Origin of the sequence: Micromonospora sp. LOL_025 (assembly GCF_048060285.1) — a bacterium.
In the GTDB taxonomy this organism is placed as follows: Bacteria; Actinomycetota; Actinomycetes; order Mycobacteriales; family Micromonosporaceae; genus Micromonospora.
Window position 1 is genome coordinate 1 of record NZ_JBHMIR010000008.1, and the last position, 57030, is coordinate 57030.

Annotated in this window: 52 protein-coding genes and 1 pseudogene (1 of these 53 only partly in view); 23 read left to right on the forward strand and 30 right to left on the reverse strand. The window is 74.0% G+C overall.

The annotated features are described in order from the left end of the window. The coding region (locus ACFHW0_RS12910; protein WP_416607530.1) for a response regulator at window positions 1-272 on the reverse strand (272 nt) is incomplete at its 3' end. Between the two features lie 307 nt (window positions 273-579). Between ACFHW0_RS12910 and ACFHW0_RS12915 the strand changes: the two genes are divergently transcribed. Then, window positions 580-2955 carry a M28 family peptidase gene (locus tag ACFHW0_RS12915; RefSeq protein ID WP_416607531.1) on the forward strand — a complete coding sequence of 792 codons (2376 nt, stop codon included), beginning with the start codon at window positions 580-582 and terminating at the stop codon, window positions 2953-2955. Between the two features lie 60 nt (window positions 2956-3015). Here ACFHW0_RS12915 and ACFHW0_RS12920 read toward each other — a convergent pair whose 3' ends face one another. From ACFHW0_RS12920 to ACFHW0_RS12935, 4 genes are all read right to left on the reverse strand, one after another. Beyond that, window positions 3016-3570, reverse strand: a complete 555-nt coding sequence (locus tag ACFHW0_RS12920) for an NUDIX hydrolase (RefSeq protein ID WP_416607532.1) — start codon at window positions 3568-3570, stop codon at window positions 3016-3018. Next, window positions 3570-3824, reverse strand: a complete 255-nt coding sequence (locus tag ACFHW0_RS12925) for a Smr/MutS family protein (RefSeq protein WP_088987488.1) — start codon at window positions 3822-3824, stop codon at window positions 3570-3572. Before ACFHW0_RS12925 ends, ACFHW0_RS12920 begins: the two co-directional genes overlap by 1 nt. 215 nt (window positions 3825-4039) lie before the next feature. Beyond that, on the reverse strand, window positions 4040-4408 hold the full coding sequence (locus tag ACFHW0_RS12930; RefSeq protein WP_121399958.1) for a tetratricopeptide repeat protein: 369 nt from the start codon (window positions 4406-4408) through the stop codon (window positions 4040-4042). Between the two features lie 142 nt (window positions 4409-4550). Continuing rightward, window positions 4551-5321, reverse strand: a complete 771-nt coding sequence (locus ACFHW0_RS12935) for an ROK family protein (RefSeq protein WP_416607533.1) — start codon at window positions 5319-5321, stop codon at window positions 4551-4553. 74 nt (window positions 5322-5395) lie between these two features. Here ACFHW0_RS12935 and ACFHW0_RS12940 point away from each other — a divergent pair, with 74 nt between their 5' ends. The 3 genes from ACFHW0_RS12940 to ACFHW0_RS12950 all read left to right on the forward strand — a co-directional run bounded on the left by ACFHW0_RS12940 (window position 5396) and on the right by ACFHW0_RS12950 (window position 8188). After that, complete coding sequence (locus tag ACFHW0_RS12940; RefSeq protein ID WP_416607534.1) at window positions 5396-7033, forward strand: ABC-F family ATP-binding cassette domain-containing protein; 1638 nt, start codon at window positions 5396-5398, stop codon at window positions 7031-7033. A gap of 38 nt (window positions 7034-7071) precedes the next feature. After that, window positions 7072-7389 (forward strand): hypothetical protein, encoded by a 318-nt coding sequence (locus ACFHW0_RS12945; protein WP_121399961.1) that lies wholly within the window; start codon window positions 7072-7074, stop codon window positions 7387-7389. 73 nt (window positions 7390-7462) lie between these two features. Further along, the gene (locus ACFHW0_RS12950) at window positions 7463-8188 is read left to right on the forward strand and encodes a methyltransferase domain-containing protein (RefSeq protein ID WP_121399962.1); all 726 of its coding nucleotides are present in this window, start codon (window positions 7463-7465) and stop codon (window positions 8186-8188) included. 24 nt (window positions 8189-8212) lie between these two features. On the opposite strand, the gene ACFHW0_RS12955 is transcribed toward ACFHW0_RS12950, so the two are convergent. After that, entirely contained in the window at window positions 8213-9220 is a 1008-nt protein-coding gene (locus tag ACFHW0_RS12955) for a LacI family DNA-binding transcriptional regulator (RefSeq protein WP_416607717.1), read from the reverse strand. Between the two features lie 136 nt (window positions 9221-9356). Here ACFHW0_RS12955 and ACFHW0_RS12960 point away from each other — a divergent pair, with 136 nt between their 5' ends. The 5 genes from ACFHW0_RS12960 to ACFHW0_RS12980 are packed head-to-tail and all read left to right on the forward strand — an operon-like array spanning window position 9357 to window position 15153. Then, window positions 9357-10871 carry an alpha-N-arabinofuranosidase gene (locus ACFHW0_RS12960; protein WP_416607535.1) on the forward strand — a complete coding sequence of 505 codons (1515 nt, stop codon included), beginning with the start codon at window positions 9357-9359 and terminating at the stop codon, window positions 10869-10871. A 58-nt stretch (window positions 10872-10929) separates the two neighbouring features. Further along, window positions 10930-12258 carry an ABC transporter substrate-binding protein gene (locus tag ACFHW0_RS12965; protein WP_416607536.1) on the forward strand — a complete coding sequence of 443 codons (1329 nt, stop codon included), beginning with the start codon at window positions 10930-10932 and terminating at the stop codon, window positions 12256-12258. A 6-nt stretch (window positions 12259-12264) separates the two neighbouring features. After that, window positions 12265-13230, forward strand: coding sequence for a carbohydrate ABC transporter permease (locus ACFHW0_RS12970; protein WP_416607537.1), 966 nt, complete (start codon window positions 12265-12267; stop codon window positions 13228-13230). Window positions 13231-13240: 10 nt separating this feature from the next. Then, on the forward strand, window positions 13241-14140 hold the full coding sequence (locus ACFHW0_RS12975) for a carbohydrate ABC transporter permease (protein WP_416607538.1): 900 nt from the start codon (window positions 13241-13243) through the stop codon (window positions 14138-14140). Next, window positions 14137-15153, forward strand: a complete 1017-nt coding sequence (locus ACFHW0_RS12980; RefSeq protein ID WP_416607539.1) for a glycoside hydrolase family 43 protein — start codon at window positions 14137-14139, stop codon at window positions 15151-15153. The genes ACFHW0_RS12975 and ACFHW0_RS12980 overlap by 4 nt, the downstream gene beginning before the upstream one ends. A 115-nt stretch (window positions 15154-15268) precedes the next feature. On the opposite strand, the gene ACFHW0_RS12985 is transcribed toward ACFHW0_RS12980, so the two are convergent. Beyond that, entirely contained in the window at window positions 15269-16762 is a 1494-nt protein-coding gene (locus ACFHW0_RS12985; RefSeq protein WP_416607718.1) for an amino acid permease, read from the reverse strand. A gap of 322 nt (window positions 16763-17084) precedes the next feature. Here ACFHW0_RS12985 and ACFHW0_RS12990 point away from each other — a divergent pair, with 322 nt between their 5' ends. Both ACFHW0_RS12990 and ACFHW0_RS12995 read left to right on the forward strand, forming a co-directional pair. Continuing rightward, window positions 17085-18749 (forward strand): glycoside hydrolase family 10 protein, encoded by a 1665-nt coding sequence (locus ACFHW0_RS12990; protein WP_416607540.1) that lies wholly within the window; start codon window positions 17085-17087, stop codon window positions 18747-18749. A 180-nt stretch (window positions 18750-18929) separates the two neighbouring features. Continuing rightward, window positions 18930-19466, forward strand: coding sequence for a phospholipase (locus ACFHW0_RS12995; protein ID WP_416607541.1), 537 nt, complete (start codon window positions 18930-18932; stop codon window positions 19464-19466). Between the two features lie 82 nt (window positions 19467-19548). Here the strand turns inward: ACFHW0_RS12995 and ACFHW0_RS13000 are convergent, their stop codons facing one another. Continuing rightward, window positions 19549-22383 (reverse strand): ATP-binding protein, encoded by a 2835-nt coding sequence (locus ACFHW0_RS13000; protein ID WP_416607542.1) that lies wholly within the window; start codon window positions 22381-22383, stop codon window positions 19549-19551. Between the two features lie 100 nt (window positions 22384-22483). Further along, a complete protein-coding gene (locus tag ACFHW0_RS13005; protein ID WP_121399970.1) occupies window positions 22484-22705 on the reverse strand; it encodes an FmdB family zinc ribbon protein in 222 nt (73 codons plus the stop codon). A 56-nt stretch (window positions 22706-22761) separates the two neighbouring features. On the opposite strand from ACFHW0_RS13005, the gene ACFHW0_RS13010 reads away from it, so the two are divergent. The 3 genes from ACFHW0_RS13010 to ACFHW0_RS13020 all read left to right on the forward strand — a co-directional run bounded on the left by ACFHW0_RS13010 (window position 22762) and on the right by ACFHW0_RS13020 (window position 28855). Continuing rightward, window positions 22762-24390, forward strand: a complete 1629-nt coding sequence (locus ACFHW0_RS13010) for a lytic murein transglycosylase (protein WP_416607543.1) — start codon at window positions 22762-22764, stop codon at window positions 24388-24390. A 72-nt stretch (window positions 24391-24462) separates the two neighbouring features. Beyond that, window positions 24463-25479: a GNAT family N-acetyltransferase gene (locus ACFHW0_RS13015; RefSeq protein ID WP_416607719.1), complete on the forward strand. Its 1017-nt coding sequence runs from the start codon at window positions 24463-24465 to the stop codon at window positions 25477-25479. A gap of 97 nt (window positions 25480-25576) precedes the next feature. After that, complete coding sequence (locus ACFHW0_RS13020) at window positions 25577-28855, forward strand: lamin tail domain-containing protein (protein WP_416607544.1); 3279 nt, start codon at window positions 25577-25579, stop codon at window positions 28853-28855. Window positions 28856-28919: 64 nt separating this feature from the next. On the opposite strand, the gene ACFHW0_RS13025 is transcribed toward ACFHW0_RS13020, so the two are convergent. The 6 genes from ACFHW0_RS13025 to ACFHW0_RS13050 form a co-directional block, all read right to left on the reverse strand. Then, window positions 28920-29615 (reverse strand): helix-turn-helix domain-containing protein, encoded by a 696-nt coding sequence (locus tag ACFHW0_RS13025; RefSeq protein WP_416607545.1) that lies wholly within the window; start codon window positions 29613-29615, stop codon window positions 28920-28922. A 591-nt stretch (window positions 29616-30206) separates the two neighbouring features. Next, window positions 30207-31190, reverse strand: a complete 984-nt coding sequence (hemB, locus tag ACFHW0_RS13030; RefSeq protein WP_416607546.1) for a porphobilinogen synthase — start codon at window positions 31188-31190, stop codon at window positions 30207-30209. Window positions 31191-31209: 19 nt separating this feature from the next. After that, window positions 31210-32790 carry a uroporphyrinogen-III synthase gene (locus ACFHW0_RS13035; RefSeq protein ID WP_121399975.1) on the reverse strand — a complete coding sequence of 527 codons (1581 nt, stop codon included), beginning with the start codon at window positions 32788-32790 and terminating at the stop codon, window positions 31210-31212. Beyond that, the gene (hemC, locus tag ACFHW0_RS13040) at window positions 32787-33782 is read right to left on the reverse strand and encodes a hydroxymethylbilane synthase (RefSeq protein ID WP_416607547.1); all 996 of its coding nucleotides are present in this window, start codon (window positions 33780-33782) and stop codon (window positions 32787-32789) included. The genes ACFHW0_RS13035 and hemC overlap by 4 nt, the downstream gene beginning before the upstream one ends. Then, window positions 33779-35200, reverse strand: coding sequence for a glutamyl-tRNA reductase (locus ACFHW0_RS13045; protein ID WP_416607548.1), 1422 nt, complete (start codon window positions 35198-35200; stop codon window positions 33779-33781). The genes hemC and ACFHW0_RS13045 overlap by 4 nt, the downstream gene beginning before the upstream one ends. Beyond that, the gene (locus tag ACFHW0_RS13050) at window positions 35197-35967 is read right to left on the reverse strand and encodes a redox-sensing transcriptional repressor Rex (RefSeq protein ID WP_121399977.1); all 771 of its coding nucleotides are present in this window, start codon (window positions 35965-35967) and stop codon (window positions 35197-35199) included. Before ACFHW0_RS13050 ends, ACFHW0_RS13045 begins: the two co-directional genes overlap by 4 nt. A 399-nt stretch (window positions 35968-36366) precedes the next feature. On the opposite strand from ACFHW0_RS13050, the gene ACFHW0_RS13055 reads away from it, so the two are divergent. Together ACFHW0_RS13055 and ACFHW0_RS13060 are read left to right on the forward strand one after the other, a co-directional pair. Then, window positions 36367-37668: a sensor histidine kinase gene (locus ACFHW0_RS13055; RefSeq protein ID WP_416607549.1), complete on the forward strand. Its 1302-nt coding sequence runs from the start codon at window positions 36367-36369 to the stop codon at window positions 37666-37668. A gap of 24 nt (window positions 37669-37692) precedes the next feature. Continuing rightward, on the forward strand, window positions 37693-38346 hold the full coding sequence (locus tag ACFHW0_RS13060) for a response regulator transcription factor (RefSeq protein WP_366639922.1): 654 nt from the start codon (window positions 37693-37695) through the stop codon (window positions 38344-38346). A 98-nt stretch (window positions 38347-38444) separates the two neighbouring features. Here ACFHW0_RS13060 and ACFHW0_RS13065 read toward each other — a convergent pair whose 3' ends face one another. The 3 genes from ACFHW0_RS13065 to ACFHW0_RS13075 are packed head-to-tail and all read right to left on the reverse strand — an operon-like array spanning window position 38445 to window position 41092. After that, a complete protein-coding gene (locus ACFHW0_RS13065) occupies window positions 38445-39095 on the reverse strand; it encodes an HAD family hydrolase (protein ID WP_416607550.1) in 651 nt (216 codons plus the stop codon). Window positions 39096-39117: 22 nt separating this feature from the next. Beyond that, entirely contained in the window at window positions 39118-39369 is a 252-nt protein-coding gene (locus ACFHW0_RS13070) for a glutaredoxin family protein (protein ID WP_121399981.1), read from the reverse strand. After that, on the reverse strand, window positions 39362-41092 hold the full coding sequence (locus ACFHW0_RS13075; RefSeq protein ID WP_416607551.1) for an AMP-binding protein: 1731 nt from the start codon (window positions 41090-41092) through the stop codon (window positions 39362-39364). The genes ACFHW0_RS13070 and ACFHW0_RS13075 overlap by 8 nt, the downstream gene beginning before the upstream one ends. Window positions 41093-41645: 553 nt before the next feature. Between ACFHW0_RS13075 and ACFHW0_RS13080 the strand changes: the two genes are divergently transcribed. The 3 genes from ACFHW0_RS13080 (at window position 41646) to ACFHW0_RS13090 (ending at window position 44781) form a co-directional block, all read left to right on the forward strand. After that, the gene (locus tag ACFHW0_RS13080; RefSeq protein WP_416607552.1) at window positions 41646-42605 is read left to right on the forward strand and encodes an ECF subfamily RNA polymerase sigma factor, BldN family; all 960 of its coding nucleotides are present in this window, start codon (window positions 41646-41648) and stop codon (window positions 42603-42605) included. A gap of 289 nt (window positions 42606-42894) precedes the next feature. After that, window positions 42895-43779: a DUF5667 domain-containing protein gene (locus tag ACFHW0_RS13085; protein WP_416607553.1), complete on the forward strand. Its 885-nt coding sequence runs from the start codon at window positions 42895-42897 to the stop codon at window positions 43777-43779. Between the two features lie 126 nt (window positions 43780-43905). Then, a complete protein-coding gene (locus tag ACFHW0_RS13090) occupies window positions 43906-44781 on the forward strand; it encodes an HAD family hydrolase (protein WP_416607554.1) in 876 nt (291 codons plus the stop codon). Between the two features lie 21 nt (window positions 44782-44802). On the opposite strand, the gene ACFHW0_RS13095 is transcribed toward ACFHW0_RS13090, so the two are convergent. The 9 genes and pseudogenes from ACFHW0_RS13095 to ACFHW0_RS13135 all read right to left on the reverse strand — a co-directional run bounded on the left by ACFHW0_RS13095 (window position 44803) and on the right by ACFHW0_RS13135 (window position 51586). After that, on the reverse strand, window positions 44803-45660 hold the full coding sequence (locus ACFHW0_RS13095) for a lysophospholipid acyltransferase family protein (RefSeq protein WP_416607720.1): 858 nt from the start codon (window positions 45658-45660) through the stop codon (window positions 44803-44805). A gap of 191 nt (window positions 45661-45851) precedes the next feature. Next, complete coding sequence (locus ACFHW0_RS13100) at window positions 45852-46925, reverse strand: NAD-dependent epimerase/dehydratase family protein (protein ID WP_416607555.1); 1074 nt, start codon at window positions 46923-46925, stop codon at window positions 45852-45854. Between the two features lie 120 nt (window positions 46926-47045). Then, window positions 47046-47147: a 30S ribosomal protein bS22 gene (locus tag ACFHW0_RS13105; RefSeq protein ID WP_007465623.1), complete on the reverse strand. Its 102-nt coding sequence runs from the start codon at window positions 47145-47147 to the stop codon at window positions 47046-47048. A gap of 216 nt (window positions 47148-47363) precedes the next feature. Continuing rightward, window positions 47364-47573, reverse strand: coding sequence for a helix-turn-helix domain-containing protein (locus ACFHW0_RS13110; protein WP_007465625.1), 210 nt, complete (start codon window positions 47571-47573; stop codon window positions 47364-47366). 207 nt (window positions 47574-47780) lie between these two features. Continuing rightward, window positions 47781-48020: pseudogene (locus ACFHW0_RS13115) on the reverse strand (hypothetical protein); the annotation flags it as partial. Between the two features lie 50 nt (window positions 48021-48070). Continuing rightward, window positions 48071-49342: a hypothetical protein gene (locus ACFHW0_RS13120; RefSeq protein WP_416607556.1), complete on the reverse strand. Its 1272-nt coding sequence runs from the start codon at window positions 49340-49342 to the stop codon at window positions 48071-48073. A gap of 543 nt (window positions 49343-49885) precedes the next feature. Next, window positions 49886-50221 (reverse strand): YrdB family protein, encoded by a 336-nt coding sequence (locus ACFHW0_RS13125; RefSeq protein ID WP_416607557.1) that lies wholly within the window; start codon window positions 50219-50221, stop codon window positions 49886-49888. Continuing rightward, complete coding sequence (locus ACFHW0_RS13130; protein ID WP_416607558.1) at window positions 50218-50796, reverse strand: TetR/AcrR family transcriptional regulator; 579 nt, start codon at window positions 50794-50796, stop codon at window positions 50218-50220. Before ACFHW0_RS13130 ends, ACFHW0_RS13125 begins: the two co-directional genes overlap by 4 nt. Further along, the gene (locus ACFHW0_RS13135; RefSeq protein ID WP_416607559.1) at window positions 50789-51586 is read right to left on the reverse strand and encodes an alpha/beta fold hydrolase; all 798 of its coding nucleotides are present in this window, start codon (window positions 51584-51586) and stop codon (window positions 50789-50791) included. The genes ACFHW0_RS13130 and ACFHW0_RS13135 overlap by 8 nt, the downstream gene beginning before the upstream one ends. Window positions 51587-51663: 77 nt before the next feature. Between ACFHW0_RS13135 and ACFHW0_RS13140 the strand changes: the two genes are divergently transcribed. Beyond that, window positions 51664-52074, forward strand: coding sequence for a VOC family protein (locus ACFHW0_RS13140; RefSeq protein ID WP_416607560.1), 411 nt, complete (start codon window positions 51664-51666; stop codon window positions 52072-52074). Window position 52075: 1 nt separating this feature from the next. Here ACFHW0_RS13140 and ACFHW0_RS13145 read toward each other — a convergent pair whose 3' ends face one another. After that, on the reverse strand, window positions 52076-52996 hold the full coding sequence (locus tag ACFHW0_RS13145) for a proline dehydrogenase family protein (RefSeq protein WP_416607561.1): 921 nt from the start codon (window positions 52994-52996) through the stop codon (window positions 52076-52078). 131 nt (window positions 52997-53127) lie between these two features. On the opposite strand from ACFHW0_RS13145, the gene ACFHW0_RS13150 reads away from it, so the two are divergent. Genes ACFHW0_RS13150 through ACFHW0_RS13160 form a run of 3 tightly spaced genes read left to right on the forward strand, consistent with a single transcriptional unit; the run spans window position 53128 to window position 55157 of the window. Beyond that, on the forward strand, window positions 53128-53397 hold the full coding sequence (locus ACFHW0_RS13150; RefSeq protein ID WP_366639945.1) for a hypothetical protein: 270 nt from the start codon (window positions 53128-53130) through the stop codon (window positions 53395-53397). A gap of 1 nt (window position 53398) precedes the next feature. Beyond that, a complete protein-coding gene (locus ACFHW0_RS13155; protein WP_416607562.1) occupies window positions 53399-54565 on the forward strand; it encodes a glutathionylspermidine synthase family protein in 1167 nt (388 codons plus the stop codon). A 19-nt stretch (window positions 54566-54584) separates the two neighbouring features. Then, the gene (locus ACFHW0_RS13160; protein WP_121400170.1) at window positions 54585-55157 is read left to right on the forward strand and encodes a CGNR zinc finger domain-containing protein; all 573 of its coding nucleotides are present in this window, start codon (window positions 54585-54587) and stop codon (window positions 55155-55157) included. Between the two features lie 81 nt (window positions 55158-55238). On the opposite strand, the gene ACFHW0_RS13165 is transcribed toward ACFHW0_RS13160, so the two are convergent. Next, entirely contained in the window at window positions 55239-56045 is an 807-nt protein-coding gene (locus ACFHW0_RS13165; protein ID WP_416607563.1) for a sugar phosphate isomerase/epimerase family protein, read from the reverse strand. 146 nt (window positions 56046-56191) lie between these two features. Further along, window positions 56192-57030, reverse strand: the 3' portion of a protein-coding gene (locus tag ACFHW0_RS13170; protein WP_416607564.1) for a Ppx/GppA phosphatase family protein. 106 nt of this gene lie beyond the right edge of the window; 839 of the gene's 945 nt are visible here — the last part of the coding sequence; its start codon lies off the right edge, out of view — the gene reads right to left on this strand; the stop codon is at window positions 56192-56194.

Sequence of the window (57030 nt, forward strand, 5' to 3'; positions counted from 1 at the left end):
GTCAGCACGCAGACGGCGGCGCCGCTGGCCATCTCCAGCACCTGACGCAGCCCGTCGAGGCCCTGCGCGTCGGGCAGGCCCAGGTCGAGCAGGACGCAGTCGACGCCCATCACGCGCTGCCGGGCCTCGCTGAGGCTGGTCGCCACCAGCAGGTCGATCATCGAGTTGGTCTCGGCGAGCAGCTCGCCGACCAGGAAGGCGTCGCCCTCGTCGTCCTCCACCAGCAGCACCCGCAGCCGCTCGCCGGGAGGCAGGTTGGGATGACGTCCCATGCCGCCGTGCGGGTACGGCACGACGGAGGAACCGGCCAGGCCGGTTCCCCGGTGCGGCCGGGTCACCGCCGCGAGACGCGGGAGATCGCTGGTGATGTCGGGCTCCTTCCGAGTGCCCTGCTGATCCTGTATTAGACAACGTTCGCACACAACACGACGGGCTCCGTATGCGCGGGCATGGGTCGGATCACTACGCGGCGAGGGGCAAAGCGGACGTGTGCGCCCTCCCGGCCCGCACCGGGAGTCCCGCCGACGGTCGCCGGGGTGCAGGATGGTGCCCACCTGAGACCCCTCCCGAGGAGACCCCGTGGGCGCAGCCCACACCCGCCCCGCCGACCGCGCGCTGGCCCGGCCCCGTCGCCGGCTGGCCGCCGCCGCGGCGGCGCTCGCCGCACTCGTCGCCGTCGGCGCCGGCACCCTGCTCGACCTGCGCGCCCCCGCGCCACGCCCGGCCGACGCGCCGCCGGGCGAGTTCAGCGCCGCCCGGGCGTACGCGCACGTCGAGGTCGTCGCCGCGCGGACGCACGTGGCGGGCAGCCCGGCGAACGACCAGGTACGCGCGCACGTCGAGGGGGTGCTGCGCGGCCTCGGCCTGGAGACCGAGGTGCAGGACACCGTCGCGCCCGAGGCCGGCCAGCTCAGCGGGGCCGCCGGCGGGGCCACCCTTGCCCGGGTCCGCAACGTGGTGGCCCGGCTGCCCGGCACCGACCCCACCGGTAAGGTCTTCCTCGTCGCGCACTACGACTCGGTGCAGTCCGGGCCGGGCGGCAACGACGACGCCGCCGGCACCTCGGCCATCCTGGAGGTGGCCCGCGCGCTGGCCGCCGGTCCCCGGCCGCGCAACGACATCGTCTTCGTGCTGACCGACGCCGAGGAGGCGTGCCTGTGCGGGGCGGCGGCGTTCGCGTCCAGCCACCCGCTGGCCGCCGACGGCGGCGTGGTGCTCAACCTGGAGGCGCGCGGCTCCACCGGCCCGGTGATCATGTTCGAGACGTCGCGGGACAACGCCGCCCTGGTGGGCGCCTTCGGCCGGGCCGCGCCGCACCCCGTGGGCACCTCGTTCGCCGTGGAGATCTACCGCGCGCTGCCCAACGACACGGACTTCACCGCGTTCCTGGACAACGACTTCGTCGGGCTGAACTCGGCGTACATCGACGGCGGGGCGATCTACCACACGCCGCTGGACACCCCCGCCGCCATGGACCGGGCCAGCCTCCAGCACCATGGCGACAACGCCCTCGGCCTGGCCCGCGAGTTCGGCCGGGTCGACCTGACCGCGCTGGACTCCGGGCACGACGCCACCTACTTCCCCGTCCCGGGCGGGCTGGTCCGCTACCCCGGCTGGCTGGTGCTGCCCCTGGCGCTGCTCGCGCTCGTCGCCGTGGTGGCCCTCGGCTGGCTCACCCTGCGGCGGGGTCGCGCCACCGGGGGCCGGCTCGCCGCCGGGTTCGGGCTGGCGCTGCTGCCGCTGGTGCTCGCCCCGCTCGCCGCGCAGCTACTCTGGGCGGCGGTCACCGCGCTCCGGCCCGGCTACGCCGAGTTGCTCGACCCGTACCGGCCGACCTGGTACCGGCTGGCCGTGGTGGCGCTCGCCGCCGCCGTCCTGTTCACCTGGTACGCCCTCACCCGCCGCCGGGTCGGCCCGGCGGCGCTCGCCATCGGCGGGCTGGGCTGGCTGGCCGTGCTCGGGGTGCTGCTCGCCGTGCTGGTGCCCGGCGGGGCGTACCTCGTCACCCTCCCGGCCCTGGCCGGCGCGGTGGCCGGGCTGGTCGCGCTGAGCGTGCGGATCGACGGTCCGTGGCCGGTGGTCGCGTCGACCCTGGCCGCCGCGGTGGCCGTGGTGATCCTGCTGCCCACCGTCGTCCTGCTCTTCCCGGCGCTCGGCATGGCGATGGGCGGGGTCGCGGCGCTGGTCGCGGTGCTGCTCGGCCTCGCCGCGCTGCCGGTGGTCGACCTGCTGCACCCGCAGGCCGGCGGGCAGCGCGGGCTGGTCGCCGTGCGCGCGCGCCGGCTCGGCGCGCTGCCGGCCGCCGCCACCGCGCTGGCGGCCGTCGTCCTCGCCGGGGTCGGGTTCGCCGTCGACCGCTTCGACGCCGCGCACCCCGCGCCCACCCACCTGATGTACGCCCTCGACGCCGGCACCGGCCAGGCCCGCTGGCTCAGCCACGAGGAGGACCCCCAGCCCTGGACCGACGGCTACGTCGACGGGGTGACCGAGGTCGCCGACTTCCCCGGCCTCGGCGACGCCGAGCTGCGCGCCGGCCCGGCGCAGGCGGCGGACCTGCCCGCCCCCAAGCTGGAGGTGCTCGCCGACACCACCGCCGGCACCGGGCGCACCCTGCGCCTGCGGCTCGTCCCGCAACGCCAGGTCCGGCTGACCACCCTGCACGTGGACGCGGCGACGGCGACGGTGCTGCGGGCGGAGGTGGCCGGCCGCACGGTGCCGGTGGAGGCCCGGGAGGGTCGGTGGGGCTTCGGCCTGGTCTTCCACGCCCCGCCGCCGGAGGGGATCGAGGTGACGCTGACCGTCACGCCGAAGGCGGGGCAGGTGGCGCTGCGCGCGATGGACGCCAGCGACGGCCTGGACGCCCTGCCCGGCTTCCGGCCGCGCCCGCCGGACGTGGGGATCGTGGGCTCGCACAGCTCGGAGATGCTGGCCGTGGCCCGCACCTATCCGCTGTAGCCGGCGCGGCGGCGCGGGCCCCGGAAGGACCGCCGGCCCGCGCCGCCTCCCTCGGCGGCGCTACCGGTCCGGGCCGGGTTCCTCGCGCCGCCACGCCAGAAGCCGGCGGTACGCCGCCACGCCGTCGGGTACCCAGTCCCATTCGGTGAGCCGGCGGTCCAGCTCCTCCTCGCTGAGGAAGGCGTGCCACGCGACCTCGGTGGCCTGCGGGTCGACCGGTCCGTCGCAGCGAACCTCGTAGACCGCCGACCACCAGCTGTGCTCCGGCGTGTCGTAGAGGAAGGTGAACAGCGGCGTGGGGTCGGGCAGGCCCGGTACGCCCAACTCCTCCTCCGCCTCGCGCCGCGCCGCCTCGTCGTACGACTCGCCCGCGCCGACCACCCCGCCGACGAACATGTCGTACAGCGACGGGAAGACCAGCTTCCGGTCGGTGCGACGGTGCACGAAGATCTCCCCCGCCGCGTTGCGCACCAGGACGAACGCGCAGCGGTGCCGGAGCCTGCGGGCGTACACGTCGCCGCGCCGGGCCTGACCCACCACCCGGTCGTGCTCGTCCACGACGTCCAGCAGTTCACCCGCCGACAGCGGCGCGTCCTCGACCATGTCGTGGGCCACTACTTCCAGCGGAAGTGGACGAAGAGGCGGCCGAAGTTCTTCGAGTCCTTCTCGACGCGGTGGTAGAGCTGCTTGACGTCCTTCTGGTCGAGGAAGCGCAGCACCCGCTTCTTGAGCTGGCCGGAGCCCTTGCCGGGGATGATCTCGACGAGGGTGGCCTTCTTCGCCACCGCCTCGTCCATGATCCCGCGCAGGGCCCGGTCGATGTCCTGGCCCTTGTTGAAGATGTCGTGCAGGTCCAGCTTCAGCTTCATCGCGCACCCGCCGGCAGCTCAGGTCCCATGACGCCGATGGTAGGCGCCCCGCGGCGTCCGCCGCGACGCCCGGTGATCAGGACGGCACGGACCTTACCCGGCAGTTTTGTGGTCCATGGCGTCCTGATCACCTCGCGCCTGGCGTTGCGCGTTCCGTCATGGGGACGCGGGCGGGGCAGCTCTGCCGAGCTGCCCCGCCCCGTGCGTCCGCTCTGTCAGCGACCGCCCTCGACCCGGGCCTGCACCCGGTCCAGGGCGACGCGGTAGTCGTCGTTGCCGCTGTGCATGGCCGCCGCGATGCGCAGGTGCCGCAGCGCGTCGGCGTGCCGGTTGAGCCGCTCCAGCGTGCGGCCCAGCACGTGGTGGGCGTAGTGGTCGGCGGGGTCCCGGTCGATCAGCTCCCGCAGCTGCGCCTCGGCCCGGTTGAGCTGGGCCGACTGGAAGTACGCACGGGCGAGCAGCTGGCGTACCGAGGCGTTGCCGGGCTCGGCCGCCACGATCGGTTCGAGCAGCCGGGCAGCCCCGGTCGGGTCACCGGCCTCGAAGAACATGGTCGCCCGCCGGTACTCGGCCAGAAGGTCCATCCGACCCACCCCCTCGTGTCGCGCCACTGCCCCGACGCTGGCACAACATCCGCCGTACCGCGACTGTTCCCGGCCGGGGACCGCCGGCTCCGGGCGGCGATCGCGGCGTCACCGCAGCCGGCGGCAGACAACGGGAGGCGGCTCAGGTGGCGGCGCCGTGCCGGCCGGCGGCCAGCTCCCAGGCGCGGACGCCACCGACGATGCCGGCGGTGTTGGGCACCACCACCACGTCGTCGCCCATCCGGGCGAGCTGCTCGGGGCGGATCAGCCGGGAGTTGCCGCCGCCCAGGTAGAGCCGGTCCCAGCGGAACACCGGGCGCAGCCCGTCCACGACCTGGCGGATGCGGCGGGACCAGAACGCGTCCCCGAGCCGGCGCCGCTCCGGCTCCCCCACGTACGTGTCGTAGGTGGTGTTCCAGCGCACCGGGGCGTGGGACAGCTCCAGGTGCGGGGCGAGCACCCCGCCGTCGAAGAGCGCGCTGCCCAGCCCGGTGCCGAGGGTCAGCACCAGCTCGCAGCCGGTCCCGGCGACCACCCCGGCCCCGTGCACCTCGGCGTCGTTGAGCACCAGCGCCGGCACCCCGAACGCCTCGGCGAGCGCGGTCCGCGCGTCGTACCCGGACCACTGGGCGACCAGCCCGGGGTCGACCTTCGAACGCGGGCCGGAGCGGGTCACGTAGTGCGGGGTGGCGACCACCACCCCGTGCCGGATCATGCCCGGCAGGCCGACGGTGAGCCGGTCCGCCGTGGGTAACCGGCCGGCCAGGCCCAGCAGCGTCTTGACGAAGAGCGCCGGCGGCAGGGGGTACGGCGTGGGTACCCGCAGCGGCTGCGCGCGCATCGTGCCCGCCTCGTCCAGCACCGATGCCTTGATCCCGCCGCCGCCACAGTCGATCGCCAGAGTGGTCACCACCCGAGCAGTGTGCCGCGTACCTCGGGGGCGTGGAGCACGGGTGGGCGATCGGGGCGGGATAGGGTCGGGCACTGATGAGCGCGACGATGATCGTCAAGGGGCTGGCCGCGGGGCACGGGGACCGGGCGCTGTTCGCCGGGCTGGACCTGGTGGTCGCACCGGGGGACGTGGTGGGGCTGGTCGGGCCGAACGGGGCGGGCAAATCGACGCTGCTGCGTACCCTCGCCGGACTGCTGCCGGTGGAGGCCGGCAGCGTGACGCTCAGCCCGCCCACGGCGAGCGTCGGGCACCTGCCGCAGGAGCCCGAGCGGCGGCCCGGCGAGACCGTGCGGGACTTCCTGGCCCGGCGCACCGGGGTCACCGCCGCGCAGGCCGCGCTGGACGCGGCGACGGTCGCGCTCACCGACGGCGCGCCCGGCGCCGACGACGCCTACGCCGAGTCCCTGGAGCGCTGGCTCGCCCTCGGCGGGGCGGACCTGGAGGAACGGGCCGAGCAGGTGGCCGCCGAGTTGGGCCTCACCGTCGACCTGGAGCACCCGATGACCGGCCTCTCCGGCGGTCAGGCGGCCCGGGCCGGGCTGGCCTCGCTGCTGCTCAGCCGCTACGACGTCTTCCTGCTCGACGAGCCGACCAACGACCTGGACCTGGCCGGCCTGGAGCGGCTGGAGGAGTTCGTCACCGGGCTGCGCGCCGGCACGGTGCTGGTCAGCCACGACCGGGAGTTCCTCGCCCGCACGGTCACCCGCGTGCTGGAGCTGGACCTGCACCAGCAGCAGATCCGGCACTACGGCGGCGGCTACGCGGGCTACCTGGAGGAACGCGAGGTGGCCCGCCGGCACGCGCGCGAGGACTACGAGGAGTACGCCGACACCCGGGCCGGCCTGGAGGCGCGCGCCCGCACCCAGCGGTCCTGGATGGAGAAGGGCGTGAAGAACGCCCGCCGCAAGGCCACCGACAACGACAAGATCGGCCGCAAGTTCCGTGCGGAGGCGACCGAGAAGCAGGCGGCCAAGGCCAAGCAGACCGAGCGGCTGATCGAGCGCCTGGAGGTGGTCGAGGAGCCGCGCAAGGAGTGGGAGCTGCGGATGGAGATCGCCGCCGCGCCCCGCGCCGGCGCCGTCGTGGCCTCGCTGCGCGACGCCGTCGTACGCCGGGGCGACTTCACCCTCGGCCCGGTGACCCTCCAGATCGACTGGGCCGACAAGGTGGCGGTGACCGGGGCGAACGGCTCCGGCAAGTCCACCCTGCTCGCCGCCCTGCTGGGCCGACTCCCCCTCGACTCCGGGCACGCCGCGCTCGGCCCTGGCGTGGTGGTCGGCGAGGTGGACCAGGCCCGGGGCCTGTTCCTCGGCGACGTGCCGCTGATCGACGCGTTCGGCGCCGCCGTACCGCAGCTGTCGCCGGCGGACGCGCGCACGCTGCTGGCCAAGTTCGGCCTGCGCGCGGGGCACGTGCTGCGGCCGGCGGCGACCCTGTCGCCGGGCGAGCGGACCCGGGCGGCGCTGGCGCTGCTCCAGGGGCGCGGGGTGAACCTGCTGGTGCTCGACGAGCCGACGAACCACCTGGACCTGCCCGCCATCGAGCAGCTGGAATCGGCGCTGGCCAGCTACCCGGGCACGCTGCTGCTGGTCACCCACGACCGGCGGATGCTCGACGCCGTGACCACCAACCGGCGGCTGCGGGTGGCCGCCGGACGGATCGCCGAGGATTGATCCGTGCCGACCAGCTCGCGGCGGGTGAGAATGACTCCATGCTCAAGTGGGAGTACGCGCTGCTGGTCCGCCGCCGCCAGGCGGCCACCACCGACATCGGCTGGGAGATCGTCTTCGTCTGGTACGGCCCGGATGGCTCCATGGTCGACGTGACGCCCTACGGCGACACCGCGCTGGCCCACCTCAACCGGGCCGGTGACCAGGGCTGGGAGCTGGTCGCGATGAGCGAGGACCCGTCCCTGCCGGGCAACAGCGAGCTGCACCGCTACCACCTCAAGCGGCCCAAGCCGGCCGCCCCGCCGCCCCGGCAGCGGATCCGCGGCGGCGGACGCCCCCGGCGGACGATCGGCGGCTGACCGGCCCCACCCCTTGGGACGTCCGGGCATAACGGACGGGGATCCGGGTAACGGCCGGCGGGAGGTGGCCCGGATGGTCGCGCTGGCACAGCACCCGCCCTCGGCCGAGCGGCTGCGGGCGGTCGACGGATTCCTCGCCGAGGCGTGGGTCGACCAGGCCCGCCACGACGACCGGCTGCGCGACCTCGCGGTCGAGGTGCGCTTCGACCGGGGGGTGGCCCACCTCAGCGGGGAGGTCGCCGGGCAGGACGAGCTGCGCCTGGTCCGGGACCGGGTCGGCCGCCTCGCCGGGGTGCTCGGCGTCTGGTGCCGGGTACGCGTCGGCGGGCGCGACCCGGTGGTGGTCGACCTGGGCTGCGGCGCCACCAAGCAGTGGCCGGGCAACCTGGGGCTGGACCTCTTCCCGGCCCCGGGGGTGGACGCGGTGGCGGACCTGTCCGGCTCGCTGCCGCTGGCCGACGACTCGGTGGACGTCTTCTTCGCGGTGCACATCCTGGAGCACCTGATCGACTTCCTGCCGCTGGTCGACGAGTGCCACCGGGCGCTCCGGCCGGGCGGCGTGCTGCACGTGATGAGCCCGTGGTGGCGACACGTGAACGCCGTCGCCGACCCGACCCACGTCCGGCTGCTCGACGTGCAGACGGTCAAGGGCATCTGCCTGCAACGCCCGCCGGGCACCCCGCGCTGGTATCCGCTGCACGTCGGCTGCGACGGCGCCTCGATCTTCGCCGACCTCACCCCGCTGCCCCCGGACGCGGACGGCCCCACCCCGGCCCACCTGGCCCGCTTCTTCGACTGACCTAACCCACCCTCTTTCGGGGGGTCAGCGGCCCAGGGTGCTCTCGCGGGGGGTCAGGCGCCAGGGGGCGGAGAGTTCCCTCGGCGGGGCGGTGCGGTCGCCGTCGATGCGGCCGGCGAGCAGTTCCACCGCCAGCCGGGCGATGCGCTCCTTGTCCGGCGCGATGGTGCTCAGGGTGGGCACGGAGAAGCGGCCGTCCTCGATGTCGTCGAAACCGGCCACCGCCACGTCCTCGGGGACCCGCAGGCCCGCCTCGTGCAGGGCGCGCAGGACCCCCAGGGCGAGGGTGTCGTTGAAGCAGAAGACCGCGTCGGGGCGTACGCCGGAGGTCAGCAGGCCGCGCATCGCGGCCGCGCCGTCCGCGCGGTGCCAGGCCGGCGCGGGCGCCACCAGCCGTTCGTCGTACGCGAGGCCGGCGTCGGCGAGCGCGGCGGTGTAGCCGGCGAGCCGGAGCCGGGCGCTGGCCCCCTCGGGGGTGCGCTGCGAGCCGATGGCGGCGATCCGGCGACGGCCGAGACCGGCCAGGTGGGCGGTGATCTCCCGGGCGGCGCTCACGTTGTCGATCCCGACGTGGTCGGCGGGACCGTGGTCGACCCGCTCGCCGAGCAGCACCATCGGGGTGCCCGCCAGCCCGGTGAGGTCCTCGGCGGTGAGCGCCAGCGGGCTGAAGATCAGCCCGTCGATGAGGTGCTCGGTGATGCCGGACGCGACCACCCGCTCCTGCTCCCGACCGCCGCCGGTCTGGTCGATCAGCACCGTCCAGCCCAGCTCGGCCGCGGCCGTGACGACGTGCCGGGCCAGCTCGGCGAAGTAGGGGATGTCCAACTCGGGGACCGCGAACGCGATGACGCCGGTGCGCCCCTTGCGGAGATTGCGCGCGGAGAGATTGGGCCGGTAGTTCAGCTCGGCGATGGCCTCCTCGACCCGGGCCCGGGTGTCGGGCCGGACGTGCACGTAGCCGTTGACCACGTTGGAGACGGTCTTCACCGACACACCGGCCCGCTCCGCCACGTCCTTGAGCCTGTGCCGCACCACGTCGCCCTCCCCCATGGGTGCGCACTTTACCGCGTAGGGGCCTCTTTACAACGTTGCTTACAACGTTGTACAAACCAGGAGCACCAGGTGACCACGGTCACCCGGGACCGGCAACGAGGAAAGGTGGCAACCCTTGCGGACCGCGCAGCTCACCATCGACCCGGCCTTCGCCGTCGGACCGGCCGACCGGCGGCTCTTCGGCTCGTTCGTCGAGCACATGGGCCGCTGCGTCTACGGCGGGGTCTACGAGCCCGGGCACCCCGCCGCGGACTCGCGCGGGCTGCGCCGCGACGTGCTGGAGCTGACCCGGGAGCTGGGCATCTCCGTGGTCCGTTACCCCGGCGGCAACTTCGTCTCCGGCTACCGCTGGGAGGACGGCGTCGGCCCGGTCGGTGACCGCCCCCGCCGGCTCGACCTGGCCTGGAAGACCATCGAGACCAACGCCTTCGGGCTCGACGAATTCATGACCTGGGCCGCCGAGGCGGGCGTCGAGCCGATGATGGCCGTCAACCTCGGCACCCGGGGCGTGCAGGAGGCCTGCGACCTGCTGGAGTACACGAACCATCCGGGCGGGACCCAGCTGTCCGACCTGCGCCGCAAGCACGGCGCCGAGCAGCCGTACGGGGTGCGGCTCTGGTGCCTGGGCAACGAGCTGGACGGCCCGTGGCAGGTCGGCCACAAGACCGCCGACGAGTACGGCCGGCTGGCCGCCGAGACCGCCCGGGCCATGAAGATGATCGACCCGTCGATCAGCCTGGTCGCCTGCGGCAGCTCCAACCGGACGATGTCCACCTTCGCCTCCTGGGAGGCGACCGTGCTGGAGCACACCTACGAGCACGTCGACTACATCTCCGCGCACACCTACTACGACCCGTCCGACGGCGACCGGGCCAGCATCCTGGCCTCCGCCGTCGACATGGACAACTTCATCCGCGAGGTCGTCGCCACCGCCGACCACGTGGCCGCCAAGCAGCGGCACCGGCGGAAGCTCAAGATCTCCTTCGACGAGTGGAACGTCTGGTACCAGTCCCGCCTCCAGGCCGACCTGGACCGGCGCGGCTGGGTCGAGGCACCGGCGCTGATCGAGGACGACTTCACCGCCGTCGACGCGGTGGTGGTCGGCGACCTGCTGATCACCCTGCTCCGGCACGCCGACCGGGTCGGGGTGGCCTGCCAGGCCCAGCTCGCCAACGTCATCGCCCCGATCCGCACCCGCACCGGCGGTCCCGCCTGGCGGCAGAGCATCTTCCACCCGTTCGCGCTGACCGCCCGGCACGCCCGCGGCACGGTGCTGCGTACCGAGCCGGTCGGCCCGACCTACGAGACGAAGCGGTACGGCGAGGTCCCGGTGCTCGACACGGTCGCCGTGCACGACGAGGAGACCGGCGAGCTGACCGTCTTCGCGGTCAACCGGGGCGACACGGACCTGGAGCTGCACCTCGACCTGCGCGGCCTCGCAGGACTATCCGCTTCATCCCACCTGAGCCTCGCCGCCGGGGACGACCCGACGGCGACGAACACCGAGGCCGAGCCCGACCGGGTGACGCCCCGGCAGCTGCCCGACCCCACCACCGACGGCGGCCGGTGCTCCGTGCGCCTTCCGGCCGTCTCCTGGAACGTGCTGCGCTTCTCCCCCGTCGGTGGCTGACACCGCACCGGTCCTGAGCAGGCACAATTCATCCCGTCCCCCAAGGAGCAGAATCCCCATGATGCAGAACGAAATGAGCCGGCGGCGCCTGCTCAGCCTCGGCCTCGGGCTCGGCGCCGCGGCCTCGCTGACCCTGGCCGGTTGCGGCGGCGGCGACGACGACGCGGGCCCGGCGGCCGGCAACGGCGGCAAGGACTACACCGGCCCGAAGGTGGACCTGAAGCTGTGGAACGGCTTCACCGGCGGCGACGGCGACATCTTCAAGGCGCTGGTGACCCAGTTCAACACCGAGCACCAGAACATCGCCGTCTCGATCGCCACGTACCAGTGGGAGGACTACTACAACAAGCTCCCCGGCGCGGCCTCCAGCGGCGCCGGCCCGGACATCGCGGTCATGCACATGGACCAGCTCGCCACGTTCGCCGCGCGCGGCGTGATCACCGAGCTGGACGACGTCGCCAAGACCCTGGAACTCTCCGAGGGCGACTTCGCCCCCACCGTCTGGAAGGGCGGGCTCTACAACTCCAAGCGGTACGGCATCCCGCTGGACATGCACCCCCTCGGCTTCTACTACAACAAGGGGGTCATGCAGAAGGCCGGGCTGGACCCGAACAAGCCGCCGACGACGAAGGACGAGTACACCGCCGCGCTGACCGAGCTGAAGAAGTCCGGTGTGCAGGGCTTCTGGGTCAGCCCGTTCCAGTTCACCGGCGGCATGACCTTCTACTCCCTGCTGCACCAGTGGGGCGGCAGCGTCTTCGACGCCGAGGCCACCAAGGCCACCTTCAACTCCGACCAGGCCGTCGAGGCGTGCACCTGGCTGACCGACCTGATCAGGCAGGGCCACTCCCCGGCCAACGTCGGCCAGGACGCCGACTACCTGGCCTTCAAGAGCGGCAAGAACGCCTTCAACTGGAACGGCATCTGGCAGATCAACGACCTGAAGAAGAGCCCGGACATCCAGTGGGGCGTCGCGCCCCTGCCGCAGATCGGCACGCAGCCGGCCGCCTGGGCCAACTCGCACAACTTCACGATCGTCAAGCAGCGGGCCAACGACGCCAACAAGGTCTCCGCGGCGAAGGTCTTCATCAACTGGCTCAGCCAGCACTCCCTCGACTGGGCCAAGGGCGGCCAGGTCCCGGCCCGCAAGGCCGTGCGGGAGAGCGCCGACTTCAAGGCGCTGGCCGAGGTCAACGCGCTCGCCCCCGAGTTGGAGTACGCGGCCTTCCCGCCGGCGGCCCCGGGCCTCGGTGAGGTCATGACGACCTTCTACAACTCGTTCAACGAGGCGGCGCTGGGCAAGAAGTCGCCGAAGCAGGCGCTGGACGACGGGGTGACCAAGGCGAACAAGCAGCTGGAGGACAACCGCAAGAAGTACGGGAGCTGAGTTCCCGTGGCGGACGTGATCGAGGCGGGGGCGGCGCGTGCTGACGCGCCGCCCCCGGCGGCCGACGCCGCCCGCCGGGGCGCCCGGGCGGGCCGGGCCGGGCGGGCGACGCCGTACCTCTTCCTCGCCCCGTACCTGCTGCTGTTCGGGGTCTTCGGCCTGCTGCCGATCCTGCTCGGCCTCTGGCTCAGCGTGCACCAGTGGGACTTCCAGCTGCCCAACCGGCCCTTCGTCGGGCTGGACAACTACAAGGAACTCTTCTCCAGCGACTCGGCCGTCTACGGCGACTGGTGGCAGAGCGTCCGGGCGACGGCGATCTTCACCGTCTTCGCGGTGCCGCTGCTGGTGGTCGTCCCGCTCGGGCTGGCGCTGCTGCTGAACCGGTCGTTCCCGGGCCGGACCTTCTTCCGGGCGATCTACTTCGCGCCGTACGTGCTGGGCGTGGCGGTGATCGGCCTGCTCTGGCGGTTCCTGCTCGACGCCAACCTGGGCCTGGTCAACCGGCTCGCCGGGATGGTCGGGCTGCCGGCCGACACCCCCTGGGTGACGGACGTGCCGTGGGCCTGGGTCTCGCTGGTCGGGGTGACCGTGTGGTGGACCTCCGGCTTCAACGCGGTGATCTACCTGGCCGGGCTCCAGGACATCCCGCAGGAGCTGTACGAGGCGGCGAAGGTGGACGGCGCGAGCGCCTGGGAACGGTTCCGCCACGTCACGCTTCCCGGGCTGCGTCCGGTGCTGCTCTTCGTGATCACCACGACCGTGCTCGCCTCGGCGAACGTGTTCGGTCAGTCGTTCCTGATCACCCAGGGCGCGCCGGGCACGGAGACCCGCACGGTGGTCTGGTTCATCGTCGAGGAGGGGCTGCGGGACAACGACGCCGGCCGCGCCGCCGCGATGAGCATCGTGTTCGCGCTGATGCTGGCGGTCGTGAGCATCGCCAACTTCCGCCTCTTCCGCTACCGGGAAGACTGAGGGGACCGCCATGACGACGCCCACGCGCACCACGCGCGCCCCCGCGCCGACCCGCGCCGGAGCCCCGGGGACCGGCCGCGCCCCGGGGACGGCGCTGCGCCGGACCGCGCTCTACGCCACCCTGGTCGCGCTCGCCCTGGTCTTCCTGCTGCCGCTGGTGTGGATGGTCATCACCTCGCTGAAGACCTACACCGGGGCCCAGCAGATCCCGCCGACCTGGCTGCCGGACCCGATATCCGGGTACGGCTACGAGCAGATCCTGAACAACGCGGCCAACCCCGTGCTGCGCTGGTTCGCCAACAGCATGCTGGCCGCCACCGCGCACGCGCTGCTGGTGCTGGCGACCGCCTCGATGGCCGCGTACGCCCTGGCCCGGATGCGGTTCCGCGGCCGTGGGGTGCTCTTCGCGCTGATCGTCGGGACGCTGTTCATCCCGCCGACCTCGCTGATCATCCCGAACTTCCTGATCGTCGACGAGCTGAACTGGATCGACACCCTGAGCGTGGTGATCGTCCCCGGGGCGGCCAGCGCGTTCGGGGTGTTCTTCCTGCGGCAGTTCTTCCTCTCCCTGCCCCGGGAGCTGGAGGAGGCGGCGGTGCTGGACGGGGCCAACCAGTGGCAGATCTTCTGGAAGGTGGTGCTGCCGCTGTCCAGGCCGGCGCTGGCCACGCTGGCGGTGCTGTCGTTCCTCACCAACTGGAACGACTTCCTCTGGCCGATCTTCGTGCTCTTCAGCCCGGAGACGCTCACCCTGCCGCCGGGCCTGGGCCTGCTCCAGGGCTCCTACGTGACCGACTACCCGGTGATCATGGCGGGGGCGGTGCTGGCCAGCGTGCCGGTGCTGATCCTCTTCGTGCTCGCCCAGCGGCACATCATCCAGGGCGTCTCCCGCAGCGGCCTGAAGGGATGACGGTCGGGACGATCCGGCGGCGCGGCGCGGCGGCGGTGCTCGCCGCCGCGCTGCTCGCCGCCGGTTGCGGTGGTGGAGAAGAACCTTCGAGCACGGGAGACGACGCGCGCATGTTCACCAACCCGGTCGTACGCACCGACGCGCCCGACCCGCAGGCGATCCGGGTGGGCGACACCTGGTACCTGTTCCACACCAACGCCGGCGGGCGCAACGTCCCGGTGCTCACCTCCCGGGACCTGGTCGACTGGGCCCCGGCCGGGGACGCGCTGCCGGAACTGCCGGCCTGGGCGGACGCCGGCAAGACCTGGGCGCCCGAGGCGATCGAACTGGCCCCGGGCCGGTTCGCGCTCTACTACACCGTCGCCGGGCGCGAGTCGGGGCGGCAGTGCGTCGGTCGGGCCGTGGCGAGCGCGCCGCAGGGGCCGTACCGGGACGACTCGACCGGCCCGCTGATCTGCCAGGCGGAGCTGGGCGGCGCGATCGACGCCAGCCCGTTCCGGGACGCCGACGGCAGCCTCTGGCTGCTGTGGAAGAACGACGGCAACGCCATCGGGGTGGACACCTGGATCTGGTCGCAGCGTCTCTCGGACGACGGGCTGCGCCTGGTCGGCGAGCCGACGAAGCTGCTGAAGCAGACCGAGCCGTGGGAGGGCACCCTGATCGAGGGCCCGTTCCTGCACCGGCAGGACGGCAAGCTGTTCCTGTTCTTCGCCGCGAACGCCTACGACCGGGCCGAGTACGCGGAGGGCTACGCGGTCTGCGAGTCGCCGGCCGGGCCGTGCGTGAAGGCCACGGAGAACCCGATCCTGAAGACCAACGAGGTCGCCTCCGGTCCGGGGCACGCCTCGATGGTGGTCAAGGACGGGCGCACCTGGCTGCTCTACCACGCCTGGCCGCCCGGCCAGGAGGGCACCGTCGACCCCGGCCGCCAGGTCTGGCTCGACGAGGTCGTCTGGACCGACGGCAAGCCCGTGGTCAAGGGCCCGACGGCGGGGCCCCAGCAGAGGCCCTGACGGCCGGAGACACCGACAGCGCGGCACCCGACAGGATCGGGTGCCGCGCTGTCCGCGTACACCGGGGGAAGCGCGACCGAACCGCGGCGGCCGACCCACCCCGCGACCAGCCGGATCAGACGGAAGCCGGTTCCCGGGAGTCGGCGGACGAGGAACGCCGGGCGAGGCGGTTGCGGCGGTAGCCGTAGCCGAAGTAGATCAGCACGCCGAGCAGCATCCACGCGGCGAACCGCAGCCAGGTCTCCACCGACAGGTTCAGCATCAGGTAGAAGCAGGCCAGCGCCGACACGATCGGCAGCACGGGGGAGAACGGCACCCGGAACGGCCGGTCCAGGTCCGGGCGCTTGCGGCGCAGGATCGGCACCGCGACCGAGACCAGCACGAACGCCGCGAGCGCGCCGATGCTGACCAGGTCGGCCAGGGCCGACAGCGGCAGGAAGCCCGCGAGCAGCGCGACCGCCACCGTCATGACGGCCGAGATCCGGTACGGGGTGCCCCAGCGCGGGTGCACCTTCGCGATCGACGGCGGGATCAGCCCGTCGCGGCTGATGGCGAAGCCGATCCGGCCCATGGCCACCAGGTCGACCAGGATCACGCTGGTCAGGCCGGCGACGGCGGCGATGGAGACGAGGATGCCGGCCCACTCGGCGCCGACCGCGTTGAAGGCCGCCGCGATCGGGGCGCCCCGGTCGATCTCGGTGTACGGCACCATGCCCACCACGACCAGCGAGACGCCGATGTACAGCACCGTGGAGATCAGCAGCGTGCCGAGCAGGCCGAGGGTGAGGTCCCGGCGGGGCCGCTTCGTCTCCTCGCCGAGGTTGGCCACCGCCTCGAAGCCGGTGTACGCGAAGAAGACCACCGCGGCGGCGCTGAGCACGCCCACGAAGCCGAACACCGAGGGCTCCAGGCCGAAGAGTGCCTGGGTGACGGGCTGCTTGATGCCGTCCTCGCTGCCGTCGGCGGGCTTCGCCGACGGGATGAACGGGGTGAGGTTGGCGGCCTTCACGAAGAACAGGCCGGCGACCACGATGAAGACGCAGATGGCGACCTTGACCAGCACCAGCAGGTTGGTCACCCGGGCCGACTCGCGGATGCCGACGATCGCCACGACGCCGAGCAGCAGCACGATGCCGATCGCGCCGACGTTGACGACGCTGCCCTCCTCGCCGAACCAGGCGGTGGGCAGGCCGACGAGTTCGGCCAGGTAGCCGGACCAGCCGCGCGCCACCACCGCCGCGCCGAGGGCGAACTCCAGCAGCAGGTCCCAGCCGATGATCCAGGCGACGATCTCACCCATGGTCGCGTACGCGTAGGTGTAGGCGCTGCCGGCGGCCGGCACGCTCGACGCCAGCTCGGCGTAGCAGAGGGCGGCGAGCAGGGCGACCAGGCCGGCGATGGCGAACGAGATCACCACGCCGGGCCCCGCGCTGTCGCGGGCCTCGATGCCCGTGAGCGTGAAGATGCCGGTGCCGATCACGATGCCGATGCCGAAGCCGGTGAGGTCGCGGGCGCCGAGCCGGCGCTTCAGGCCGGGCCCGCCGTCGTCGCCGTCGGCCTCGCTCTGCGCGATCACGTCTCCGATCGGTTTGGTACGCAGCACGGACACCGTGGTCACCCCTCCCACCGTCCGGACCACCCTGGTGGCGGCCGGTGACCGGCGATGCTACCCAAGGCGGACCCCCCTCAACCCCCACGTCTCGGGTCATTCAGGCCACCACCAGGCGTGTGCGCCCCGCCACGGCGCGTCCCGTGAGCCCGGCCACAAGGGGGAGCCGGCATCGACGGACGGATCGATCCCGTCCAGACTCTTGCGCAGAGCACGTGAGGTGTGAAAATTTCCTACCAGCGGCAGATTTTGAACGGCGAATCTTGCCGTCTGTGCCGCGACGAACCCCTGACACGGGAGCCCCAACGAAGGGACACACCGCATGAAGGCAACTCGGCTCGGAGCCGCCGGGCTGGCCGCCGCACTGCTCGGCGCGCTCGTCGCCGCCACCCCGGCGAGCGCGGCGCCCGACGCGGCGGCCAGCGCCGCCTCCACCACCTCCTGCGTCACCGACCCGGCCACACCGAAGCGGCAGTTCCGGGCCATGTGGATCTCCTCGGTCGTCAACATCGACTGGCCGAGCAAGGCGTCCCAGACCTCGCCGGACCGCGTCGCCACGCAGCAGGCCGAGTACCGCCAGCTGCTCGACCTCGCCGAGCGGCTCAACCACAACGCCGTGGTCGTCCAGATCCGGCCGACCGCCGACGCGTTCTGGCCGTCGCCCCACGAGCCCTGGTCGGAGTACCTGACCGGGGTCCGCGGCGAGAACCCGGGCTGGGACCCGCTGAAGTTCGTGGTCGAGGAGGCGCACAAGCGCAACCTGGAGTTCCACGCCTGGTTCAACCCGTACCGCGTCTCCATGCCCGCCCCGGGCGGCGCCGGCGCCGACATCAACCAGCTCGCGCCGAACCACCCGGTCCGCGAGCACCCCGAGTGGACCTTCGCCTACCCGCCGGCCGGCGTCGCCGGCAGCCGGCTCTACTACAACCCCGGCATCCCGGAGGTCCGCGAGTTCGTGCAGACCGCGATGATGGACGCGGTCAAGCGGTACGACGTCGACGGCGTGCACTTCGACGACTACTTCTACCCCTACCCGAGCGGCACCCACCAGGTGCCCGACGACGCCACCTTCGCGGCGCACAACCGGGGCTTCGCCAACAAGGCCGACTGGCGGCGGGACAACATCAACCTGCTGATCCAGGAGATGAACGCCAAGATCAAGGCCGAGAAGCCGTGGGTGAAGTTCGGCGTCAGCCCGTTCGGCATCTGGCGCAACCAGTCGGCCGACCCGCTGGGCTCGGACACCACCGGCAGCCAGTCGTACGACATCATCTCCGCCGACACCCGCAAGTGGGTCAAGGAGGAGTGGATCGACTACATCGTGCCGCAGCTCTACTGGTACATGGGCCAGTACCCGGCCGCCGACTACACCCGGCTGGTGCCGTGGTGGGCGGACGTGGTCAAGGGCACCCGGGTGCAGCTCTACATCGGGCAGGCCGACTACAAGAGCGGTGACCCCGCCTACGGCTCGTTCTGGATGAACCCGCAGGAGTTGTCCAACCACCTGACGCTGAACCGGCAGTACCCGGAGGTCCTGGGCAACGTCCACTTCTCGGCCGTGCAGGTGCGGGCCAACCGGCTCGGCGCGACCGACATCTACGCCGCCGAGCACTACTCCCGCCCGGCGCTGATCCCGACCATGCCGCACCTGCCGAAGAAGCCGCTGCTCATGCCGGTGGTCACCAAGGCCGCGCGGCAATCCGACGGGGTACGCCTGAACTGGCTCCAGCCGGCGGACGGCGTGGGCCCGCTCGGCACCGCCACGTCGTACGCGGTCTACCGCTTCGACGGGGTCGGCCTGGCCGGCCGGTGCGACTTCGCCGACGCGGCGCACCTCGTCGACACGGTCCGCGCCGACGCGGGCACCCGGACGCAGTCCTGGGTGGACACCACCGCCGAGGCCGGCAAGCGGTACACCTACTACGTGACCGCGCTCGACCGGCTGGCGAACGAGAGCCCGGCCAGCCCGCCGGCGTTCGTCCGCTGACGTCCCACCGGATGCCCCGGGTGCCCCTGGCACCCGGGGCATTCGTCTGTTTCGACGCCTGTCACCAAATGTCGGCGGGCACCGCATCCCCCGGAACCATCCATGATCGACACTGTTCGGCACTCCGGTGACCCGCCGGTAACCCCCGTCTCGCCCGCCAATCCCCCCGCGGAGGTACCCGTGCCCAGACGCCTCACCACCCTGCTCGCCTCGGCCGCGCTCACGATGCTCTTCGTCTTCGGGGTCTCCTCCCCCGCCGCCGCCGTCACGACCTCGCAGAAGCTGTCCGTCCTCTCCAGCTGGACGCAGACGAGCGCCACCAGCTACAACTCCTGGAACTCCGGCCGGCTCAACCAGGGCGCCTGGGCCTCGTACGGATTCAACTGGTCGACCGACTACTGCTCGTCCAGCCCGGACAACCCGCTCGGCTTCAAGTTCAGCCTCTCCTGCTACCGGCACGACTTCGGCTACCGCAACTACAAGGCGATGAGCCGGTTCTCGGCCAACAAGGCCCGCCTCGACAGTGCCTTCTACGCCGACCTCAAGCGGGTCTGCGCCACGTACAACGCCGCCGTGCGGCCCGCCTGCACCAGCCTCGCCTGGACGTACTACCAGGCCGTCAGCGCCTTTGGCTCCGTCGCCGCCGTACAGCAGGCCGACATCGACCGCGCCGCCCGGATGAAGGCCGACGCCGAGCGCCGCGCCGGCCTGAGCTGACCGACCCGCACCGCCCAGGGGTTCGCGTCCCCGGCCCACCCGGGCGACGCGGACCCCGACCGGCGGGCCGCAGGGCCCACCGTCAGGCGTGGCCGGTGTGGTGACGTCGACGGTCCGGGGCGACGTGCTGACGGGGAGCCACGCGGGCGGGACCGGCGCCGAACCTCGCCGAGCCCACCGCCAGGTCCGGATGCTCGACCGCGAGGGCCAGCGCCGCCGCCTCCTCCAGCCCCAGCTCGGTGCCCTCGCCGTACGCGCCGTCGAAGGTCGCGTCACCCAACTCCCGGCGCAACTCCCCCTGCCGCTGCGCCCAGTAGCCGCCGTAGATGCCCGGGGCGCAGCGCATGCTCGCCCGGGTCGCCCCCGCCGCGCCGAACAGGCGGGCCGCCGTCAACCCGTCACCGCCGGCCGCGCAGCGCACCGCCATCGCGTTCAGCGTGTCGCAGGCCCGACCGTGGAAGCCGTGACTCATCCGCGACCGCAGCGCCACCTGGAGGTGCTCGTGCGCGGCGACCAGGTCCCCGCGCGCCAGGGCGACCATCCCGAGCAGCATGTCGACCGAGCGCCGCCCGCGCTCCACCGGGCGCGCCGCCTCCACCGGGCGGGCCGCGCCCAGCAGCTCCGCCGCCTCGTCCAGGGCGCCCCGCCGCCAGAGCAGCTCGGCCAGGCTGAACACCCCGAAGAGCGCGTCGCCGAGCACCTCCTGGCCGGACGCCCAGTCGATCACCTCACGGCAGATCCGCTCCGCCTCCGCGAACTGTCCCATGTCGACCAGCGGGGCCGCCCGCCCGGCGAGCACCCGGGCCAGCAGGCCGGCGTCGCCCGCCTGCCGGGCCGCCGCCTCCGCCCGCTGGGAGTAGCGCAGCTCCTCGCCGAACTCGCCGTCCGCGCCGGCGTGCAGCGAGTGCATGTGGTACGCCGCCGCCAGCTCGGCCTCCGGGATCCGCTCCCCCGTCTCGGCGATGCGCCCGTACAGCCGGAACAGCCAGAGCCGCCCCTCCCGGGCCAGGCCCCGCTCCCGCCACCACTGGTCGAGGCCCCCGGCCAGCCGCAGGCCGGCCCGGGCACTGCCGCCGGTGGCGCACCAGCGCAACGCGGCGCGCAACTCGCCGGCGAGCGGGTCGAGGGCGTAGAGCGACAGGGTCACCGGCCGCCCGTCCGGCCCCAGGTGGGCGCGTTCCAGCGCGTGCGTCGACCACGCCACGTGCCGGTTGCGGGCCGACCGCTCCTCCCCCGCCTCCACCAGCCGCCGCGCCGCGTACGCCCGGATCGGGTCGAGCATCCGGTAGGTGCTGCCCGAGGCGTGCGGCTCGGCCAGCACCATCGACTTGTCGACGAGCACCGAGAGCGGATCCAGCGGGTCGTCGCCGAGCAGCCACTCCACCGTCGCCAGGTCGACCGGGCCGGCGAAGACCGCCAGCCAGCGCAGCAGCCGGGCGGCGCGCGGCCCCAACGTGCGGTACGACCAGGTGACCGTGGCCTGCATGGTCAGGTGCCGTTCGGTGGCGGAACGCTGCACCGCCCGGACGGCCGGGCTGGGCGGCACCATCCCCACGGCCGCCGCCACCAGGTCCACCGTCTCCTGCCGGTCGCCCGGCCGGTCCGGCTCCACCGGGGGATCCGGGTCCTCCCGGCCCGCGTCCAGCGTGCCCAGCACGTCGTCGAGGCGCTCGGCGAGCTGCCCCACGGAGAGCACCCGCAGCCGGGCGGCGGCCAGCTCTATGGCGAGCGGCAGCCCGTCCAGCCGCCGCACCACCCGCCGCAGGTCGGCCGACTCGCCCGGGTCCGGCGGCCGGCCGCCCCGGGCCGCCGCCGTCCGGTCCAGCAGCAGCGCGACCGCGTCGCTCTCCGCCCCGTCCGCCGACGGGTCGACCGACAGTGACGGGATCCGCCAGACCACCTCGCCCGGCAGGCCGAACGACTCCCGGCTGGTGGCGAGCACCCGGACGCCCACCCCGCCGGCGAGCAGCCGGGAGATCACGTCGGCCGAGGCGGCCGGCTGGGCGTCGCAGGTGTCCAGCAGGACGAGCATCCGGCGCGCGGCCGCGTACTCCACCAGCGTGTCGACCATCGGGCGGCCCGGCTCGGGACGCAGACCGAGCACGGCGGCGACCTCGAACGCCACCAGACCCGGGTCGGTGACCGCGGCGACGTCGACGAACCAGACACCGTCCGGATGGGACTCCACCAGGTCGACGGCGAGCTCCACGGCCAGCCTCGTCTTGCCCGCACCGCCCGCGCCGAGAACGGTGACCAGCCGGTGCGCCTCCACCAGCCGCCTCAGCTCGGCCCGCTCGGCGTGCCGACCGACGAACGAGGTGACCGGGGTCGGCAGGTTGTGCGCGGTCGCGTCGGCGGTGCGGGGCCGCGGGAAGTGCCGCTCCAGGCCGGGCGCGACCAGTTGGAAGAGCCGCTCCCGGTCGTCGAAGCCGCGCAGCCGGTGCAGGCCGAGGTCGAACAGGGACGCGTCGGGCGGCAGCGGCTCCGCGTGCCGCGCCGTCGCCGCCGAGCAGAGCACCTGCCCGCCGTGGGCGGCGGCGGCGACCCGGGCCGCGCGGTGCACCTCCGGGCTGACGTACTCGCCGTCGCGCGGCTCCGCCCAGCCGGTGTGCAGCCCCATCCGGACCCGGGGCACGGCGTCGGCGGTGGGCCACTCGTGGCTGGCCAGCGCCCGCTGCGCGGTCAGGCAGGCGGTCAGCGCGGCGGTCGCGTCGTCGAAGGCGAGGAAGAACGAGTCCCCCTCGGTCAGCAGCTCCGCGCCCTCGGTCGCGGCGATCGTGCGGCGCAGCAGGCGGCGGTGCTCCCGCAGCACCGGGCGGTAGTCCGGGCCGAGCAGCTGGGCCAGCCGGGTGGAGCCCTCGATGTCGGTGAAGACGAAGGTCACCAACCCGCTCGGGAGATGGATCCGTGGCGACATGGTGGAACCTCCGCCCGTGACGTCGGACTCATGCTGCCTGATACCGGACCATCACGCATCGTGAGAACGGTCGGGCCCGACCCGACTACGGACCCACCGGTCAGCAGCCGCAGCCACCGCCGCAACAACCCCCACCGGCCGGTGCCGGCGCGCCACCGGCCGCACCGCCGCCGCCCCGGCCGGTGACCGCGACGGTGGAGAGGAGCTTGACCGTGTCGGCGTGCCCCTGCGGGCAGGACGCCGGCTCAGCGGCCTGCGCCATCGGACGGTTGACCTCGAAGGTGTCGCCGCAGGCGCGGCAACGGAACTCGTACCGGGGCATGGCACCAGGGTACGACCGGTCCTGACGTACGGGGGGACATGGGTGATACTCAACTTGTGGCGGACGGCGAGGACAGGACGACCCTTCGGCCCCTGCGGCCGGCGGCACCGATCGACGGGCCGCTCGCGGGCTCCGGCGCCGCGCCCGAACCCGCGACGCGGTTGCCGCGTCCCCGCCGCCCCTGGCTGAGGTCCACGGCCGCCGGCGACACGAAGCCGGCCGCCGACACCAGGCCGGCGACCGAGCCCACCACCGAGGCGAAGCCGGCCACCGACACCAAGCCGGCCACCGAGCCCACCGCCGACACGAAACCGGCGGAGGAGGCGAAGCCGGCCGAGAGCGCGAAGCCGGCCGAGAGCGCGAAGCCGGCCGAGAGCGCGAAGCCGGCCGACGGCGCGAAGCCGGCCGACGGCGCGAAGCCGGCCGACGGCGCGAAGGCGGTCACCGAGACCAGGCCAGCCACCGAGCCCACCGCCGAGGCGAAGCCGGGCGAGAAGGCGAAGCCGGGCGACGGGCCGGCCGACGACAAGAAGGCGGTCACGGCCGGGAAGCCGGGCGACAGCGCCGGCACGGCCGCGAAGCCGGGTGACGGGACCGCCCCGGGCACGACGGCCGGCGGCGCGGCCGGGGCCCTGACGACCGGGCCCGGGGCGACTACCGGTGACGACGCCGGTGCGGCGTCGGCCACGGGTGGCCTCGCGGAGACGAGAGTCGACGTGCCCGCCACGAAACCGGCCACCGGGCCCCGGCGCCGCCGGGTGCAGTTCGCGCACGCCGTACGCCGGCCGCCGCACCGCGTCGCGATGACCGCCGCCCGCGCCACCCGCGACTGGTCGCGGCGGCCCAGCGGCCGACTCACCCTGCCCGGCGTGTTCCTGCTCGCCCTGGTCGCGGCGACGGCCGCGGCGGGCGCGCTCCTGGTGCCCGCGACGGCCCGGGGGCCCCGTCCGGTCGCGGTCGACACCACCTCCGTCGCGCCGACCGCCGCTCCGCAGGCGCCGCTGCCCGGCGGGACCCCACTACCCGGCGGGACGGTGCTGCCCGGCGGGACGGTGCTGCCCGGCGGCACGCCGCTGCCCGGCGGGACGGTGCTGCCCGGCGGGACCACCGGCCGGCCGTCGGACGCGCTCGCCGGCTGGGCCGCCGAGGTCGGGCCGAAGGTCGGCATCTCGCCGGTGGCCATGCAGGCGTACGGCTACGCCGAGGTGGTGCTCGCTCAGACCAACCGCAGTTGCGGGTTGAGCTGGACCACCCTCGCCGCCATCGGGTTCGTCGAGTCGGGGCACGGCCAGGCCAACAACGCCCGGCTCGGCCAGGACGGCAAGGCGCTGCCCGAGATCATCGGCCTGCCGCTGGACGGCAACGGCGGCCGGATGCGCATCCCCGACACCGACCGCGGTGTGATGGACAAGGACCCGGTCCTCGACCGGGCGGTCGGGCCGATGCAGTTCATCCCGACGACCTGGCAGGAGATCGGGGCCGACGCCGACAACGACGGTGTGAAGGACCCGCACGACCTGGACGACGCCGCCCTCGCCGCCGGCAACTACCTCTGCAAGGGCGGCCGGAACCTGACCATCCCCGCCGACTGGTGGAACGCGATCCTGTCCTACAACGACGTCCGCCGGTACGCCCAGGACGTCTACGACACCGCCAACCGGTACGGACAGGCGAGCCGCACGTGAAGTGATCGTCCGCATACATTGGAGAACTGGACACTTCCCCCCGGCAGCGGTTAGCGGCAAGCTAGACGGGTGATGGTGCGCGAGTGGGACCCCAGGAACGCGTCGTCCGCCGAGATCGCGTCGCTGCTGGACACGCTGAACGCGGTTCTGGCGGCCGATCTGCCGCAGGATCCGCCGTGGCGGGAGAGTTCCATGCGGGAATACCTCGCCGAGGTGATGCCCGGCGAGCGGCGGATCTCCTGGGTCGCCCAGGCTGAGCCGGCGGCCGACGGCAGCCCGGGGGCGATCCTGGGCCACGTGCACGTGCTGCTGCTCGGCGACATCGGGGTGCTGGAGGTGCTGGTGCACCCGTCGGAGCGGCGCACCGGCCTCGGGCGGGACCTCGTCCTGACCGCCGCCCGGCGGGTCTACCAGGAGGGCTTCCAGTCGATCGGGGTGGAGGTGGTCGGCGACACGCCGGCCGTCGCCTTCTACGAGTCGCTCGGCTTCTCGAAGGAATACGTCGAGACCCGCAGCGTGCTGGACCTGTCCGGGGTGGACTGGGCCGAGCTGTCCGAGATGGCCACCGGCATCAGCGCGGGCTACCACCTCCAGTTCCACCCCGGCGGCCCGCCGGACGAGCTGATCGAGGCGTACGCGCGGGCCAAGGCCGAGGTGCGCGACGTCGAGGACGGCGAGCTGCGCCCCAGCTCCTACGACCCGCAGCGGCTGCGGGACAGTCTGGACTGCCTGCACCGGCGGGGCATGAAGCCCTACATCGTGCTCGCCCTGCACGAGCAGACCGGGGAGGTGGCGGGGCTGACCGAGGTGGTCGTGCCGGTCCAGCATCCCACCCGCGCCGACCAGTACGACACCATCGTCGTGCAGGACCACCGGGGCTACGGCATCGACCGGGCGATCAAGGCCAGGATGCTGATGGAGCTGCGCTCGGCGGAGGCGGAGCTGACCGAGGTGCAGACCTGGAACGCGCAGGCCAACGAGGCCATGCTCAAGGTCAACGCCGAGTTGGGCTACCGCCCGGACCGCGAATGGTGCGAATACAGCATCGACGTGGCCGAGCTGGTGCACCGCCTCGACGCCGGACGCTGACCGGAACGTTCACGAATCCGTCCGCTGGGGGATGGACGGCGGTCAGCACCGACCCTTAACGTGCGTTAGTTCCCCGTCCACCCATCGTGGAGGCCTCATGCGCCCGCGCCGCACTCTTGCCGCGCTCGCGACCGCCACCGCCGCCGTGACCGTCGCGGCTGTCGGCGTCGCACCCACCGCGGCCAGCGCCGCGCCCACCGACCTCTTCATCTCCGAGTACGTCGAAGGCTCGTCGAACAACAAGGCGATCGAGCTGTTCAATGGCACCGGCGCCGCCGTCGACCTGGCCGCCGGCGGCTACCAGCTCCAGTTGCACTTCAACGGCTCCACCACGCCGACGAACCTGGCGCTGACCGGCACCGTCGCGGCCGGTGACGCCTTCGTCCTCGCCGCCGCCTCGGCCGCCCCGGGCATCCTGGACCGGGCCGACCAGACCACGAGCGCCAGCCTGTTCAACGGCGACGACGCCATCGTGCTGCGTCGGGGCGGCACCGTGCTCGACTCGATCGGCCAGGTCGGCGTCGACCCGGGCACCGAGTGGGGCACGGGTGTCACCAGCACCGCCGACAACACGCTGCGTCGGTCGGCCGCCGTGACCTCCGGCGACACCGACCCCTCCGACGCGTTCGACCCGGCCGCGCAGTGGGCCGGCTTCCCCGTCGACACGTTCGACGGCCTCGGCACGCACGCCGTCGACGGCGGCGGCCCGGTCGACGCGCCCGCCACGCTCACCTGCGGCCCGACGCTGGTGACCTCCGCCGGCACGGCGACGACCCGGGAGGTCACCGCCACCGACGCGGACGACCGGATCGTCGACCTGGCGGTCACCTCGGTCAGCCCGACCCCGGCCACCGGCTCCGTCAGCCGCTCGGCGGTCACCCCGGCCGACGCGGTCGGCGACACCGCCCGGGCCACGGTCGGCGCGAGCGCCGACCTGGCCGCCGGGGCGTACGCCGTGGTGCTGACCTCCACCGACGCGGACGGCGACACCGCCACCTGCACCCTGGCGGTGCAGGTCACCCGGGAGCTGACCGTCGGCGAGGTGCAGGGCCCGACCACCGACGGCGAGTCCGGCCCCGCCGACCGGTCGCCGCTCGCGCCGGCCACGGGCAACGGGACCAGCAGCACGCTGTACGACGTACGCGGCGTGATCACCCAGCTCACCCTGGCACGCGACTCGGGTGGCCGGGACCAGCGCGGCTTCTTCCTGCAGAGCCGGTCGGACGCCACCGACGGCGACCCGACCAGCTCGGACGGCATCTTCGTCTTCATGGGCTCGTTCACCTCGTTGATCGGCGGCTACGTGCCGACGGTCGGCGACGAGGTGGTGCTGCGCGCCCGGGTCTCCGAGTACTTCAACTTCACCCAGCTCTCCGGCGCGTCGCTGGTCCGCCGGATCGCCTCCGGGGTGGACGTGAACGCCGAGGTCGAGGTGACCGACGCGGTGCCGCCGGTCGAGGTGGCCGCGGCGCAGCGCTTCTTCGAGCGGCACGAGGGCGCCCGGCTGCGGGTGCGGGCCGGCAGCGGCGCGGTGAGTGGGCGGAACGTCTTCGCCTCCACCGCCGACGCCGAGATCTTCGTGATCGACCGGGACGACCCGCTGCTCGACCGCGCCGACGCGTACGCCCGCCGGGTGTTCCGGGACGCGCACCCGCTCGACAACGACCCGACCCGCCGCTTCGACGACGGCAACGGGCAGCGGATCCTGCTCGGCAGCATGGGCGTGAAGGGCAGCACGGGTGACAGCGCCGCGCTGCTCCCGCCCGCGCGTACCTTCGACACGCTGACCGCCGACGCGGTCGGCGGGCTCTACTACTCCTTCGAGAAGTACGGCGTGCAGGTCGAGGCGGCCGCGTTCACCGGCGGGGCCGACCCGTCGAAGAACAACCCGCCGAAGCCGGCCAACCGCTCGGAGGAGGTCGCGGTCGCGACCTACAACGTCGAGAACCTGTACGACTACCGCGACGACCCGTTCGACGGCTGCGACTTCGCCGGCAACGCCGGCTGCACCGGGGTGCGCCCACCGTTCGACTACGTCCCGGGCAGCGAGCAGGAGTACCGCGACCAGCTCGCCGCGCTGGCCGACCAGATCACCACCGACCTGCACTCCCCGGACCTGATCCTGGTGCAGGAGGCCGAGGACCAGGACATCTGCTCGGTCTCCGGCGGCGCGCTGGTCTGCGGCAGCACGGACAACGCCGACGGCGCGCCGGACAGCCTCCAGGACCTGGCGCTGGCCATCGCCGCCGCCGGTGGCCCGGCCTACCAGGCCGCGTACGACCGGACCGGCGCGGACGCCCGGGGCATCACCGCGGCGTTCCTGTTCCGCACCGACCGGGTGTCGCTGGCGGCTCCCACCGCCGCAGACCCGCTGCTGGGCTCGGCGCCGACCGTCGAGTACCGGGGGGCGGGCCTGCCGGGCAACGCGGACGTGCAGAACCCGAAGGCGCTCAACGCGGTGCTGCCCGCCGACGTGGACACCTCCACCGGCAAGGACGGAAACAACGTCTTCACCCGCGCCCCGCAGCTCGGCAAGTTCACCGTCGCGGCCGCCCCCGGCTCCGCCGAGCGGTACACGCTGTGGGCGGCGAGCAACCACTACTCGTCGGGGCCGGACAGCCGGGTCGGGCAGCGCCGGGAGCAGGCCGCGTACGGGGCCGCGATCGTCACCGCCATCGAGGCGTCGGACCCGCACGCGCGGGTGGTCTACGGCGGGGACCTCAACGTCTTCCCCCGCCCCGACGACCCGATCGCCACGGCGGTCGACCCCACCCCGTCGGACCAGCTCGGGCCGCTGTACGAGGCCGGCATGCGCAACCTGTGGGACGACCTGCTCGCCGACGCGCCGTCGTCCGCCTACTCGTACAGCTTCGAGGGGCAGGCGCAGACGCTGGACCACCTGTTCGTGAACGGCGCGCTGCACCGGGACCTGGTGCAGATGCGGGCCGCGCACGTCAACGCCGACTGGCCGGCCGACCACGCGGCCGACGGCAGCCGGGGCTCCAGCGACCACGACCCGCAGGTGGCCCGCTTCCGCTCCCGGGCGTCGTTGAGCGTCAGCGACGCGTCGGTGGTCGAGGGCGACCGGGGCAGCCGGCCGCTGACCTACACGGTCACCGTGTCGCGCCCGCTGTCCCAGCCGGTGCTGCTCTGCGCCGCCACCTACGGCACCACGGCCCAGGCCGGCGCCGACTACGACCCGTACGTCGGCTGCAAGGTCCTGGCCCCCGGGCAGACCTCGCTGGCGTTTCCGGTGGCCGTGCGCGGTGACCGGAAGCGGGAGGCGGACGAGAAGCTGAACCTGGTGGTGGCCGGGGTGCCGGGCCTGCGCCTGGCGGACCCGCTCGCCGTGGGCACCATCACCGACGACGACTGACGTCACACCGGAGCCCGTCCCGACGGCCCGCCGCCCAGGAGTCCCTGGGCGGCGGGCCGTCCGCTCACCACGGGAAGCGCGGGTCGGGCACCCGCGACGGTGGGGGTACGCGCGGCGGCGGGGGCACGCTGCGATACTTCGCCACCCGCACCTCCCACTGGCTGCGCCGGCGCATGGCGTCGCGGACCCTGCGGTCGCGGTAGAACGTCTCCGGCGGCCGGGCCAGCCCGTAGATGTCCGCCCACCACTCGCCCGGCTCGGGGTCGAGAATGGTGTCCAGGTGCGAGGGGTAGCGACGCCCCGCCCCGTCGCGGGTGTCCTGCCAGTCCCGCATCGGCTTCAGCACCCGACCGAACTCGTCGACGACGGCCAGCCGGAACCCGGCGACCCCGATGATGCGGCGCAGGAGCAGGATGCTCGGCACCAGCCGGCCCGCCTCGATCCGCCCGACGGTGGAATGGTTCACCCCCGCCCACCGGGCCAGCTCCCGCTGGCTGAGGCTGGCGTACCGGCGGACCGCCCGGACGATGCCCGCGGCCGGCCACGGAGTGTCGAACGGCTCGGTCAGCATCACGGGCCGCTCACGCGTTTCCGCCGCCTGGTCGTTGCCCGCCGCCTGGTCGACGCCCGACGGCCCGGCCGAGCCCGACGGCCCGACGGCACCCGACAGCCCGTCGGGACCGGACAACTGGTCGGCGCCAGGGGGTTGGCCGGAGCCAGGCGGTCGGTCACTTTCCGGTTCGGCGGGAAGCTCGCTCATACCGTCACGGTCCCGGCTGCGGCGCCTCTCCCGCAATCCCGCCCGCTCCGCCTGTGGACAACGCAGCCGCCTGTGGAAAACCAGCCACCGGTCCTGCCCTTAGGCGCGGGACACCCTCCGGCGGGCAGTCACGCTCCGCAACAGGATCGATGTCTCAGCCATTGACTACGTTAAGTGACGACAGATGCGGCCCTGAAAGGGCCCGGATCAAGGCCGATGACGTCGGCAGCGCCGCTACCTGGGGATTCAGCGCTGAGCCCTCTCGGGGGCAACAAACCCCCGCATGCCCTTTGCTCTGCATCCTGATACGCACCGGACACACATAGTTGCTGGTGCGTATCAGAATGCAGAGCAAAGCGTCGGAAGGAGGGCGGCATCAAGGGCACAGTCTCAATACACAGCGTTACGAACCAGCGCTGGTTGTTGACGTGCGGAGCGGGTACCTGCTCGAAGCCGGCAACCAGCGCCGACGCCCCCGTGTGCCAGCGACGACGGCGACCAGCACCGGCACCAGCACCGGACGTGTCAGAGCCGAAAGGGCCCGGACCAGGCCGGACCAGGCCAGGCCGGACCAGGCCAGGCCGGGTCGGGTCAGTAGCGCTGGCGGAGGAGTCCGGCGGCCTCGACCGCCCAGTAGGTGAGGATGATCTGCGCGCCGGCCCGACGGATCGAGGTCAGCGTCTCCATCATCACCCGCTCCCGGTCGATCCAGCCGTTGGCGGCGGCCGCCTCGACCATCGCGTACTCGCCGGAGACCTGGTAGGCGGCGACCGGGACGTCCACCGCCGCGCGGACCGCCGACACCACGTCGAGGTACGGCAGGGCCGGCTTGACCATCACCATGTCGGCGCCCTCGGCGACGTCCAGCTCGACCTCGCGCAGCGACTCCCGCAGGTTGGCGGGGTCCTGCTGGTAAGCGCGACGGTCGCCCTCCAGGGCCGACTCCACCGCGTCCCGGAACGGGCCGAAGAAGGCCGAGGCGTACTTGACGGCGTACGCCAGCACCGCCACGTCCTGGTGGCCCGCGGCGTCGAGCGCCCGGCGTACCACGGCGACCTGGCCGTCCATCATCCCGGACGGTCCGACCACACCGACCCCGGCGGCGGCCTGGGCGACCGCCATCTCGGCGTACGCCTCCAGCGTGGCGTCGTTGTCGACGCCCCCGTCGGGGGTGAGCAGGCCGCAGTGCCCGTGCGAGGTGAACTCGTCCAGGCAGAGGTCGCTCATCACCACCGTGGCGTCGCCCACCTCGGCGACGACGTCGCGGATCGCGACGTTGAGGATGCCGTTCGGGTCGATCCCGCCGGACCCGGTGGGGTCCCGCCGCTCCGGCACACCGAAGAGCATGATGCCGCCGACGCCCGCCTGGACCGCCTCGGCTGCGGCCTTGCGGAGCGAGTCCCGGGAGTGCTGGAGCACCCCCGGGAGCGACGCGATCGCCCGCGGTTCCGTCAGCCCCTCCTTGACGAACATCGGCACGACCAGCTCGGCCGGGTCGACACGGGTCTCGGAGACCAGCCGCCGGATGGCCGCGTTGCGGCGCAACCGGCGGGGCCGGATCTCGGGGTACGGCATCACGGACCTCCTGCTACGACTACCGGAACCTCAGGGCGGTCGGCCCCTGCACCTTCGAGCCACGGCGCTGCTTCGCCGGCATGGCGGCGAGCTTCTCGCGCAGCTCGACGGCGTAGGCGGCGAGCGCCTCCACCAGATCGGGGACCGAGGCGTGCGGCGGCTGGACGTCGACCCGCAGGCCGAACTCCGTCGCGGTCTCCGCCGTCTTGGGCCCGATCACTGCAACGACGGTACGGGCGTGCGGCTTCCCCGCGATACCCACCAGATTGCGCACCGTGGAGCTGGACGTGAAGAGCACCGCGTCGAAGCCGCCCGACTTGATCGCGTCCCGGATCTCGGCGGGCGGCGGGGCGGCCCGGACCGTCCGGTAGGCGGTCACGTCGTCGACCTCCCAGCCGCGCTCGGTGAGCCCGGCGGCGAGGGTCTCGGTGGCGATGTCGGCGCGCGGCAGCAGCACCCGACCGACCGGGTCGAGGATCTCGTCGTGCGGCGAGAACTCGGCGAGCAGCCCTTCGGAGGACTGCTCCCCGGACGGGATCAGCTCGGGCTGGATGCCGAACGCGCGGACGGCGTCGGCGGTCGCCTCACCGATACACGCGATCTTGACGCCGCCGAAGTGCCGGGCGTCGAGACCGTGCTCGGCGAACTTCTCCCAGACCGCGCGAACCGCGTTGACGGAGGTGAAGATCACCCAGGCGTACCGGCCGTCGACCAGGCCCTTGACCGCCCGCTCCATCTGGGCCGGGGTCCGGGGCGGCTCGACCGCGATGGTCGGCACCTCGCAGGGGATGGCCCCGTACGCGCGCAGCCGCGCGCTCATCACGCCGGCCTGCTCCTTGGTGCGGGGCACGAGGACCTTCCAGCCGTACAGCGGCCGGTTCTCCCACCAGCTCAGCTTGTCGCGCTGGCCGACGCCCTCGCCGACGGTGAGGACCACCCGGCCGGTGAAGCCGAGCGCCGCCGCGACGAACGAGTCGACCGTCGAGGTGGTGGTGTACTGCGTCTCGCCGGTGCCGTCGCCGGTCACCCCGACGCCGGTGGTGCCGTCCACCCCGGCCGCGAGCAGCCCGTCGCGGATCGCGGCGAGGTCACCGGCGTCCACGGCGAGGGCCAGCGAGCCCCGGCCGACGGCCGCGGCCAGCGCGTCGAAGTCCAGCGCGCTGACGTCCTCGACGTCGGCCGCCGTACGCACGCCCGGCAGCGGCACGCCCGCGTAGGTCGCCACCCCCTCGGCCTGGCCGACGCCGGGGACGACCTCGAAGTGCGCGGCGGTCCGCGCGACCGCCTGCACCTCCTTGACGACCGACTCGTGGCCGAACGGGTCGCCGGCGACCAGGTGCACCGCGTTCAGCCCGGAACGGGCCGCCGAGATCAGCACCTTCGCCACGTCACCCGGCGCGCCCTCCGCCGGGGTGAACTGGGCGTCTTCCCTGGCCTGGGCGCGGACGGCGTCGAGCAGCGACTCGGGGACTCCCCGGTCGTACACCACCTGGTCGGCGTCGACCAGGGCGTCGTGCGCCCGGCGGGTCAGCAGGCCCGGGTCGCCGGGACCGGCCCCGACGAAGGCGATGCGGCCTACGGGCTTACGGGTGCGGGTCATTCTGTGCTCCCAAATTGCTGGGTCCCCGGGCCGGCGTGTCCATCGTGGCCGAGGATCGAGTCGGCGCCGAGGTCGAGGAGTTCGGCGGCGAGTGCCTTGCCGATCTCCGCCGCGTCGGCGAGCGTTCCGGTGCGGGACAGCCGGAGGTCTCTCGTACCGTCCGGACTGATCACCGCCCCGCGCAGATAGATCTCCTGGACGACGTCGCCCTCGGCACCCGAGCCGGTTGGCTCACCTTCGGCGACGACGGCGTAGGCGGCGACCGGAGCGGAGCATCCGGCCTCCAGGGTGGCCAGCAGCGCCCGTTCCGCGGTGACCGCGGCGTGGGACGGTGCGTGGTCGAGCACGGCGAGCAGCTCGACCAGCTCCGTGTCGTCGGCCCGGCACTCCACCGCCAGCGCGCCCTGGGCGGGCGCGGGCAGCATCAGCATCGGGTCGAGCGTCTCGGTGATCACGTCGGTGCGCCCGATCCGGGCCAGCCCGGCCCGGGCCAGGACGACCGCGTCGAGGTCGGCCTCCGGGCCGAGCACCCGCGCGACGCGGCTGTCGATGTTGCCGCGGATCGGGGTGACCTCCAGCTGCATCCCGAGGGCGTGCAGCTGGGCGATGCGGCGCAGCGCGCCCGTGCCCACGGTCGCGCCGGAGGGCAGCTCGGTGAGCGTCCGACCGTCCCGGGCGACCAGCGCGTCCCGCGGGTCCTGCCGCGTCGGCACCGCCGCGATGTGCAGCCCGGCCGCCGCCGCGGTGGGCAGGTCCTTGTAGGAGTGCACCGCGAAGTCGATGGTGCCGGCGGTCAGGGCGTCACGCAGGGCGGAGACGAAGACGCCGACGCCGAGCCGGTGCACCGGTGCGGACGACCGGTCGCCGGCGGTGACCACCTCGACCAGCTCGACGGGCCGGCCGGTGGCAGCGGTCAGGGCCTCGGCGACGTGGCCGGACTGGGCCATCGCCAGCTTGCTGCCCCGGGTACCGAGGCGCAGGGGCGTGCTCATCGCTCACCTCCGTTGGGCGGGACGTCGGCGGAACCCGTCGACGGTGGAATGTCGGCGAGGCCGAAGGGCGGCGGGACATCGGCGAGGCCGAACGGCGGCGCGGCGTCGCCGGCCACGATGTCGGGGACGTTGTCGACCGGGGACGTCTGCGGCACCTGGAGGTCGAACAGCTCGCGCAGCAGGGCGGCGTACTGGTCGCCGCCGGGTTCGGCCGCCAGCTGACGCACCCGCACGGTCGGCTGGTGCAGCAGCCGCTGCACCACCCGGTGCACCGTCCGGGCCACCTCGGCGCGCTGGTCGTCGGTGAGGTCCGGGCGGCGCTGGGCGAGCCGGCGCAACTCGGCGCCGACCACGTCGTCGGCGCGGCCCCGCAGGGCGGCCACCGTCGGCGCCACGTCGGCGCCGCGCAGCCAGGTGAGGAAGGCGTCGACCTCGCCGGCCACGATCCGCTCGACGGCGGCAGCGTCGGTGGCGGCGGGCCCGTCGGCGAGCAGCGTCGCCATCCGGTCGATGTCGATGACCTCGACGCCGGGCAGCTCGGCGACGCCGGCCTCCACGTCGCGCGGCACGGCCAGGTCGAGCAGGACCAACGGCCCCCGGCCGGGGTCGCGCCGGGCGAGCGCCCGGGTCACCACGTCACGGGTGAGGACCGCTTCGGTGGCCGCGGTGGCGGCCACTACGATGTCCACTGTGGAGAGAACGGTGGTCAGCTCCGCCATCGGTGTCGCGCTGGCCCCGTACGCCTCGGCCAGCCGGACGGCCCGGTCGGCGCCCCGGTTGGTGACCGTGAGCGGCCCGGCACCCAGCCGAGACAGCGTGGCGACGCCCAGCGACCCCATCGCGCCCGCGCCGACCACCAGCGCGGGACGGCCGGCGAGGTCGCCGTCGAGGTGCCCGGCGGCCAGCTCCAGCGCGGCGGTCACCACGCTCTGGCCGGCCCGGTCGATCCCGGTTTCCGCGTGCGCCCGCTTGCCGACCCGCAGCGCCTGCTGCATCAGCTCGTGCAGCAGGCGCCCGGCGGTGTCGGCCCCGGTCGCGGAATGGTAGGCGTCCCGGAGCTGGCCGAGGATCTGCGCCTCGCCGACCACCATCGAGTCGAGCCCGGCGGCGACCCGGAAGACGTGGTCCACGGCGGCGGCGTCGAAGTGCACGTAGAGGTGGTTGGCGAGCGCGGCGGGCTGGCAGCCGGCCTGGTCGGCCAGCACCGCGCAGATGTCGCCGAGGCCGCCGTGGAAGCCGGACACGGCGGCGTAGACCTCCACCCGGTTGCAGGTGGAGACGAGCACGGCCTCGGTCACGTACGGCTGGGCGACCAGGCGGTCCAGGGTGCGGGTGAGGTCCGCGGGGCCGACCGCGAGCTGCTCCAGCGTGGCGACGGGAGCGGTGCGGTAGGACGCGCCGACGACGAGCAGTTTCACGTGCCGATCGCCTCCTGCGGGTCGGTGACGGCGAGCCCCCCGGGCAGGGCGGTCAGGGCGGACCCACCGGTGGCGGGCAGCGCGGTCAGCGATGCCTTGCGGTGCTCGTGGAAGGACAGGATCTGCAGCTCGATCGCGAGGTCGACCTTGCGCACGTCGACCCCCTCCGGGACCGAGAGTACGCACGGGGCGAAGTTCAGGATGCTCGTCACACCGACGGCCACGAGCTGGTCGGCCACCGCCTGGGCGGCCGGGGCCGGGGTGGCGATCACGCCGATGGCGATGGCCTCCTCGACGGCGACCCGCGGCAGCTCGTCGATGTGCCGGACGACCAGCCCGTTGATCTCCTCGCCGACCCGTGCGGGGTCGGCGTCGAAGAGGGCGGCGATCCGGAAGCCGCGGCTGGCGAAGCCGTCGTAGCCGGCGAGGGCGTGACCGAGATTACCCACGCCGACCAGGGCGACGGCCCGCCGCTGGGTGAGCCCGAGCACGTACTCGATCTGGTCGACCAGCAGCGCCACGTCGTAGCCGACGCCACGGGTCCCGTACGAGCCGAGGTGCGAGAGGTCCTTGCGGAGTTTCGCGGAGTTCACACCGGCGGCGCTGGCCAGACCCTCGCTGGACACGGTCTCGTGGCCGGTTTCGGCGAGGTTGTGCAGGGCACGGAGGTATTCCGGGAGCCGCGCGACGGTCGCCTCCGGCAGATCCGGGAGCGCCGGTACGGCACCGGCGCGGCCGGGCGCGCCAGGGTGACGGTGCTGACTCATGAGACTCCGTGCGGTGCGATCCTCGGCCAACTCGTGCGGCCGGCCGTTTCGGGATCCCCGCTGGCGACCGAGAATGCCGGCTGTGCTAGCAGGGCGCGTCGGAACTACAGAGTAGGCGCTTGTGAAGGCGTGCACAAATCGCGATCTTGAAAGCTCGCGACCCGGCTTCACCAGCCCCTCCATTCCGCAAGATCGATCCGGCGGCCGCCGCCGGCCGCCGCCCGGCCTCCGGGCGACGCCGATGGCGCCGGCGCGCCGATTATTGCTCAATTAAGACTTCTCTGACCAATCACGCGACCCACGGCTCGCCCACGATCCGGTCACGGTAGGGCCAGCCCTACGCCCGAGAGGCGGGCCGACGGGATGGGTCGGCCACTGCGCGCTGCCTAGCCTCTTGACATGACCGCCGTACCCGTCGCCGCCGATCAGCCCGTGCCGGCGCCGACCATCTCCCGACAGCTCCTGCTGGACTCCGGCTACGTGCTGCTGGGCCTCCCGCTGGCCCTGGCCAGCTTCGTCGTCCTGCTGGTCGGCCTGGCTGCCGGGCTGGGGCTGGTCGTGACGGTGATCGGCCTGCCGATCCTCAGCGGCACCCTCTACGCCGCCCGGGGCCTGGCCGACATCGAGCGCCTCCGCCTCCCCACCGTGCTCCACCAGGCCCGGATCCGCCCCCAGTACCGGCTCCCCGAGCCCGGCGCGAGCGCCTGGCGGCGGATCTTCGTGCCGATGGGGGACGCGCAGTCCTGGCTCGACCTGGCGCACGGCATCCTCAAGCTGATCGTGGCCATCGTCACCTTCGTGGTCACGCTGGTCTGGTGGGCCGGCGCCGTCGCCGGCACCCTCTACTGGGCGTACGACTGGACGCTGCCGCACGGCGACCCGGATGACGTCGGCCTCCCCCAGCTCCTCGGCCTCGGCGATTCGACCGTGGCCCGGATCGGGCTGCACACCGCGATCGGGCTGTTCTTCCTGATCACCCTGCCGATCGTGGCCCGGGGCTGCGCGCTGCTCCAGGCCGGCTTCGGCCGGGCCCTGCTCACCGGCGTGGCCGAGATGCGCAACCGGATCACCGTGCTGGAGGAGCAGAAGCGGGCCGCCGTCTCCGCCGAGGCGAGCGCGCTGCGCCGGCTGGAGCGGGACATCCACGACGGGCCGCAGCAGCGCCTGGTCCGGCTCGCGATGGACCTCAGCCGGGCCCGCCAGCAGCTCGCCACCGACCCGCAGGCCGCCGGGCGCACCCTGGACGAGGCGGTCACCCAGACCCGGGAGACGCTCGCCGAGCTGCGCGCCCTGTCCCGGGGCATCGCGCCGCCGATCCTGGTCGACCGGGGACTGCCCAGCGCCCTGGCGGCACTGGCCGGGCGCGGCCTGATCCCGATCGAGCTACGGGTGGACCCGGAACTGGCCAGCCCGGCCGGCCGGCTCGACCCGGCGGTGGAGAGCACCGCCTACTTCGTGGTGTCCGAGGCGCTGACCAACGTCGCCAAGCACAGCCGGGCGACCGAGTGCCGGGTCACCGTGGCCCGGCACGACGGGCGGCTGGAGGTCGACGTCGACGACGACGGGCAGGGCGGCGCCCACCTGGCCAAGGGGCACGGGCTGGTCGGCATCGCCGACCGGGTCCGCGCCGCCGGAGGCCGGCTCTCCGTGGTCAGCCCGGCCGGCGGGCCCACCAAGATCCGCGCGGAACTCCCGCTGTGAGCCGCACGTGGTAGACAACAGGACATGCGGATCGTGATCGCGGACGACGCGGTGCTGCTCCGGGAGGGGCTGGTACGGCTGCTCACCGAGCGCGGGCACGAGGTGGTGGCCGCCGTGGCCGACGGCGACGCGCTGGTGGTGGCGGTGGTGGCCCACCGGCCCGACGTGTCGATCGTCGACGTCCGGATGCCGCCGTCGCACACCGACGAAGGGCTGCGCGCGGCGGTGGAGGCCCGCCGGCTGGTGCCCCGCACCCCGATCCTGGTCCTCTCCCAGTACGTCGAGGTGTCGTACGCCGACGACCTGCTCGCCACCACCGGCGGCGGCGGGGGCGGCATCGGCTACCTGCTCAAGGACCGGGTGGCCGCGATCGACGAGTTCCTCGACGCGTTGGACCGGGTGGCCGCCGGCGGGACGGTGCTCGACCCCGAGGTGGTCGGCCAGCTCTTCGCCCGGCGCCGGCGCGACGACCCGCTGCGCGAGCTGACCCCGCGCGAACGCGAGGTGCTCGCGCTGATGGCCGAGGGCCGCTCCAACACGGCGATCGCCAGGACCCTGGTGGTCACCGACGGCGCCGTCGAGAAGCACGTCCGGAACATCTTCACCAAGCTCCAGCTCCCGCCCGACACGGAGCAGCACCGGCGGGTCCTGGCCGTGCTGGCCTACCTGCGCAACTGACCGGACGCGCGTGGTGCGACGGCGGTGCCGGGGCCCGACGCCACCTCCCGACCCCGCCGACCCGCACCGCACCCGCCGCCGCGCGTCCGCCCGACCGGTCAGGGCAGCGTGGCCGCCAGGCTCACCGCCTCGCTGAGGGTGTCGGCCACCGGGTGGCCGGAGGCGCGCAGCCGTGCCGCGTCGGTGAACCCGCCGGTGTAGAGGACGGCGCGGCCACCCACCGACACGGCGGCGTCGGCGTCGTCGACGGAGTCGCCGATCAGCACCACGTTCCGGCCGTCCACGCCCAGCTCCGTCAGGTGCCGCCGCAGCGACTCGGCCTTGCGGTCCCCGCCGACGCTCGCCCGCAGCCCGTCCACCCGGACGAAGTGCCCGGTGAGCCCGTACGTGTGCACGGTCGGCACCAGTTCCTCGTGGAACCACATGGACAGCAGCGACTGGCTGCCCGGCCAGGCCGCCATCGCGTCGCCTGCGTCGTGCGCCAGCTCGCAGGTCGTCAGCCCGGTGCGGTACGCGTCGTGGAAGATCCGGTCCAGCCGGCCGAACGCGTCGTCGTCGACCGCCCGGCCGAGCACCTCGGCGTAGTAGTCGGCGATCGGCCGGCGGAACCGCACCCGGTGCTCGTCGGCGGTCACGGCGGGCCCGCCGACGCTGGCGAAGGCGGCGTTGGTGCAGGCGACCACCAGGCTCAGGTCGTTGAGCAGGGTGCCGTTCCAGTCCCACACCAGGTGGTGGCGCGCAGGCGTCATCGGAGCACCCTAGCGCCCGGCGTCACAGCTGCGGCGTGGTCAGGTCCCGCAGCAGCCGCTCCTCCTCCACCCGCCAGTAGCCGTGCTCCTTGCCGTCGAGCAGCACCACGGGCAGCCGGTCGCCGTACTCGCGTTCCAGCTCGATGTCGTCGGTGACGTCCTTCTCGGTCCACCGGTCCCCGGTGACCGCCACCACCCGGTCCAGCGCCAGCTTCGCCTCGTCGCAGAGGTGGCAGCCGGGCCGGGTGATCAGGGTGAGTCGGGGCTCACGCATCGGTCTCCTCCGTCGTGCTGGCGCCGGCCGGGGCCGGCGGGTGGGTCTCCGGCGACGCCGCCGGGGACGGCACCGGGGCCGTCGGGGACGACGCCGTCCGGAGCAGGGTCTTGCGCACCTTGCCGATCACCGAGTGCGGCAACTCGTCGACGAACTCGACGGCGGTCGGGCACTTGAACCGGGCCAGGCTGCGGGCGCAGTGGGCGAGCAGCTCCTCACCGGTCACCGGACGCCCCGGCGCCGGCACCACGTACGCCCGGACAGTCTCGCCGGTCCGCGGGTGCGGCACACCCAGTACCGCCGACTCGACCACCCCCGGGTGCGCGGAGAGCACCAGCTCGACCTCGTGCGGGTACACGTTGAACCCGTTCACCAGGATCAGCTCGCCGATCCGGTCCACCAGGAAGAGGTCGCCGTCGGAGTCGGCGTACGCCACGTCGCCGGTGGCCCACCAGCCGTCGGCGTCCGGGCCGCCCCGGCCGTCCGGCCAGTAGCCGGAGAAGACGTTCGCCCCGCGCACCACGACCTGGCCCGGGTCGGTGCCCGGCGTGCCGTCGGAGAGGTCCAGCTCGTCGGTGTCGTCGTCCGGCTCGGCCACGCCGTCGCGCCACAGGTCGGCCCCGTCGGTCCCGACCAGACGCAGCTCGACGCCGGGCAGCGGCCGGCCGATCGAGCCGGCCTTCGGCTCCCCGCCGACCAGGGTGGAGGTCAGCACCGGGGCGGTCTCGGTCAGGCCGTACCCGACGTGCACCGGGCGACCGGCGACCTCGGCGAAGCGCGCCGCGACGGCCGGCTCCAGCGGCGCCGCGCCGCAGACCACGACCCGGACCGACGTCGTCGCCGTGGCGAGGGCGGCGTCCGCCGTGGACCAGGCGGCCACCATCGACGGCACGCCGACCAGCACGGTGACCCGGTGCCGGGCGATCACGGCCAGACCCGCGTCGGCACCGAGGTCGTCGACGAGCACCCCGGTCGCGCCATGGTGGACGACCGCGCCCAACCCCGCGTTCAGCCCGTACGCGTGGAACAGCGGCAGCGCCAGCAGCACGGTGTCGTCCGGGCCGACGACCGGCGGGTCGATGCGGCCGACCTGCTCGTGGTTGGCCGCCAGCGCCCGGTGCGTCAGCATCGCGCCCTTGGGCCGCCCCTCGGTGCCGGAGGTGTAGAGCAGCAGCGCCAGGTCGTCGCCGCCCCGGTCGGGGAACGGGTGACCGGCGTCGGCCACCGGCGGCGCGGTGTGCACGGCGACGAGCGCGGGCAGGTCCCCGGCGGCGTCGGCGACCATGTCGCGCACCCGCTCGGTGCCGATCAGCACCGAGGCGCCGGAGTCGGCCAGCACGTGCCGCAGCTCGGGGGCGGTGAGGCCGGGGTTGACCGGCACCGCGACCAGCCCCGCGCGCAGCGCGGCCAGGCAGCTCACCACGAAGTCCGGCGAGTTGCCGAGCGCGACGGCGATCCGGGGCGGGTGCGGGTCGGCGGCCCCCGGCGTCGGGCCGGGCCCGCCGGGTCGCGCCCCGGTCAGGGCCGCCAGGGCGTGGGCGGTGGCCGTCACCGAGGCGTCCAGTTCGGACCAGGTCATGGTCCGCTCGCGCCAGTGCAGCGCGGGTCGGTCACCGTGGGCGGCGACCGCCCGGTGGAGCCGCTCGACGAGGGTCGAGGCGGAGCTGTCGGTTGCGTCCTGCACGGTGGCTGAGTCTGGCACAGCGCGGGGCCTGCGGGCCATGCCCGCCGGAGGCCGATCGGGCACCCCGGCCGGCGGGAACGGCGGCCCGGACAAGTCCCGTCGACAGGACGACCGGTGAGCGCGGACGGGACGGAACCCGTCCCGTCCACAGGACACGCCGGGCCGCTCCGGGCTCGCCGGACGGTCCTGCGTCGACACCCGCGCCCGCCGGCCCCCCGACCCCGCCAAGCGCGCGCTGACCTGGAATTTCATTCGCGACCACGCGGTAATCCGAAAGTCAACCGCACACGACGGACAACCGGTCCGCCAGGTGTGCGGCGCGGCGGGAAATACTTCCGCCCTGTGTAACGGACTTGCCACGCGTGGGTGACGTTGGCCCTATCATCACTCGGGTCGGCTCACCCCATTTGCCGTGAGTCGACACCCCTCAGCCCGAGGAGGCCCCCGTGCCTGTGAGCGCATTGGACCAGCACCTCAAGGGGATCTGCCGCCCGTCGGCACACCCCGAGCCAGCCCTGCCCGGCCCTGCCGGCCGGGCCACGACGGCGACGCGCCGACCGGCGTGGTCGGTCGGCGGGACGGAGGCGGCGCGGTGACCACCTTCGGATACGCGGAACGGCCGGCCGGCCTGACCAACCCGGCGATTCGCGGGCCGCTCAACGAACGGCCCGCCGCCCGGAATCCGCTGGACGACACGGGCAGCCTCGCCGTCCGGGGGGAGGGCACGTCGAGCCGGACCCGCAGCCGGCCACACCAGAACGAACCACCGCCCCGCTCCGCGACACCGGGCGGCAACGCCAAGCCGGCCGGCGGTCGGGTCGCCGTCCCCGCCCGGCCCACCATGCCGGCGCAGGGCCGCCGCACCACGGAGCCGGCCAAGGCGCCCGACGAGTCGGGCGCGGAGACGGCGGTGCTCCCGGCGGTGCCGGCCGCCGCCGCGCCGGTCAACACGTCGACGGGCTTCCCCAGCCGTCCGGATCCGTCCGACCCCGCCACCGAGGTCTGGGGGCTGGTCGAGCGGGCCCAGGCCGGCGAGTCCGAGGCGTTCGGGCTGATCTACGACCGGTACGTCGACACCGTGTTCCGGTTCGTCTACTTCCGCGTGGGCAACCGGCAACTCGCCGAGGACCTCACCTCCGACACCTTCCTGCGCGCCCTCAAGCGGATCGGCAGCTTCACCTGGCAGGGACGCGACCTGGGCGCCTGGTTGGTCACCATCGCCCGGAACCTGGTGGCGGACCACTTCAAGTCCGGCCGCTACCGGCTGGAGGTCACCACCGGGGACGTGCTGGACGCCGACCGCGAGGACCGGGGCCCGGAGGGCAGCCCGGAGGCGGCGGTCGTCGAGCACATCACCAACGTGGCCCTGCTCAGCGCCGTCAAGCAACTCAACCCGGAGCAGCAGGAGTGCATCGTGCTCCGCTTTCTGCAGGGCTTCTCCGTGGCCGAGACGGCCCGCACGATGGGCAAGAACGAGGGCGCGATCAAGGCGCTCCAGTACCGCGCGGTACGCGCGCTGGCCCGGCTGCTGCCGGACGGCTTCCAACCCTAGTCCCGGGCGGAAAGAACGTCGTGCATCGATCGATGTACGCGCAGCTCCGTGGCGTCGCGACCTCGTGACAGCGATCACTTTGCGTGATTTCGCCTCCGCCGGCCCCGTAACCCATGTCCGGTGCGGACCGTTTCTCCGGGTGCGACCGGTGGTAGCCCCGGCATCCCCCGGGCCCCCGAGGCCCGGCAGCGCGGCCGGCCACGACCTTCGTCCGTGGTGTCACGCCGCCACCGGTCGCTGTCGAAGACAGCGGCCGACCGGCCGCGACCAGCGAGAGGAGGTGCCCGCGGTGGACAGCAACCTCTTCTCCCGTCGGCGCGCGGAGCGCTTCGCGCAGCTTCTCGACGAGGCCAACGGGGGCCGGCGACACCACGTCCGTTCCCGGGCCGACGACCAGTTGGCCGCGCTCGTCGCGGTGGGTCAGCGGCTGCCCGCCGCACCGCCCGCCGTGGAGGTGGACCCGGAGTTCCGGACCGGACTGCGGGCCATGCTGCTGGCCACGGCCGAGCGCGAGGGCATCGGTGCCCCGGCCGCCGTCACCACCGAGCCGTCGTCCCGGCGCTCCGCCGCCGACACCGGCCGCAACCGGCTGCTGCCGGCGGTGACGGCCCGCCGGGCCCGCGCCCGGGGCGCCATCCTGGTCGGCGTCGCGGCCGGCGCCGTCGCCCTCTCGGGGATCTCGGCCGCCAGCGAGAACGCCGTCCCCGGTGACGCGCTGTACGGCATGAAGCGCTCCACCGAACGCGCCCAGCTCGCGCTGGCCAGCTCGGACGTCAGCCGGGGCCAGCTGTTCCTGGACTTCGCCCGTACCCGGCTCGCCGAGGCGGCGGCGCTGCGCGGGGACGAGGACGGCTTCAGCGCGGTGCTGGACGACATGGACGCCGACACCCGCCAGGGCGTACGCCTGCTGACCACCGCCGCGACGCAACGCTCGGACCCGGCGGCCCTCGACGCGGTCAACTCCTTCCTCACCGGCCAGCGCCGGGCGGTCGGCGGGCTCCTCGACGACGCCAGCCGCGCCGACCGCGACCGGACCCGCCGCTCGCTCGCCCTGCTCGACGCGGTCCGCAAGCGCTCCGACGCGCTGCGTGCGGCGATCGCCTGCGGCCGGCCCGCACCCGTCGGCAGCGACGCCCTCGGGCCGGCCCCGGCCACCTGCCCCGGCGACCGCTGACCCGGCGTCGGCGGTACCGCCCGAGACGTCCGCGCCACACTTCCCCCCGTGGGCGGCCGTCCGCCACGCGCACCCGGCTACCCTCGCGGAAGCACACGTCGCGCCGGTCCAGCGGAGGGAGGTCGCGTGACCCGCAGCCGCAAGGTGACCGTCAGCACCGACGCCCACGGTCACACCGCCGGCTGGGCGGAGACCGACTTCGCGCCCCTCGCTCCCCCGGAACCCGATCCGACCGCGGCGGCCTTCTTCGACGTCGACAACACGATGATGCGGGGCGCGTCGATCTACTGGTTCGCCCGGGGCCTCGCCGCGCGCGACTACTTCACCACCGCGGACCTGGCCCGGTTCGCCTGGCAGCAGCTGCGGTTCCGGCTGCTCGCCACCGAGCACGCCGGCGACATGTCGCAGGCCAAGGAGGCCGCCCTCGCCTTCGTCCAAGGCTGGCGGGTGGACGACGTGGAGCGCCTCGCGGAGGAGATCTTCGACGAGCTGATGGCGCCCCGGATCTGGGCCGGCACCCGCCGGCTCGCCCAGCGTCACCTGGACGCCGGCGAGCGGGTCTGGCTGGTCAGCGCCGCGCCGGTGGAGATCGGCCGGGTGATCGCCGCGCGGCTGGGCCTGACCGGCGCGGTCGGCACGGTCGCCGAGATCGTCGACGGCGCGTACACCGGCCGGCTGGTCGGCGACCTGATGCACGGCCCGGCCAAGGCGGAGGCGGTCACCCAGCTCGCCGCGGTCGAAGGGCTGGACCTGCGCCGCTGCACCGCCTACAGCGACTCGTGCAACGACCTGCCGATGCTCTCCATGGTGGGCCGGGGCGTGGCGGTGAACCCGGACGCGGCCCTGTTCAAGGAGGCCCGGCAGCGCGGCTGGGACGTCCGCGACTTCCGCACCGGCCGCCGCGCCGTCAAGATCGCCGTGCCGTCCACCGCGGCCGCCGGCCTGATCGCCGGGGCGGTCGGCGCCGGGCTGGCGCTGCACCGTCGCCGCCGCGACGGCTGACGGCACCGGCCGCCCGCGTCGCTAGGGCCCGAACGGGTCGGGGCGCCGCTCCAGCAACTGGTGCAGGGTCTGCTGGATGGTCTCCCGCACCTGGTCCGCGAGGTTGAACACGACCAGCGGGTCGTCGGCGGAGTCGGTCAGGTGCGCGGTCGGGATCGGCGGACAGAACTCGATAAGCCACTTGCTCGGCAGCGGCACCATGCCGAGCGGCCCCAGCAGGGGGAAGGTCGGCGTGACCGGGAAGTAGGGCAGCTTGAGCAGCCGCGCCAGGGGCTTGATGTCGGCGAGCATCGGATAGATCTCCTCGCCGCCGACGATGGCGACCGGCACGATCGGGGTGCCGGTGCGCAGCGCCGCCGAGACGAACCCGCCCCGGCCGAAGCGTTGCAGCTTGTAGCGCTCGGAGTAGAGCTTGCCGATGCCCTTGAAGCCCTCGGGGAACACGCCGACCAGCTCGCCGTTGCCGAGCAGCCGCTCGGCGTCCGGGTTGCAGGCGACCGTCCCGCCGGTCTTGCGGGCGAGCTCCGAGACCACCGGCATCCGGAAGACCAGGTCGGCGCCGAGCAGCCGCAGGTAGCGGCGGGCCGGGTGCTGGTCGTGCAGCGCGGCCGAGAGGATCAGCGCGTCCAGCGCCACGGTGCCGGAGTGGTTGCCCACCACCAGGCCGGCGCCCTCGGCGGGCACGTGCTCCAGGCCGGTGACCTCGGTGCGGAACCAGTCCCGGTAGAGCATCCGCAGCAGCGGGTGGAAGACCGCCTCGGTGATCTCGGGATCGAAACCGAACTCGTCGACCTCGTAGTCGCCGGAGAGCCGGCGACGCAGGAAAGCCAGGCCCCTGGCGACCTTGCGGTCCCAGTGGTCGCCGGGCCGGTCCGGCACCGCCGGCCCCTTCGGTCCCGTGCCGCCCGGCGCCCGGCCCGCCACGGTGGTGGCCGGCTCGTCGGTGGCGGACGTGTCGGGCTCGTCGGGCGTGCCGGGGTGGTGTCCATTCGCCCGCGCGGGCTCCGCGTCCGGCGCGGCCACGGTCAGCGGTACGTCGTAGCGGCCGTCGCGCCGTTCCTCCGGCCCGTTCACAAGCCCTCCCGCACGGCCGCCCGGACCTGCCGGATCCCGTCCAGCACGAGCTGCTCGGCGACGGCCAGCTGGTCCCGGTTCACCACGACGCCGCCGTAGTGGGCGCGGATGAAGTCGTCGAAGGCGGCGGCGGTGGAGCGGGGCGTGAAGCCGTACTCCCGCTCGAGCCGGCTGGTGTCGACGACCCGGCCGTGCACGAAGAGGTCGACCTGGTCCAGGCCGTAGCGGCCGAAGCCGAGGTTGCGGGCGATCGCGGCGGCGCTGGAGAGGCCGGGCTCCAGCACCGGCACAGCCACCCGGCCGGCCCGGCGGATCGCCTGCGACAGGGAGAGCACGCCCGGCCCGGCCACGTTGTACGTCCCCGGGTGGTCCTCGACGATCGACCGGTGCAGCACCTCCAGCGCGTCGTCGAAGTGCAGGAACTGCAACCGGGGGTCCCGCCCGAACACGGTCGGCACCACCGGCCGGGAGAAGTAGCGGGTGAGGGTGGTGTCGGCGGTCGAGCCGATGAACGGCGCGAAGCGCAGCACGGTCGCGGTGACGTCGGGCCGGCGGCGGCGGAAGCCGCGGACGTACCCCTCGATGTCGAGGATGTCGCGACCGAACCCACCGCGTGGCACCTCGCGTGGCTCGGTCTCCTCGGTGAAGACGGCCGGGTCGCGGAACGACGCCCCGTACGCGGCCGTCGAGGAACGGACCACGAGCTTGCGCAGGCGGGGGGCGCGTTGACAGGCGGCGAGGAGCTGCATCGTGCCGATGACGTTCTGGTCCTTCATCGCCGAGCGGCCGCCGTGCTGCGGGTCCGGCGAGGTGACCAGGGCGAGGTGGACCACCGCGTCGACGTCGAGGTCGGCGAGGAGGCCGCCGAGCGAGCCGGGGTCGATGCGGACGCGCTCGACCCGGTCGAGCAGGTCGGCGAACTCGGCGCCGGGCTCGGGCTGGTCCACGCCGATGACCCGCTCGATGCGGGGGTCGGCCGCTAGCCGGGCGGCGACGTGCGCGCCGAGGTAGCGGCTGACCCCGGTGACGACGACGACCCCCGGGGCACCTGGGGTGCCACCGGGGGTCATGTCGCGCACCTTCCCCGGCAGGAGGGATCGAACCGGGACATCCGCGGCGTGATCACCTGAGCCTCCGAGGGTCGACAGTTGGCAAGTGACGACGGGAGCCGGGCCGGGACCCGGCCCCGGTCACTTGCCGAGACGGCGACGCTGGACGCGGGTCTTGCGCAGCAGCTTGCGGTGCTTCTTCTTAGCCATGCGCTTGCGGCGCTTCTTGACCACCGAGCCCATACGAAAGCCTTTCGATGCAACGTGCGGGGCGACCGGATGACGCCACGGTGTGGCGTCGGCGACCGCGTGCGGACAACGGACCGGGCCAGCGGGGTAAGCGGCAGGGCGCACCTGCGGTCACGGTCGGGGTCCAGGGTAGCCGGAGAGCGTCAGCAGGACCAACGCGCCCCCGCCGATGCCCGTTACGTCGTGCTCGGACGAGGGCCCGAGGGAGCGTCAGGCGGTTTCCTGAAAGGCGCCCCGCAGGTATTCGTGCACCGCGTGTTCGGGCACCCGGAACGACCGGCCGACCCGGACCGCGGTGAGTTCACCGCTGTGCACCAGGCGGTAGACCGTCATCTTCGACACCCGCATCACCGTCGCCACCTCGGCAACGGTGAGGAACTTGACCTCCGACAGCCGTCCGTCGGACTGCGACCCGGCCATGGCTCACCGACCAATCCCATGCCCGGCGCGTGCCACCGGACGGGTTCGTCCCGCCCGGACCGGCGACGCGCGTGTTACCAGTACGGTAGCGGGACGGCTGTGACCGGCGCGATCCCTTCGTACAACTGATCATGGTTCTCGCCGGTGTCCACCCGACCGGTCGGTTCGTTGTCGAACCTGTTGCGCCCGGCGTCCGATCGGTCCTCATCAGGAACACGCCGCCCCGTCCGGGGCGGTCGAGACCGCTGCCCGACGCGCCTGGACGCCGCGACGGGTCAGAGCCGGGCCGCCGCGCGGAAGGCGCCCGGTGGCTCCGGCGGCGCCACCGGAGCCACCGGGCGGGTGCCCCGGGCCGCTTCCGGACGCGGACCGGGGCTCCGCGCTGGGAGCGGGCACCAGTGTGTCAGGTCGCCCGACGCGGCCCGACAGCGGTCGATCATGAATGCCGGGGGCCGCCCGGACCGGCGCCGGCCGGGCCCACGGCGCCGCCCGGCGCGTCAGCCGACCACGGCCCGGACGTACCCGACGCACTCGTCGTGCAGGGCGGACCAGGGTTCGCCGAGGACCCGCTCGGCCGCCTTGTCCACCGGTGTGCGCTCGTGCACCACGGCCGCGAAGAAGGCGAGCAGCCGCTCCGGGCCGAACCGGTCGACCAGGTGCCGGACCGCCAGGTAGGAGACCCCGTAGCTGCCGCTGACCCGGTCGGCCGGGGCGTCGTCGGCCGGACTGAGGCTGTCGAGCCGGCCGTCCCAGCCGACGCCGAGCAGGCGCCGCACCTCGTCCAGTCCGGCATACCGGTCGATCGGCTCGCCGTCGGCGCCCGCGTACTCGGCCAATCCCTCCACCAGCCACCAGGTGCCCTTGCCCGGGTAGCCCCGCTCGGGCAGGGAGGCGGCGTGGGTCAGCTCGTGCCGGAGCAGGTCGTCCATTCCGCCGGCGACGAGCCCGTCGGCGTTGAGCACCACCTCGTGGTGGCCGCCGCCGACCGTGACCGCGTACCCGCCCGTCCACTTCGGCCGGCCGCCGCCGTACCAGCGCTGCCACTCGCCCCGGCCCGCGTAGAAGATCCGGTACCGGTCCGGCGTGCGGCCGTCCACGGCGTACGTGTCGGCGACCCGGGCGGCGGCCTCCGCCTGGGCCAGCAGGTCGGGCAGTTCCTTGCGCAGGGCGGGAGTGGTGGCCACGAGCGTACGCCGACCGACGGCCACGGCCAGCTCGCTGACCTCCCAGGGCCGGGTGCCGGTCTCGGCCGACCGGGACGGCTCCACGGCGAGCAGCCGGGGCCGCTCCCCCTCCCGCCACCGGGTGCCGGTCAGCACGCGGCTGGTGCGGCAGTCCGGCGTGACGAAGCAGTAGCGGAACTCGACCAGCAACCGCCACTCGCCCGGCCGGCCCTCGACCGGGGTGGGCAGGCCGTTGGCGGCGGCCTGCCAGGCGGTCACCCGCAGCGCGCGCAGCGCGGCGTACCGGCGGCGCAGGTCCCGATGCGCGACCGGCTCCGCGACCGCCAGGAACCCGGCGCGGTCCCCGCCGAGCAGGGCGGCGGACTGCCGGGCCAGCTCCGCCGTCATGCGCTCGCCGAGCCGGCGGGCGGCCGCGGTGGCGGGGTCGTCGGCCGGCGCGGCGGACGACTTCGGGGCCGGCGGGTCACCGGCACGCACCAGACCGACCACCAGCGCCGCGGGCAGGCCGCAGGCCAGCAGCAGCACGACCGCCGCCAGCGCCACCCCGAGCGGCCGGATCCGCCGCGACGGCCGCTCGGGGCCCACGGCCGCCGGAACGGGCCCGACGGGCCCGGTCCCGGCCGCCGCGACACCCGGTGCGCCCGGAGCCGCCGGTCCGCCCACGGCAGCAGTCGGTACGGGCGGCGTGGGCGGCGCGGGCGGCGTGGGCGCAACGGCCGGAACGGTCGACGCGGGCGGCACGCTCACAACGGTCGGCGTGGGCGGCGCGGGTGGCGTGGGCGGCGCAGCGGGCTCGGCCCTCTCGGCGGGCTCGGCCTCGTCAGCCGACGCGGCCTCGACAGTGGACTCCGTCCGGTCCACGGGCTCGGTCCGGTCAGCCGGCTCGGTGCCGTCAACCGGCTCAGCCTCGACAGTGGGCTCCACCCGCCCAGCGGGCTCGGTGCCGTCAGCGGGCTCAGCCCGGTCAGGCGGCTCGGCCCTTGCTGTCGCGGTGGCCGGCGTGCCGTCCGTCACCGGTCGGCCGTCCGTTCCGGGCTGCCCGTCAGTCACCCGCCGAAGGGTACGACCATCCGGCCGCCCCGGCGACCACGGCCCGGCGAGCCACGCCGTCCGGCGGCCCCGGGTGGTTCAGGCGGGGCGGCCCGTCCGGCGGAGCAAAGTGACGGTGACCGCCCACGCCACGACCAGCGCGACCCCGGCCAGCGGCAGCCCGCGCAGGGCGAGCATCCCGCCGCCCGCCACGAACCAGGCGGCCTGGAACGCGTGCTTGCCCGCCGCCGGCAGCGGCACGCGGGCCTTCGGCGAGCCGAGGACGCCCCAGAGCGCGGCGAGCAGCAGCGGCACCGCGCCGGCGACGCCCACCCGGACGGGCGTCGCCGCGTCCAGGGTCCAGCCCCACCAGCCGCCGACGGCCAGCACGGCCAGTTCCAGCAGGAAGAGCAGCAGCAGTCCCAGTGCCTTCACCGGCCTTCCCGCCGGGGCCAGGACCGGAACGCGACGTCCAGCGCGGCGACCAGGCTGTCGAAGGAGGCGTCGACGGCGCGGGGCAGCCCGAACCCGCCGGCCGCCTCCAGCGAGACGAATCCGTGCAGGGTGCTGCGCAGCATCCGGGTCGCGTCGAGGGCGTCGTCGCCGTCGAGCCCGTAGCCCCGCAGGGTGGCCCGGATCGCCCCGACGGCCCGCTCCCCGGCGACGACGTGCTCCGGGTCGGTCGGCTCCGGCACCCGCTGGGTGGCCGGGTAGCGACCGGGGTGCCGGTGGGCGTACGCCCGGTAGGCGGTGGCGACCGCCCGCAACGCCTCCCCGCCGGCCCGGCCCGCGACGGCGGCGGTCAGTTCGTCGGCGAGTTCGGCGGTGGCCAGCGCGGAGAGCTTCTGGGCGAGCGCGTCGGCCCCCCGGACGTGCTTGTAGAGGCTCGGCAGCGCGACGCCGAGCCGGTTGGCCAGCGCGGCGAGGGTGAGCTGGTCGGCGCCGACCTCGTCGGCGAGCCGGGCCGCCTCGCGCACCACGCTGCCCTGGGTCAGCCCCGCCCTAGGCACCGGTGACCGCCAGGAACTCGGTGAGCTGGGCGGCGGTGCGCGCCGGCTGGTCCGCGTGCGGGTAGTGGCCGGAGTCGTCGATCATCCGCGCCTCGGCGGTGGCGAAGAGCCGGCGGGCCGCCCGCGCCCCGGCGCCCGGGTCGCGGAAGTCCGGGTCCTGCGTGCCCATCAGCACCAGCACCGGCTGCCGGACCTCGCGGGCCCGGGCGGTCCAGTGCGGCTCGGCCGGCGCGAGCACGCCGCGCATCGCCGCCATCCGGCCGGGCTCGCGCAGGTTGGCGACCATCGCCCGGCGGTACGCCGCGTCGTCGGCCGGCCGGTCGCACGGGAAGAGCGTGCGGTGGAACAGCCCGAAGATCCGGGGGCTGCGCAGCACGGCGGTCTGGACCACCCGCGTGACCGGGTTGAGCTTCGGCTCCTCGACGAACGGGGCGACCTGGACGATGCCGTCGACCAGGGCGGGGGCGTCGGCGGCGGCGAAGACCACGGCCGCCGCGCTGGACGAGCTGCCGACCAGGGTGGCCGGCCCGCCGCCCAGGTCGCGGACCACCGCGAGCAGGTCGGCGCCCACCTCCGCCGGGGTGTACGACGGCCAGCCGGCGCTCGACGCGCCGTGCCCCCGGACGTCCACCGACGCCACCCGGTGCCCGGCCGCGACGAGCAGCGGGACCAGGTGGCGGAAGGAGCCACGGTTCTCCCCCACACCGTGCGAGAGGACCACGAGCGGCCCCCGCCCGTGCACCTCGTAGGCGATGCGTCCGCCGTCGCGCTCCACGTAGCTAACCTTCATAACCCGAAGGCTAAGGCAATTAGCTAACGCCGTCAAGGGCTTGACCTCACGCCGGCTTCAGGTCGCACGATCCGCTCATGCCACTCCCCCGCGCCACCGCCCCGCACCTGCGCATCGCCCGCCCGAGCCGCGACCTGGCGGCCGCCGAACGCTTCTGGGTCGGCGGGCTCGGCCTCGACGTGCTCCGGCGCTCCGCCGCCGAGGCGCCGGGCGAGCACGACCTGCTCATGGTCGGCCGGCCGGGCGACCACTGGCACCTGGAACTCGTCGGCGGGGAACAGCTCGCCGTCGCGCCGACGCCGACCCCCGCGGACCTGCTCGTGCTCTACCTCGACGGCCCCGTCGACGACGAGCTGGTCCGGGAACTGGAACGGGACGGCGGGACGAGGGTCTCCGCCGGCCCGTACTGGGACCGCTGGGGGGTGACGGTGGCCGATCCGGACGGCTACCGCCTGGTGCTGAGCGCCCGGGGCTGGTCGAACGACTGACTCACTTCTTCGAGATCACGGCCCGGCCGAAGAACATGAGGTTGGCCGGGCGCTCGGCGAGCCGGCGCATCAGGTAGCCGTACCAGTCCTCGCCGTAGGGCAGGTAGACCCGCACGGTGTAGCCCTCGCCTGCCAGCCGGGCCTGCTCCTCCGGGCGGATGCCGTACAGCATCTGGAACTCGAACCGCTCGGGGCCGCGGTCGAACCAGCGGGCCCGGTCCTCCCCGATGGCGATCAGGCGGGGGTCGTGGGTGGCCAGCATCGGGTAGCCGTCGCCGGACATGAGGATGTTCATGCAGCGCACGTAGGACTTGTCCACCTCGCGCGCGGACTGGTAGGCCACCGACTCCGGCTCCTTGTACGCGCCCTTGCACAGCCGCACCCGGGAGCCGGCCGTGGCCAGCTCGCGGCAGTCCGACTCGGTGCGCCGCAGGTACGCCTGGAGCACGGCGCCGGTCGACGGGTGGTCCTTGCGCAGCTTGGCGAGGATGTCCAGCGTCGAGTCGGTGGTGGTGTGGTCCTCCATGTCCAGGGTGACCGTGGTGCCCGCCTCCTCGGCGGCGGCGCAGATCGCCCGCGCGTTGTCGTAGGCGAGTTGCTCGTCGAACATCTGGCCGAGCGCCGACAGCTTGACGCTCACCTCGGCGGCCGGGGTGAGCCCCGCGCCGGAGAGCAGCTTCAGCAGCCCGACGTACTCGTCGCGGGTGGCGGTGGCCTGCTCGGGGGTGACGGTGTCCTCGCCGAGGTTGTCGAGGGTGACCGCGAGACCGTCGTCGACGAGTTCGCGGGTCGCGCGCAACGCGTCGTCGGTCTTGGCGCCGGCGACGAACCGGCGGACGAGGTCCCGGGTGAACGGGGCCGTCGCGACGAGCCGCTCGACCTGGGGTGACCGGGAGGCGGCGAGGATGACGGTACGGAGCATGGACCGAGCGTAACGCCCGCCGGTGGCCCCGCGCGGGGCAGCGGGGGCAGCCCCGGTCGCCAGGTCCCAACACCGTCACAGGCACCGCCCGGGGGCGGACGGCGCTGGCCCCCATCGGTTACAACGATGACGTGGAACATCGCCCCCGCCGCCGGCTCCGGTCGGCCTCCGTGCAGCTCGGCGCGCTCACCGTTCTCGCGCTCACCCTCTCCGGCTGCAACATGTCCTCGGACGACGACGATGACGACTGCGCCCTCGGCCCCGTGGGCGGCGGCGAGACGGTGGCCCTGGCGCTGCGGGCGCCCACGGTGACCGCCGGACGCACCGCGCCGGAGCCGGCCGCCGCGGCGGTGCCCGACCGGGGCGGCTTCGGCACCCACCTCGCCTCCTGCGGCGGCTGAGGTGCGCCGGGAGTCGGTCACCCCCCGCCCGGACTGGGACGCCACGATCCGCTCGCAGGGCCTGGTGTACGTCGACACCGAGCTGCCCGACGGCGGCATCATGTCGTACTGGGACGAGACCGCCGCGTACGCGTTCGGGCTGGACGAGGTGCTGCGGCTGGAGGAGGCGACCGAGGAGCTGCACCGGATGTCGGTCGCCGCGGCCGAACACGTCGTCGCGCGCCACCGCTACGCCGAGTTCGGCATCCCGGCCTGGGCGGCCGAGGCCGTGGCCCGGTCGCTGCGCGAGGCGCCGCCGACCCTCTACGGGCGCTTCGACCTCGCCTACGACGGCAGCTGGCCGCCGAAGCTGCTGGAGTACAACGCCGACACCCCCACCGCGCTGGTCGAGGCGAGCATCATCCAGTGGTACTGGCTGGAGCACACCCGGCCGGAGCTGGACCAGTGGAACAGCCTGCACGAGCGCCTCGTCGGCGCCTGGGCGAAGATCGGCGCGGGGCTGCACGACCGGCGGGTGCACGTGGTCTGGTCGAACGAGGAGGAGTCCGGCGAGGACCACATGACCGCCGGCTACCTCGCCGAGACCGCCCGCCAGGCCGGGCTGGAGGTCACGCTCCAGCCGATCCAGCGGCTCGGCTGGGACGGCCGCCGCTTCGTCGACGCGGCCGACCAGCCGGTCACCACCTGCTTCAAGCTCTACCCCTGGGAGTGGATGCTCGCCGAGCCGTACGGGCCGCTGGCGCTGGAGCCGGGCACCCCGACGACCTGGATCGAGCCGGCGTGGAAGCTGCTGCTGTCGAACAAGGCGCTGCTCGCCGTGCTCTGGGAGCTGTACCCCGGCCACGAGCTGCTGCTGCCGGCGTACCTCGACTCGCCGCGTGGCATGCCGGAGTACGTGGCCAAGCCGCTGCTCGGCCGCGAGGGCGGCTCGGTACGGATCGTCACCGGCGACACCGAGATCACCAACCCGGGGATCTACGGCGACGAGGGCTGGTGCTATCAGGAGTTCCGGGCGCTGCCCGAATTCGCCGGCAACCGGATGGTGCTGGGCAGCTGGATCGTCGACGGCGAGTCGGCCGGCGTGGGGGTGCGGGAGAGCACGAGCCTCATCACCGACGGCTACGCGCGGTTCCTGCCGCACTACATCGACGCGCCACGCATCCCCTGAGTCGTCTACGGTTGTGGGCGTGAACTTCGACGCGTACGCCCGGACCGGCGTTGACCTCGTCAACGCCCGCCTGGACGACCTCGACGACCTCCGGGCCCTCTTCCCCGACGACAACGCGTGGATGCGCGACGAGGTGGCGGAGCGCGACCTCGCCACCTTCCGGCGGGCGCAGAAGCGACTGCGCGACGTCTTCGAGTACGGCACATCCGGGCGGGACGCCCAGGCGGTGACCGAGCTCAACGCGCTGCTGGAGGCGTTCCCGGTGCAGCCCCGCATCTCCGGGCACGACTCCAGCGACTGGCACATGCACGTGACCAGCCGGGGCGCCTCGGTGAGCGCCGAATACCTGGCCGGCGCCGCCTGGGGGCTGTCGGTCTGGCTCTGCGAGTACGGCAGCGCCCGGTTCGGGGTGTGCGCCGACGAGCGCTGCGGCAACGTCTACCTGGACACCTCGTCCAACTGCTGCCGGCGGTTCTGCTCGGAACGCTGCGCCACCCGCTCGCACGTGGCCGCCCACCGCGCCCGCAAGCGTGCGGCCATCGGCGAGCAGGCCGGCGTGAGCAGCAAGGAATCGCTCAGCACTGTCGTCTGACGCCCGGCCCGGCCGGCGCTCCGGCGTCGGCCGGGCACGGCGCGGCGATCCGCCGGGCGTCGACCGGGCACGGCGCGGCGTTCAGGCGTCGACCGGGGACGGGGTGCCGAGGTGCTGGCGGGCGAACGCCAACGCCTCCCGCAGGTCGGCCTCCCGCACGGCGCGGCTCTTCGCGCCGCGGGTGGTGACCTCCACGGCGACCGAGCCGGTGAACCCGCGCCCGGCCAGCGAGGAGAGCAGTTCCCCGCAGGGCTGGGTGCCGCGCCCCGGCACCAGGTGCTCGTCGCGGCCCTCGCCGGTGCCGTCGCCGAGGTGCACGTGGGCCAGGTTGGCGCCCATCCGGTCGGCCATCGCCAGCGAGTCGGTGTGCGAGGCGGCGCAGTGCGACAGGTCGAGCGTGTAGGAGGCGTACCCCGTCTCGGTCGGGTCCCAGCCCGGGACGTACGGCACGAACTGCCGCCCCGCCATCCGGACCGGGTACATGTTCTCGACCGGGAAGCGCAGGTCGGGGTAGTCGGCGGCGATGGCGGCGAGCCCGTCGGCGAAGTTGCGCGCGTAGTCCCGCTGCCAGGTGAACGGCGGGTGCACCACCACGGTGGGCGCCCCCAGCGTCGCCGCCAAATCCGCGGAGCGGCGCAGCCGCTCCCACGGGTCGGGGCTCCACACCCGCTGTGTGACCAGCAGGCAGGGCGCGTGGACGGAGAGCACCGGGACGCCGTAGTGCTCGGCGAGCCCGCGCAGCGCGCCGGCGTCCTGGCTGACGGCGTCGGTCCAGACCATCACCTCGACGCCGTCGTAGCCGAGCGCGGCGGCCAACTGGAACGCCGCCGCGGTCCGCTCAGGGAAGACCGAGGACGTGGACAGGAGCACGGGAACGCGGGAAGTCACACCATCGAGGGTAGCCGGGGTCGATCGACACCTCGTGACGAGAGACCGCAAACCGCGCGAATCACACGGGTCAGCTCTTCGTTCGCGACTGCGGGGCTCGCAAGCTCACTCCTCACGCTCACACGGGTCCGCCTTTCGTTCGCGACTCACACGGGGCCGAGCTGGTCCAGTCGGCGCAGGATCACGCCCTCGCGCAGCGCCCAGGGGCAGATGTCCAGCGCGTCCACGTCCAGCTGGCGCAGCACGGCCTCGGCGACGACCGCACCGGCGAGCAGCTGGTGGGCCCGGCCGGCGCTGACCCCCTCCAGCTCGACGAGCTGGGCCGGCGGGATGTGCCGGATGAAGGCGAGCACCTGCCGCAGCCCGGCGCGGGTGAGCCGGCGGGGCGCCCACAGCCCGGCACCGGAGGGCGCCGCGCCGGCCAGCCGGGCCAGCGTCCGGAACGTCTTCGAGGTGGCCACCGGCCGCTCCCAGCCCACCGCGGTCAGCTGCCCGACGGCCGGTTCCAGCAGCCCGTCGACGTACGCCCGCAGCTCGTCGACCGCCTCGGCCGGCGGCGGCGCCGCGCTGTCGGGGGCCACCCGGAGCCGGTCCCGGGTGAGCCGGCCGGCGCCGAGCGGCAGGGAGACCGCGACGGCCGGGTCCTCGTCGATGCCGGCCGCCAGCTCCAGCGAGCCGCCGCCGATGTCCAGCACCAGCAGCCGGCCCGCCGACCAGCCGAACCAGCGCCGCACCGCGAGGAAGGTCAGCCGCGCCTCGTCCGCACCCGGCAGCACCTCCAGGCGTACGTCGGTCTCGTCGCGCACCCGCGCCAGCACCTCGGCGGCGTTGGTGGCGTCGCGCACGGCGGAGGTGGCGAACGCGATCAGGTCGTCGGCGCCCAGCCCCACGGCCGCCGCCTTGGCCATGCCGACCGCCTTGACCAGGCCGTCCGCGCCGGCCTCGGTGAGCGCGCCGTCCGGGGCGATCTGCTCGGCCAGCCGCA

Bases quoted from the DNA above. Each gene is read 5' to 3' on its own strand.
- ACFHW0_RS12925 (WP_088987488.1), bottom strand. From the start codon at position 3,824: ATGAAGCTGAAGCTGGACCTGCACGACATCTTCAACAAGGGCCAGGAC.
- ACFHW0_RS12930 (WP_121399958.1), bottom strand. From the start codon at position 4,408: ATGGACCTTCTGGCCGAGTACCGGCGGGCGACCATGTTCTTCGAGGCC.
- ACFHW0_RS12940 (WP_416607534.1), top strand. From the start codon at position 5,396: ATGAGCGCGACGATGATCGTCAAGGGGCTGGCCGCGGGGCACGGGGAC.
- ACFHW0_RS12945 (WP_121399961.1), top strand. From the start codon at position 7,072: ATGCTCAAGTGGGAGTACGCGCTGCTGGTCCGCCGCCGCCAGGCGGCC.
- ACFHW0_RS12950 (WP_121399962.1), top strand. From the start codon at position 7,463: ATGGTCGCGCTGGCACAGCACCCGCCCTCGGCCGAGCGGCTGCGGGCG.
- ACFHW0_RS12965 (WP_416607536.1), top strand. From the start codon at position 10,930: ATGATGCAGAACGAAATGAGCCGGCGGCGCCTGCTCAGCCTCGGCCTC.
- ACFHW0_RS12975 (WP_416607538.1), top strand. From the start codon at position 13,241: ATGACGACGCCCACGCGCACCACGCGCGCCCCCGCGCCGACCCGCGCC.
- ACFHW0_RS12980 (WP_416607539.1), top strand. From the start codon at position 14,137: ATGACGGTCGGGACGATCCGGCGGCGCGGCGCGGCGGCGGTGCTCGCC.
- ACFHW0_RS12990 (WP_416607540.1), top strand. From the start codon at position 17,085: ATGAAGGCAACTCGGCTCGGAGCCGCCGGGCTGGCCGCCGCACTGCTC.
- ACFHW0_RS13000 (WP_416607542.1), bottom strand. From the start codon at position 22,383: ATGTCGCCACGGATCCATCTCCCGAGCGGGTTGGTGACCTTCGTCTTC.
- ACFHW0_RS13005 (WP_121399970.1), bottom strand. From the start codon at position 22,705: ATGCCCCGGTACGAGTTCCGTTGCCGCGCCTGCGGCGACACCTTCGAG.
- ACFHW0_RS13015 (WP_416607719.1), top strand. From the start codon at position 24,463: ATGGTGCGCGAGTGGGACCCCAGGAACGCGTCGTCCGCCGAGATCGCG.
- ACFHW0_RS13020 (WP_416607544.1), top strand. From the start codon at position 25,577: ATGCGCCCGCGCCGCACTCTTGCCGCGCTCGCGACCGCCACCGCCGCC.
- ACFHW0_RS13025 (WP_416607545.1), bottom strand. From the start codon at position 29,615: ATGAGCGAGCTTCCCGCCGAACCGGAAAGTGACCGACCGCCTGGCTCC.
- hemB (WP_416607546.1), bottom strand. From the start codon at position 31,190: ATGCCGTACCCCGAGATCCGGCCCCGCCGGTTGCGCCGCAACGCGGCC.
- ACFHW0_RS13035 (WP_121399975.1), bottom strand. From the start codon at position 32,790: ATGACCCGCACCCGTAAGCCCGTAGGCCGCATCGCCTTCGTCGGGGCC.
- hemC (WP_416607547.1), bottom strand. From the start codon at position 33,782: ATGAGCACGCCCCTGCGCCTCGGTACCCGGGGCAGCAAGCTGGCGATG.
- ACFHW0_RS13050 (WP_121399977.1), bottom strand. From the start codon at position 35,967: ATGAGTCAGCACCGTCACCCTGGCGCGCCCGGCCGCGCCGGTGCCGTA.
- ACFHW0_RS13055 (WP_416607549.1), top strand. From the start codon at position 36,367: ATGACCGCCGTACCCGTCGCCGCCGATCAGCCCGTGCCGGCGCCGACC.
- ACFHW0_RS13060 (WP_366639922.1), top strand. From the start codon at position 37,693: ATGCGGATCGTGATCGCGGACGACGCGGTGCTGCTCCGGGAGGGGCTG.
- ACFHW0_RS13065 (WP_416607550.1), bottom strand. From the start codon at position 39,095: ATGACGCCTGCGCGCCACCACCTGGTGTGGGACTGGAACGGCACCCTG.
- ACFHW0_RS13070 (WP_121399981.1), bottom strand. From the start codon at position 39,369: ATGCGTGAGCCCCGACTCACCCTGATCACCCGGCCCGGCTGCCACCTC.
- ACFHW0_RS13075 (WP_416607551.1), bottom strand. From the start codon at position 41,092: ATGGCCCGCAGGCCCCGCGCTGTGCCAGACTCAGCCACCGTGCAGGAC.
- ACFHW0_RS13100 (WP_416607555.1), bottom strand. From the start codon at position 46,925: ATGACCCCCGGTGGCACCCCAGGTGCCCCGGGGGTCGTCGTCGTCACC.
- ACFHW0_RS13105 (WP_007465623.1), bottom strand. From the start codon at position 47,147: ATGGGCTCGGTGGTCAAGAAGCGCCGCAAGCGCATGGCTAAGAAGAAG.
- ACFHW0_RS13110 (WP_007465625.1), bottom strand. From the start codon at position 47,573: ATGGCCGGGTCGCAGTCCGACGGACGGCTGTCGGAGGTCAAGTTCCTC.
- ACFHW0_RS13135 (WP_416607559.1), bottom strand. From the start codon at position 51,586: ATGAAGGTTAGCTACGTGGAGCGCGACGGCGGACGCATCGCCTACGAG.
- ACFHW0_RS13140 (WP_416607560.1), top strand. From the start codon at position 51,664: ATGCCACTCCCCCGCGCCACCGCCCCGCACCTGCGCATCGCCCGCCCG.
- ACFHW0_RS13145 (WP_416607561.1), bottom strand. From the start codon at position 52,996: ATGCTCCGTACCGTCATCCTCGCCGCCTCCCGGTCACCCCAGGTCGAG.